Origin of the sequence: Mycobacterium sp. AMU20-3851, from assembly GCF_043974665.1 — a bacterium.
GTDB lineage: Bacteria > Actinomycetota > Actinomycetes > Mycobacteriales > Mycobacteriaceae > Mycobacterium.
Genome location: NZ_CP146371.1, coordinates 735792 through 790933, shown reverse-complemented (window position 1 = coordinate 790933; position 55142 = coordinate 735792). Strand labels below are relative to the sequence as shown.

Sequence of the window (55142 nt, the reverse complement as noted above, 5' to 3'; positions counted from 1 at the left end):
GTCGCCTTGCGGCCGCAACGTTCGCCGCGCTGATGCCGCTGGCCGCCATTTCGGTCGCCACTGCGGCACCCAGCGCCGCCGAGACCACGTGCGGTGCGGGCCAGTCCGAGTTCAACGGCAGCTGCGTGGACAACTGCAACAAGTCGCAGGTCCGCAACTCCGACACCGGCAAGTGCCAGTCGCTGTTGTCGGCCGCGCTGCAGAAGGCCGAGACCCCGGCCGTCGCCAAGCTCACCCCCGAGCAGATGGGCGGCGCCTGGCAGCTGGCCAAGCAGGCTCAGATGATCCCCGAGGGCACCCGGGTGTGGAACTCGGTGGTCGGCACGGTGGACACCGTGGTCGGCTGGCCGGTGCTGGCCACCTCCGCCGCGGCCGACCTGGCCTCGACGTACGCCATCCTGCGGGGCACCGGCGCCACCTTCGGCACTTTCGGCACCGGTGCCCGGATGGCCGGCGCGACCGGGGCCGGCGTGGCCCAGACCTTCTCCGCGGCCAATGACGTCGCCCAGGTGGCCCGCGCGCTGCCGTCCCCGAAGATCGGCCTGCCCAAGCTGCCGAACCTGAAGATGCCCCCGCACCCGCGCATCCTTCCGAAGAAGGTCGGCCTGCCGAAGCTCGGCATCCCGCACCCGAAGATCGGCCTGCCGAGGTTCGGCAAGTCGGGTCTCTGCGGGCCCAAGCTGCTCTTCTTCACGCCCTGCCTCTGACCCATGGCGCTGTCTCGGGAAGAACGCGAAGAGTTTCTCGCCGAGCCCCATGTCGCCGCCTTGTCGGTGAGCACGGGTAATGCCCGCGGTCCGCTGACCGTGCCGATCTGGTACCAGTACTCCCCCGGCGGCCAGCCCTGGTTTCTCACCGGTGCCGGGTCCCGTAAGCACCGGCTGATCGAGGCCGCCGGCTACTGCTCGCTGATGGTCGACCGGCTCGAACCCACCGTGCGCTACGTCGCGGTGGACGGCGCGGTCAGCCGCATCGAGGAAGGCACCGACGAGCAACTCGTCGAGATGACCAGGCGCTACCTGCTGCCCGAGCAGGTCGAACCGTATCTGGAGATGGCCCGCCGGGAGCACGGCCCCAGCGTCGCGGTGTACCTGAAGCCGCAACACTGGGTGTCCGCCGACCTGGGCGGCTTCTAAAAGGGATCTAATTCGTCGCGCAGCGGGGTGCCCCGGCCGCGGTAGAGCGCGGCGTCGGCGCGGGCGTACAGCCCGGCGACATCCGCGGAGACCAACGGATCGGTGGCCGTGCCGATGCTGACCCCCGGTGTCTGCGTCCGGATCGCGTCGAGCAGGCCATCCACGGTCGCAGCGCGCGGGTGCACGACACAGATGGCGAACTCGTCGCCGCCCAGCCGGGCCACCACCGCGTCCCGCGGTACGGCCCGCGTCCAGGCTTGCGCGTACTCGGTGATTCGGCGGTCCCCGGCCAGATGCCCGTAGGTGTCGTTGAGACTTTTGAGGCCGTCGATGTCCAGGGCGATGACGGTGACGGGCACGGGCTCCGAACGGAACCGGGCGATCAGCTGCGCGGTGGCCATCTCCCAGCCGGCCCGGTTCAACACTCCGGTGAGCGGGTCGGTGCACGCGGCGGTGAACATCGCGCGCATCAGCAATCCGAACGACTCCGCGGCGCCGACGATGGCCACCACGATGATCAGGAAGGTGATGAACCCGACGTGTGGCGCCGGAGCGACGGCGACCGCCGCCACGCAGGCCAGGATGAGGATGCCGATCAGCGCCCATGCCCGGCGGGTCGGATGAAAGGCACGTAGATACATCGCCAGGAACATGGGGGCGATCAGGCAGACGTACTCCGCGGTGATACTGACGTGGAAGGCCATCACGATGGGTGTGGCGATGATCGCGACGCCGGTGGCGAAGGCGGTGTGGTTCGGGCGGACCGCGAGCTGGATCAGCGCCAGCACGCCCAGGACGATGGCGATCATGCCGCCCACCGGATTTCCGTATGCCAGATCGGTCCGCACCGGGAACACCGTGAACACCACACCGTAGGTGTAGAGGAATGTCGTCGCGCCCAGATAGATGCGCAGCAACCGGATGTGCTGTCGGCCGAGTAATCTGCCGTCGGCACCGGCAAGCGACGTCACACCGGGCATGCCTCCACCCTGGTCTACGGCGCGCGTCGGCACAACGCCGCCACCCCGGGCACGCTGACCTTCAGCGACGGGGTGCGGGGCAGTTCGTCGACCAATGCCACCGCGACGGGCACGTGGTGCGCGGGCAGCGCCTCCCGGACGGCGGCGAGCAGATCGTGCTCGGTGACGCGGGCGCCCGGGACGGTCTCCACGGCGGCGAACGGGACCTCGCCCAATCGCTCGTCGGGCACGCCGACCACCCCGGCGTCGCGCACCTCGGGGTGTGAGATCAGCACGGACCGCACCGTTTCGGGGAGGATCTTGAAGCCGCCGCGGTTGATCGCCCCGTCCGCCCGGCCGTGCAGGGTGATGAACCCGTCGTCGTCGATGGAGGCGATGTCGGTGGTGCGCACCCAGTCCGGGCCCAGCAGCGGCACCTGAGCGGTGAGGATGCCCGACTGCCCCACCGGCACCTCGGCACCGGTGTCGGCGTCGACGATGCGCACCTGCACCCCCGGCAGCACCCGGCCCGAGCTCTCGCGTTTGCGTGCCCCGAACTCGCGGTACAGATCCGGTGTCCAGGTACACACCGAACCGGCGAATTCCGTTGCACCGTAAGCGGTTAGCACGGGAACGCCGTAACGCTGCTCGAAGGCGTCCCGGGTGGCGACATCCAGCGGGCCGGAGGCGCTCATCACGTACTGCAGCGAGGCCAGGTCCGATGCGGGCAGGTCAGCCTCCAGCAGCATGCGCACCACCGCGGGTTGCACCCCGACCCGGCGCAGCCGGTGGGTCTTCACCACCTGCACCCAGGCGGGCACGCTGAAGCGTTCCATCAGCACCATGCGCTTGCCGACGTAGATGCCGGTGACCAGTTGGCAGACGCCGCCGATCCCGCCGAGGGGCCAGTAGACCAGTTCCGGGGGTTCGTCGGGCGCGGCCTGTCCCCCGGTGACGCTGAACACGGTGTGTTCCAGCACCGCGGCACGGACCACGAATCGCTTTGGCGGACCGGTGGTCCCGCTGGTGAGGATGGCCAGTGCGCCGTCGACCGGTTGACGTGGCCGCGGCTCCCCGACGCCCGTCAAGGCGGGCGCCCGACGGCCCAGTTCCACCCCTGCCGCCCCGATCCGTTCGGCGGCGACGGCCACCGGGGCGGTCCAGTCCTCGGGATCGGCGAGCACTGCCGCGACGTCGAGGCGTTCGATATCGGCGGCGATCGCCTCGGGCGACTGGAAGGAATAGATCATCACCACCGGCCGTTCGGCTGCCAGCAGCCCGATGGTCGCCGCGGCGTGCGCATACCGGTTGCGCACCACCAGCCCCACCGGCGCGCGGGCGTCCAGTCCGGCGTCGTCGAGCAGGCCGGCCAGCCGTGTGCCGTAGCCGGCGACCTCGGCACCGGAGAACCAGCGGCCCTCGAATTCGATACACGGCCGGTCGCCGTAGCCGGCCAACCTTGCCGCAAACCTTTCGGTAAAGCTTTCGGTCACCGCCCCATTGTGGCAGCCTCAGCCGGTGAAGCAACTGCGGTAGTCGCTGGGCGTGGTGTGCATCTGCCGGGTGAAGTGATGGCGGTAGGTCACCGGCGATTCGAACCCGACCCGAGCCGCGATCTGCTCGATGGACAGGTCGGCGGACTCCAGCAGCGCCAGGCTGGCCTGCACACGCTGTTCGATGAGCCATTTGATGGGCGTGGTGCCGGTGGCCTTCGCGAACTGGCGCAGGTAGCTGCGCCGCGACATGCCCGACCGCTCGGCCAGCTCATCGAGGGTGATGGGCCGATCGAGATGTTCCAGGGCCCAAGCCATTCCGGCTGCGATGCGGCCGTCGGCAGCCGGCTCGGGCACCGGGGTGTCGATGTACTGCGCCTGCCCGCCGGCCCGGTGCGGTGAGATGACCAGCCGCCGCGCCACATCGTTGGCGACCCGCATCCCGTGGTCGGTGCGCACGATGTGCAGGCAGAGATCCAGCCCTGCGGCGCAGCCGGCACTGGTCAGCACCCGTCCGCTGTCCACATATAGCGGCGCCGGATCGACGTCGACGTCCGGGTACTGACGCTGCAACTGGTCGGCGTAGATCCAGTGGGTGGTCGCCGCGCGTCCGTTAAGTACCCCGGCGGCGGCCAGCGCGAAGGCCCCCGAACAGATCGACACCAGCCGCGCCTGCCGGTCGTCGGCGGCGCGGATGGCCTCGACGAGCCCGGCGGACGGGGGCTGGCCGACGTCGCGCACGCTGGGGATCAGCACGGTGTCCGCGGCCGCCAGATCGTCGATGCCGTAGGAGGTGCGCAGCACCGCCCCGCCCAGCATCCGCACCTCGGACTGTTCCGAGCACAGCTGCACCGCGTAACCGGGTGGCGCGACGCCCGCGGAGAACTTCCCGGGCAGTTCGGCCATCCCGAAGATCTCGGCGGCCAGGCCCGATTCGAAGCCGGTCATGCCGTCGTAGGCGAGGATCGCCACGGTATGCATGTCACTATCTTATCGAAGAGCGGCACCAGTGCCACTGTTCGCGGCGGCGCAGACCCGGCATCGTCGATGGCATGACGAACACACGCAAGCGTTTCCGCACTGTCGCCGCGTTCGTCGCGGGCCTGCACACCGGCCACGGGCTCGCGCACGGCGTGGCACCGGACCGGAGGTCGACAGCAAGAAACCCCCGGGCTCGCCGCTTCGAGGACGGTGGGCCCGGGGGTTCCTGGTCTATCGGTGAAGGCTAGGCCTCCAGCGAGGCCGGCGGGTTGAAGCGGTCGCCGTAGCGGGCGGCCAGTTCCTTGGCCCGGGCCACGAATGCGGCCTTACCGACGCCCAGCGGGCCCTCGTAGCCGACGATGTACTGCGCGGAACCACCGGTGTACGGCGGGAAGCCGATGCCCATGATGGAGCCGATGTTCGCGTCGGCGGTCGAGGTCAGCACACCCTCGTCGAGGCATTTCTGGGTCTCCAGCGCCTCGGCGAACAGCATCCGGTCGATGGCGTCCTGCAGCGGGATGTCCGTCGATCCGGAGTTGAACGTCTCCTTCAGGCCGGGCCACAGGCCGACACGCTTGCCGTCGACGTACTCGTAGAAGCCGGCACCCTTGAGGCGCGACGGACGACCGATCTCGATCATCTTGTTGACCACGGCCTCGGCCGGGTGCGGCGCGTAGGTCTCACCTGCCGCCTCGGCCGCCTTGCGGGTCTCGCCGGCGATCTTCTGCATGAGCTCGAGGTTGAGCTCGTCGGAGAGCTGCAGCGGAGCGGCCGGGTAACCGGCCTGGGCGCCCGCCTGCTCGATGGTGGCGGCCGGGACACCCTCGCCCAGCATGGCCAGGGCCTCGTTGACGAAGGTGCCGATGACCCGGCTGGTGAAGAAGCCGCGGCTGTCGTTGACCACGATCGGGGTCTTCTTGATCGCCAGGGTGTAGTCGAACACCCGGGCCAGCGCCTCGTCGGAGGTCTTCTCACCCTTGATGATCTCCACCAGCGGCATCTTGTCGACGGGGCTGAAGAAGTGGATCCCGATGAAGTCCTCCTGGCGCTTCACACCGGTCGCCAGACCGGTGATCGGCAGGGTGGAGGTGTTGGAACCCAGCAGCGCGTTCGGCTCGACGATGTCCTCGATCTCCTGGAACACCTTGTGCTTGAGTTCCTGGTTCTCGAAGACGGCCTCGATGACGAAGTCGACGCCCTTGAGGTCGGCCGGATCGGCGGTCGGGTGGATCTTGGCGAGCAGCGCGTCGACCTTCTCCTGGGTGGTCTTGCCACGCTTGAGCGCCTTGGCTTCCAGGCCCTCGGAGTACGCCTTGCCCTTGTCGGCGGCTTCCTGGCTGACGTCCTTGAGCACGACGTCGTAACCCGCCTTGGCCGACACGTAGGCGATACCGGCGCCCATCATGCCCGCGCCCAGCACGCCGATCTTCTTGATCTCCTGCGGGGCGATCCCGTCGGGCCGCGAGGCGCCGCCGTTGATGGCCTGCAGGTCCAGGAAGAACGCCTGGATCATGTTCTTGGCGGTCTGCCCGGTCACCAGCTGCACGAAGTAGCGGCTCTCGATGCGGGTGGCGGTGTCGAAGTCGACCTGCGCACCCTCGACGGCGGCGTTCAGGATGGCCCGCGGTGCGGGCATCGGGGCGCCCTTGAGCTGCTTCTTCAGCAGCGCCGGGAAGGACGGCAGGATGCCGGCCAGGCCGGGTGAGGAGGGGGTGCCGCCGGGCATCTTGTAGCCCTTGACATCCCAGGGCTGCACGCCGCCCTCGGGGTTGTCCTTGATCCACTTCTTGGCGGCGGGGATCAGCTCGTCGACGGACTTGACCAGTTCGTCGACCAGACCGATCTCCTTGGCCTTGGCCGGGGCGAAGCGGGTGCCCTGGCTCAGGATCTCCATGAAGGCCTTCTGGATACCGAACAGCCGCACGGTGCGGGCCACGCCGCCACCGCCGGGCAGCAGGCCCAGGGTGACCTCGGGCAGGCCGATCACCACACCGCGCACGTCGGCGGCGATGCGGTGGTGGGTGGCGAGCGCGATCTCCAGGCCACCGCCGAGGGCGGCGCCGTTGATGGCGGACACGACGGGCTTGCCCAGCGTCTCCAGCTTGCGCAGGTCGGCCTTGATCGCCTCGACCTCGGCGAAGGATGCCGCGGCATCGTCGGGGCCGACGTTGATCATCGCCTTGAGGTCACCGCCGGCGAAGAAGGTCTTCTTCGCGCTCGCGATGACGACACCGGTGATCGAATCCTTCTCAGCAACCAGCCGCTCCACGGCGTTGTGCATGGATTCCTTGTAGTGCTCGTTCATCACGTTGGCCGAACCGGTCGGGTCGTCCAGCGTCAGGGTGACGATGCCGTCGGCATCCTGGTCCCACTGAATGGTGTTCTCTGGCATGCTCTTAAACCCTCTCGATGATGGTGGCCACGCCCATGCCGCCGCCGACACACAGCGTGATCAGGGCACGCTTGAGGCCGCGACGCTCGAGCTCGTCGACCATGGTTCCGGTGATCATGGCGCCGGTGGCGCCGAGCGGGTGGCCGAAGGCGATGGCGCCACCGTTGACGTTGAGCTTCTCGTCCGGGATGTTCAGGTCCTTCTGGAACTTCAGCACGACGGAGGCGAAGGCCTCGTTCAGCTCGAACAGGTCGATGTCGTCGACGGTCAGACCGGCGCGGTCGAGCACCTTGCGGGTGGCCGGGGTCGGGCCGGTCAGCATGATGACCGGATCGGCACCGCTGGTGGCGGTGGCCACGATGCGGGCGCGCGGGGTCAGGCCCTGCGACTTGCCCGCCGCCTCGTTACCGATGAGCAGCAGGGCGGCGCCGTCGACGATGCCCGAGCTGTTGCCGCCGGTGTGCACGTGGTTGATCTTCTCCACGAAGTGGTACTTCTGCAGCGCCACGTCGTCGAAGCCGCCCATGGCGCCGATACCGTCGAACGCGGTCTTCAGCTTGCCGAGGCTCTCCACGGTCGAGCCGGGGCGCATGTGCTCGTCGTGGTCGAGCACGACGAGACCGTTCTGGTCCTTGACCGGCACGATCGACTTGGCGAAGTAGCCACCCGACCATGCTGCGGCCGCGCGCTCCTGAGAGCGGGCCGCGTAGGCGTCGACGTCCTCGCGGGAGAAGCCCTCGATGGTGGCGATGAGGTCGGCGCCGATGCCCTGCGGGACGAAGCCGATGCGGTAGTTGGTGTCCGGGTCGGACGCCCAGGCGCCGCCGTCGGCACCCATCGGGACGCGGCTCATCGACTCGACGCCACCGGCGAGCACCAGGTCGTCCCAGCCGGAGGCGACCTTCTGGGCGCCCAGGTTCACGGCCTCCAGGCCGGAGGCGCAGAAGCGGTTGAGCTGGAACCCACCGGTGGTCTCCGGCAGACCGGCCACCAGTCCGGCGGTGCGGGCGATATCGCCGCCCTGGTCGCCGACCGGGGACACGACACCCAGGATCAGGTCGCTGATCAGGTTCTCGTCCAGGTCGGGGAAGCGGGCGCGGATCTCGTCGATCAGGCCGACGACCAGATTGACGGGCTTGATCTCGTTGAGGGCGCCGCCGCGCTGCTTGCCGCGCGGGGTGCGGATCGCCTCGTAGATGAAGGCTTCGGACATGTGTTGTTCCCTTTCGGGTGGATGACAGGGGACGTCCATCGGGACGTTAGTCCACTGGTCGCGCAGCCTAGCAAAAGCCCAAACCAACCTGTTGGTTGGGCGTCCTACATCTGAAACGCCACTGGCCACTTACTGCACGCAATCGCGGGGAAAGCGGGCAATAAGTGGCCAGTGAGCGGCGGAGAATCAGGCGGTACGAGCCTCCTGGACCTCGTCCAACGTCGGATAGTCGATATAACCCGCCGGCCCGGACGCATAGAACGTGCTGACATCCGGCTCGTTCAGCTCCGCCCCGAGCACCAGCCGGTCGATCAGATCCGGGTTGGCCAGCCAGGTCCGCCCGACCGCCACCGCGCTCGCGGCACCCCAGTCGACGAGGCTTTCCAGCTGGCAGAAATCGGTGCCGGTGTCGCGGCCGGTGTTCACTACCAGGGTGCCGTTCCAGATCGCGCGCAGCGCCCCGAACGTCTGGCTGGATGGATCGATCAGCACGTGCAGGTAGGCGATCTCCAGCGGGGCGATCCGGTTCAGCAGCGCCTCGTAGGTGCTGACGGTGTCGTTCTCGTGCATATCGCCGGCGGTGCCTCCGGGAGAGATGCGCACCCCGACCCGGTCGGCGCCGATCTCGTCGGCGACGGCCTCGATGACCTCGGCGGTGAAGCGGGCCCGGTTCTCCGGGGAGCCGCCGTAGCCGTCGGTGCGGACATTGACCACATCGGAGAGGAATTCGTGCAGCAGGTAACCGTTGGCGGAGTGGATCTCCACCCCGTCCATCCCGGCGTCCACGGCGCGGCGCGCGGCGGAGCGGAACTGCCCGACGATCGACTCGATCTCGTCGACCCGAAGTGCCCGCGGCACCGTCAGCTGTTGCTTGCCCGATGGGGTGTGGGTCACGGCGTCGGCGGCGATGGCCGACGGCGCGACCACGTCGAAGCCGCTGATCTCGGGGTGTGCCATCCGGCCGACGTGCCAGAGCTGGACGAACATCTTGCCGCCCTTGGCGTGCACCGCGGAGGCGATCTCGGCCCACGCCGCCTGGTGCCGGTCGGTGTAAATGCCCGGGGTGTTCATATACGCGCCGTTCGCCTGTTCGCAGATGGCGGTGGCCTCGCTGATGATCAGGCCGGCCCCGGCCCGCTGCGCGTAGTACAGCGCGGCCAGGTCCGACGGGGTGGCATCGGACTGGGCGCGGGAACGGGTCAGCGGTGCCATGAAGATCCGGTTGGTCGCCTCGGTGGCGCCGACGCGAACCGGCGTGAGCAGTTTGGCGTCGGCGGCAAGAGTGAAGGTCATGACCTCCTTCAGCGCGTCCGGGCGGTCAAACATTCCCGCTGTCAGTCGATGACGGCGGTGACCTCGGCCTCGACCAGAAAGTCCGGACTCCACAGCGCGTTCACCCCGATCACCGCGGCCGGCGGTGTCTGCGGGCCGAATTCACTTGCCGCCCGCTGCAGTCCGGCGAGAAAGGCGTCCGCCTTGCCAGGCTCCCAGTCCACCACATACCAGGTGATGCGGACGACGTCGGCGAACGTCGCCCCGGCGATCTGTAGCGACTTGTGGACATTGCGCAAGACCTGCGCGACCTGGCCGGCGAGGTCCCCGGCGGCCACGGTGACACCGTCGGCATCCCAGGACACCTGGCCCGCGACATGGATCTGCCTGGTTCCGGTCGCCACCGCGACGTGGTGGTAGGCGGGGACCTGAACGTGGTCTTCGGGGTTGAGCAGAATTCGAGACATGTTGGCTCCCATCAGTTCTCGATGATCGCGGTGACACGAATCTCGACGCGCATCCGCTCCGCGCCCAGGACCGTCACACCGGTCTCGGTCCAGATGGGTGTGCGGTCGGCCATCCGCTCGCGGAACTGCCCGACCATGACCTCGTTGTGCGCATCGAATGAATCATCGCCGGCGACAACGTGATATGAGTTCACATGCACCACGTCACGCCACGATGCGCCGGCTGCGGTAAGGGTGCGTTCGACATTGTCGAAGGCCCGCACGATCTCTTCCTTGAGCGACTCCGGGAAGTTCAGGTCGTCATCCCAGCCGCCTTGGCCCGAGATCTCCACCCGGTTCCCGATCCGCACCGCCTGGCTGTAGTTGCGCGTCTCCCGGAGCATCTCGCCGTATCCAGGGGTCACGAAGAATTCGACGTCGCTCATGCGCATCCTCACTTTTACTTCATCCTTGAACTCACCCTAGTTGGAATGACTTCACGTGTGAAGTTATTCCGGGCGCGCTAAAGTACCTCCATGACGCGGGATGACGAACCGAAGTGGCTCTCGCCGGAAGAGAAAGAAGCCTGGACAGGTCTGGCCGCGGTGATGCTGCTGCTCCCCGGCAAGCTTGATGCCGCCTTGCGCCCAGTCGACCTCACGCTGTTCGAATACCTCACGCTGAGCCATATCTCGGAGGCGCCCGACCGCCGAATCCGCATGAGCGAGTTGGCATTCCTGGCCAACGGTTCGCTGTCGCGGCTTTCCAACGTCGTCAAGCGGTTCGAGCAGCGCGGCTGGGTCACCCGCTCCGCCGATCCCGACGAACGCCGTTACACGCTGGCCGAGCTCACCGAGGACGGTCACCGGCTGGTCATCGAGGCCGCGCCCCTGCACGTGCGCTCGGTGCGTGAACTGGTGCTGGACCCGCTGACCTCCACCGATCGCAAGGCGCTTGCCCGGATCGCGGCCAAGATGCGCATCGTGCACCCCAACATGGGATAGCGCGCCGATCAGGCCGGCCGGCGCGCAGCCGCCGGATACAGGTCGAGCAGCGCCCGACCGGACACCAGACCCCACGCCACCGCCATCGACACGCACGAAGCGCGGTTGCTCGCCCCCAGTTTGACGATCGCGTTCTCCAGGTGATGCCCCGCGGTACGCGCGCTGATGAACAACCGCGCCGCGATCTGATTGTTGGTCAACCCGCAGGCAGCCAGGGTCAGCGCGTCGAGCTCACGCGGTGTGACGCCGAACGGCAGCGGATCCCGGGTCACCAGCACCACCCCGCGCAGACTGTCCTGCGCAAATCGGGCCGCCGTGTTGATGTACCGGGCGTGCAGCCAGTCCGCTCCGTCACACCATCGGGTCACCTCGGGCCGGAACGTCAGGCCCGGTGCGCACGCGGCCAATGTCATATCCGCGACCAGGCCCCGATCCAGCGGCCCGTCGAAGGTGTCACCGTGAATCAGTAGGTGTGCCAACCCATCACCGTCGACCGCCCAGGCCTGAGCCTCCGGCGCCATCAACTCCGCGACCATCCGCGGGCGCAGCGAGAAATCGAGTTGCTCGGCCATCTGCGCGCGGAGCGTATTGATCTCGGCGACGTCGGCGTCGCTGGGATACCGGGCATCGTCACAGTTCACGTGGATGGTGCCGACGTAGGTGCCCTCGGAGGTCACCAACCGGGCCGACAGACCTTCGTCGAATCCGGCCGGCCGGAACACGTTGTTCACCGAGTACCCCTGCCGGTAATCCGGGAAATCCCGCCACCGCAGCGCGCCGAGTCCGTGCACCCGCATCGCGGCGAACAGCGGGTCCTCGTCGACGAACCAACTGTTGAAATGCTGCATCACCGCGTCCGGATAGTGGTGATTGGCCACACCGACATGGCGGCGCCGGATCGGGTCCCACAGGCAGATCGCCGACGCCGAAGACGCGGACCGTTCACTCAGCGCATCGAGCATCTCGTGCGCGCGCGTCTCGATGCTCGCGGCGCTACCCAGCACCTGACCGTATGCCCCTGCCATCGAATCCTTCATTTCTCTGCCCCGAAAGCATCATGAGCAGACCATGTTTCGTGGATGTTTCCGTGCTGCGGCGCCCACGCAACGGAGCCCGGCAGAAATGGGAGATTCCTCCCATGGTCCGCGGGTCCAGGCATTTCTACGCTGATCGCCAACGATCCAAGACCCTCGAAGGCGGCTCTGAAATGAAACGACTCAGCGCGGGCGTAGCGCTCCTCGCGGCGACCACGATCCTGGCCACCGGCTGCGGCAGCCGGGCCGGCGACACCGACACCGCGACCACCGGCGGATGCGTCGACACCTCCGGGCCCACCGTCAAGGTCGGTGCGATCAACTCGCTCTCCGGCGGCCTGGCCGTCAGCGAATCGGTGATCCACGACGCCATCGTGATGGCCGTCGAGGAGATCAACGCCGAGGGCGGGGTGCTCGGCAAACAGCTCGAACTCCTCTCCGAGGACGGCGCGTCCGAACCCACCACCTTCGCCGAGAAGGCTCAGAAGCTGGTCAACAGCGACTGTGTCACAGCCGTTTTCGGCGGATACACCTCGGCGAGCCGCAAGGCCATGCTGCCGGTCTTCGAAAACGCCGACGCACTGCTGTACTACGGCCAGCAGTACGAAGGCCTGGAGTCCTCCCCCAACATCTACTACACCGGTGCCACCACCAATCAGCAGATCATTCCCGCCCTGGACTACCTGAAGGAACAGGGCGTCACATCGCTGTATCTGGTGGGCAGTGACTACGTGTTCCCGCGCACCTCGAACGCCATCGTCAAGGCCTACGCCGCGGCCCACGGCATCGAGATCAAGGGCGAGGACTACGTCCCGCTGGACAGCACCAACTTCTCCACCATCGTCAACAAGATCCGCACCGCGGGCGCCGATGCCGTGTTCAACGTCGTCGTGGGCGGGTCGCTGACCTCCTTCTTCCGCGAGTACAACAGCGCCGGGCTCACGCCTGCGGTGATGCCGGTGATGTCGATGTGTGTCGGCGAGGAAGAGGTCCGCAGTATCGGCGCGGCCGGCCTCGTCGGACAGCTGTCCTCGTGGAACTACTACCAGACCCTGGACACCCCGGCCAACGACGCCTTCGTCGCCGACTTCAAGGAACGCTTCGGCGCCGACCGGGTGACCTCTGATCCGATGGAATCGGCATACACCGCCGTCCTGCTGTGGAAAGCCGCTGTGGAGAAGGCGGATTCGTTCGAGGTGGCCGACATCCAGGGCGCCTCCGGCGGGGTCAGCGTCGAGGCACCCGAGGGCACCGTCACCATCGACGGCGAGAACCACCACGTCACCAAGACCGCCCGCATCGGCAAGGTGTCCGCGGACGGACTGATCGAGCAGGTGTGGGAATCCCCGCAACCCATCACCCCCGACCCCTTCCTGAAGAACTACCCCTGGGCCGAAGGCATCACGGGCTGATGCACCTGACTCCGAAGGACGAGGACCGGCTGTTGCTGTTCCTGGCCGCCGAATTGTCCCGCAAGCACCGTGCCGCCGGCCTGGCCCTCAGCTACGCCGAGGCCCGGGCACTGATCGCCGACGAGGTGGTCGAGGCGGCCCGCGGTGGCGCGAACGTCGCCGAGGCCGCCGCCCACGGGGCGAGCATCCTGACCGACGACGATGTGCTGCCGGGGGTGCGCACACTGCTGGGATCGGTTCAGGTGGAGGCGTTCTTCGCCGACGGGCAGAAGCTGGTGACCGTGCACGACGCCATCGGCCCCGGCAGTCGCAGCGCCGCGGATCTGGCGGTGGTCCCGGGTGAGATACTGGCCGCCGACGGCGACCTCGAGCTCAACGCCGGACGGGCCACCGCCACGGTCACCGTGGAGAACACCGGGGACCGGCCGATCCAGGTCGGTTCGCACTTCCACTTCTTCGAGACCAACCGGGCGCTGCGCTTCGACCGGCGAGCCGCCTTCGGGATGCGCCTGGACATTCCGTCGGGCACCGCGGTCCGGTTCGAACCGGGTGAGGCGCAGGATGTTTCGCTGACCAGCTATGGCGGTGAGCGCATGGTGATCGGACAGAACGATGTCACCAATGCAGCCACCGACACCACCCCGGACGAGGCGCTGATGGCGAACATGCATGCGCTCGGGTTCCTCGACACAGGAGATTGACATGGCCTACCGCATCAGCCGGGTCCGCTACGCGGAGCTCTACGGGCCGACCACCGGGGACCGGGTCCGCCTCGCCGACACCGAACTGCTGGCCCGCGTCGAGGCCGACGCGACGGTGTACGGCGACGAGGCCGTCTTCGGCGGCGGCAAGACCATGCGTGAGGGCATGGCGGTACACGGTGACCTCACCAACGCTGACGGCGCACTGGATTTCGTCATCACCAACGCGCTCATCATCGACGCGGTACTCGGAATCCGGAAGGCCGACATCGGCATCCGGGACGGCCGGATCGTCGGCGTCGGCAAGGCGGGCAATCCCCGCACCATGGACGGGGTGGACCCGAACCTCATCATCGGGGCGGGCACCGACATCCGGTCCGGGGAGGGCATGATCGCCACCGCCGGCGCCATCGACGTGCACGTGCACTTCGACAGTGCCGGCCTGGTCGAAGAGGCCATCTCCAGCGGGATCACCACCATGATCGGTGGCGGTCTGGGGCCGGTCACCGTGGGTATCACCTCTTCCGGCCCGACCAATCTCGCCCGGATGCTGCGTGCCGCAGAGGCGTTCCCGATGAACTTCGGCTTCATCGGCAACGGCAGCGCGTCGAGTACCGCGCCGCTGATCGAGCAGGGGCTGGCCGGTGCCATCGGCTACAAGATCCACGAGGACTGGGGCGCCACACCGGCGGCCATCCGGGCCTCGCTGGACGCCGGCGATGAACTCGACCTGCAGGTGCAGATCCACACCGACACGCTCAACGAGTCCGGGTTCTACGAGGACACCATGGCCGCCATCGGTGGCCGACCGATCCACACCTACCACGCCGAGGGCGCCGGCGGCGGGCACGCGCCCGACATCATGCAGGTCGTCGGCGAGCCGTACTGCCTTCCGTCCTCGACGAATCCGACGAACCCGTACACCCTCAACACCTTCGACGAACACCTCGACATGGTGATGGTCTGCCACCACCTCAACCCGCGTATCCCCGAGGACGTGGCCTTCGCCGAGTCCCGGATCCGGCGGGAGACCATCGCCGCCGAGGACGTGCTGCACGATCTGGGTGCCATCTCGGCGATGGGGTCGGACTCGCAGGGCATGGGCCGCATCGGCGAGACCATCGCCCGCACCTGGCAGTTGGCCTCCCACATGCGCGCCACCCGCGGTGCGCTGCCCGCCGACGAGGGCAGCGGCGCGGACAACGCCCGGATCCTGCGCTACATCGCGAAGCTCACCATCAACCCGGCCCGACTGTTCGGCATCGACCATGAGGTCGGCTCGCTGGAACCGGGCAAACTGGCCGACATCGTGCTGTGGGAGCCCAAGTTCTTCGGCATCCGTCCCGAGGTGGTGTTCAAGGGCGGCTTCCCGGCCTGGTCGGTGATGGGCGAGGCGAACGCCTCGCTGATGACCTGTGAACCGTTGAAGTACCGGCCGCAGTGGGCGGCGTTCGGGAAGGCGCCCGCCGACGTGTCGGTCAACTTCGTCGCCCAGGCGGCCGTCGACGGCGGTCTTGGCGTACGACTCGGCCTGGACACCCGCCTCGTGGCCTGCCGCGGGGCGCGGGCACTGACCAAGGCCGACCTGCTGCACAACGACTACCTGCCCGACATCCGCATCGAACCGGACACCTACCGGGTGATCGTCGACGGTCAGCTGTGCCAGAGCACCCCGATGACCTCGGTGCCACTGGGCCGCCGGTACACGCTGAAATAGCAAGGAGCACACCATGGCTGAGGTACTGCGGGTCGGTATCGGCGGACCGGTCGGGTCCGGCAAGACCCGGCTGGTCGAGATGATGGTCCCCGAACTCATCGGCAAGGGGTTGGGCGTGGCGGTGATCACCAACGACCTCGTCACCGACGAGGATGCCCAGCGGGTCCGCCGCAGCGGGGTGATCGATCCGCGCCGGGTGCTGGCCGTCGAGACCGGGGCCTGCCCGCACACCGCCATCCGCGAGGACCCGTCGGCCAACCTGGCGGCCGCCCGGCGACTGTGCGCCGAGTTCGATGATCTGGACCTGATCCTGATTGAATCCGGTGGGGACAACCTGGCCGCGACGTTCACCTCCGATCTGGTGGACTACTGGATCTTCGTCATCGACACCGCCGGTGGTGACGACATCCCGCGCAAGAAGGGCATCGGCCTGCTGCAGGCGGATCTGTTGGTGGTCAACAAGACCGACCTCGCCGAGTTCGTGGGTGCCGACCTGGACGGTATGCGCCGCGACTGTGCCGTCGCCCGGCCGGTCAAACCGACGGTGTTCACCGATCTGCGTTCGGGGCGCGGCCTGGAGCAGCTCACCGAGGAACTGCTGCGCGGAGTGATGCTCACGGTCGGCACATGATCGCCCCCGGCGAGTTGACGGTGCGAACCACGGCCGACGCCGCCGGCGTCACCCGGATCACCGGTCTACGGCAACGTTATCCGCAGCGGGTGACCACCGCCTTGCACACCGACGCCGCGTACCCGCGGGCGGCGATGCTCTGCGTGCAGAGCCCCAGCGGCGGGACCTTCTCCGATGACGACCTGCACACCCGCGTGCACTGCGGGGCGGGCACCCACCTGCACCTGACCAGCCAGGCTGCCACCCAGGTTTTCGCCGGGAGCGGACCCGGCGCCCGGCACCGGATCGAGTTCACCGCCGAGCCCGGCGCTGTCCTGGAGTACCTTCCGAAAACGATAATCCCGCAGTCGGATTCGGTGTTCGTCCAGAAGATCGACGTCGATGTCGACGCCGGCGGTGTCTACATCGGCTGGGACGCGCTCGCGGCCGGCCGGATCGCGCACGGGGAACGCTTCCGCTACGCCACGATCGACAACTCCTTCACCGTGCGGTCGCAGGGCCGGCTGATCGCCCGGGACCGGCAACGCATCACCGGAACCCACAGCCTCGACGGCGACTATCTGGCCACCCTGCTCATCGTGACGCCGGGTCGGTCACCCGATCCCGCGCTGGCCGCGGTCCGCGCCGTCCTGGACCGCCATCCCGAGATCCACGGTGGCGCCGGGGAACTGCCCCACCGCGCCGGGGTATTCGCCCGGCTCACTGCCCGCCGGGCACCCGAGCTCAACCGGGTCCGGCTGGCATTGCATGCCGCCGCCCGCCGGACCGTCCTGGACCCACCGCTGGCAAGGAGCGCCTGAGAAGTGATAGCCGACACCGTTCTGGGCACCGTCGACGATCCGGCATTCGCCGGCCGGCGGCGCCACCACGTCGACATCGGCTGGGGAGACGCGGGCAAGCACCGTCAACTCGTCACCACCGATACCGGTACCGAAGTACGAATCATGCTGCCGCGCGGGTCAGTCCTGTACCAGGATGCGGTCATCGCCGACAACGGCACCGATGTGGTGGTGGTGCGCCGGCCCGCCGAACCGGCCATCCGGGTCCGCTTCGCGGACAACACCGCCCGCGCGATGCTCCTGCTGGGGCATCTGTTGGGCAATCAACACGCACCCGTCGACGTCGACGTCGACACCTTGACCGCGCCGCTGTTCACCAGTGCCGCGGCCGCCCGGGAAATGCTCGCCGAGTTGGGGGTCATCGGCGAGGTCGTCGACGCCGCGATGGCCGGCCACGGGTGGTCTGCGACGTCATCCGATCACCATGCCGGCCACCACCACTGATCCGGCCACGGCGGTCGCGCTGTGGCTGCAACTGCACGACAGCGCCTTTCCGGCCGGCCGGATGGTGCACAGCCACGGCCTGGAGGAGTGGCTCTCGCAACGGCCCGACGCGGACGCCGGCACCATCGAGGCGATTGTGTGCGCGTACCTCACCCACGGCTACGCCACCCTCGATGCGCCCGTCACCGCGGCCGCCTGGCGGAGTTCGGACTCGCCGGCGACGCTGCTCGAACTCGACGAGCTGATCGCGTCCTACAAATTGTTCGGCAATGCGCGCACCGCGTCGGTGTCGGCGGGCCGGCAGCTGGCGGCCACCGCAGGTGACATCGGTATCGGCGCGGCGCACCCGTATCTGATGGCGGTGTGCGCCGGTGACGCGCCCGGCAATGCCGCCGTGGTGGACGGGGTGGTGCAGGCCCTGCTGGGTGTCACCGAGCAGCTCGCGGTGCTGGGATCCCTGCGCTCGATGATGGGGTCGATGCTCAGCGCGGCGGTCCGGCTGGGCCGGCTCGGGCCGCTGCAGAGCCAGCGGATCCAGTTACGTACCGCCGCTGCGACGGCGGCCTTGGCCCAGCAGGCCTGCGCCCGCCCGCTGGAGGATCTGTGCAGCGTGGCACCGGCGCTGGAGATCAGCGGGATGCGCCACGAGCGGCGATCGTCCCGGCTGTTCGCCACCTGACCGCAGGGGTCACTACCCTCGATCACCATGACGGTTCAGCGGCTCCGGCCGTACGCGGTGACGATCTTCGCCGAGATGTCGGCGCTGGCCGCCCGGATCGGCGCGGTCAACCTCGGCCAGGGCTTCCCCGATGAGGACGGACCGGCCGGCATGCTCAAGGTGGCCCAGGACGCCATCGCCGAGGGGGTCAACCAGTACCCGCCCGGCCTGGGCATCCCCGCGTTACGGCAGGCCATCGCCGCGCAGCGCCGCCGTAACTACGGCGTCGAGTACGACCCGGACACCGAGGTGCTGGTCACCGTCGGCGCGACGGAGGCGATCGCCGCCTCGCTGCTCGGGCTGGCGGAACCGGGCTCCGAGGTGCTGGTGATCGAGCCGTTCTACGACTCGTACTCCCCTGTCGTCGCGATGGCCGGTTGCCACCGGGTGGTCGTGCCGCTGGTGCCCGACGGTCGCGGGTTCGCCCTCGACGTGGCCGCCCTGCGCGCCGCCGTCACCCCGCGAACCCGGGCGCTGATCGTGAACTCCCCGCACAACCCGACCGGGATGGTGCTGACCGAGGACGAGCTGTCCGCACTGGCCGCGCTGGCCGTCGAGCATGATCTGCTGGTCATCACCGACGAGGTGTACGAGACGCTGGTGTTCGACGACCGCACGCATGTGCCGCTCGCATCCCTGCCCGGCATGGCGGGCCGCACCGTCACCATCTCCAGTGCCGCCAAGATGTTCAATGCCACCGGCTGGAAGATCGGCTGGGCCTGCGCTGCACCGGATTTGATCGCCGGCGTGCGCGCGGCCAAACAGTATCTGAGCTATGTCGGCGGTGCGCCGTTCCAGCCCGCGGTGGCCTACGCGCTGAACCACGAGGATGCGTGGGTGGCCGGGCTGCGCGCCGATCTGCAGGCCAAGCGGGACCGGCTGGGGACCGCGCTCACCGACCTCGGTTTCGAAGTGCACCAGAGCTCGGGAACCTACTTCCTGTGCGCGGACCCGCGGCCGCTCGGCTATCACGACAGCACCGAATTCTGCGCCGAACTGCCACACCGGGCCGGGGTGGCCGCCATCCCGATGTCCGCGTTCACCAGCACCGATGGCGGCTGGAATCATTTGGTGCGCTTCGCATTCTGCAAACGGGACGACACCCTGGACGAGGCGATCCGCCGTCTCGAGGTGCTCAAGTCACGCTGACGGGAGAAGATGGGTCGATGCCCGTTCTGCGCCGAGTCCCGGTGGGCTGGTGCTGGCCTGTTCGAACCGGTTCTACAGCTCACGGTTTGCAGGGCTTGCCGTTTGCGTAACTCGTAGAACGATTTTCGGAAGATGCCGTGCTCGGCGCAGAACGTCGAGCACGCCCCGCGCGGTGCGTCGTCGGGCCATTGCGAGATCGCCAGCCGGACACGCGGGCCGATGGGTCCATTGACAGCCACCACCCAAGCTTTGAGGCAGAAGTGTCACCGATGTCCTGAGACATAACCCTTGCGCAGCACGTCGGATCGGCGTAGACTTCGAACAGACGTTCGAATTGAATTATTTGTCGCTCCCGGTATCCGGTGGGCCTTAGCTGCGACGTTGTCGCCGATGTGTTCGGGCGGTCCGTTGGTGGACTGCCTAGACGGTTTGCCTAGTCGAATGTGAATGTCTACCCGTGTACACCTTTTTGTGAAAGGTTGGGTGACTGGCATGGACGCCGCCCATCTCGAGGCCTTCATCGACACGCTGATCGACGACCTCGCCGCCCTACCGCCACCGGATGAGTATGCCGAGCGGACTTTGTTTCATCTGCTGGACTGTCCGAGGCGGATGCTCGACGAACAGCCCCTGCTCGCGGTGCTCGCCGTTGCCGTCACCGCGCGCAACCTGTTCGACCATGTCATCGCCCAAGCTTGCGCGGCCACTGAGCGGCTCGGGATCCCGGCCCGTAAGCACCTACGCTCGGGTGCCGATCTGCTCACCATGCTCGGAATGGCCCCAGGTGCCGCGTTGCGCGCGGCCCGGGTCGGCCGGGCCGCACACACCCTGCCCACGCTGACCCAGCAACAGCGCCTGGGCGGGTTAGGGATCGAATTCGTCGACGCGGTCGGCAAAGGCGTCACCCACATCGGCAACCGGGTAGCACTCTCGGAGGAAGAGCGGGCCGCGGTGGTGCGCAAGTTGATGCTGCAGACCACGCCGGCCGAGGTCGGCACGAAGGCCCGCGCGATCGCCATCGACAAAGGCGCGGCGCAACCAGCCGAACCGGACGTGGTGCCGGTCGCGGAGAACACCGACCTCAACGAGATGACCCTCATCCAGAACGATGAAGGGCGGGTCAATGCCACCCTCGATCTGGATGCGCTGACCGGGGAGGAACTGTTCGCCGCACTGGACCCACTATGCCGGCCCGTGCCCCAACCGGACGGCTCACCGGACCCCCGCCCGGCAGGGCGGCGGCGTGCCGATGCGCTGGGTCAGGTGCTGCGCACCTATCTGTCCGGCCAGCAGCGGCCGACCTCGGGGGGTGTGCTCCCGCACGTCACCCTGATCCGGCCCACCCCCGCCAGCCTGATCGGTGAGAGTGCGGTGGACACCTTGGGATTCGGTGGGCCGATCAGCGCCACCACCGCCGACCTGATCGCCTGTGACAGCACCCTCACTCCAGTAGTCGTCGACGACGCCGGTGCGCCGCTCGATGTCGGGCGCGCCGAACGGTTGTTCACCCCCATCATCCGAAAAGGCTTGGCGGTACGTGACCGTGGCTGCGCATTCCCCGGCTGCGGAAGGCCGGTGTCCTGGTGCGACGCCCACCACATCCAACCCTGGAACAGCGGAGGCAGCACCTGCGTCGACAACGGGGTGCTGCTCTGCCGCAGCCACCACACCGCCATCCACCACGGCGGCTGGCAGGTCTACCTCGGCGCCGACCGCCACCCCTGGTTCATCCCACCCAACGACCTGGCCGGCCTCGAACCGGCGCACCTGTGCTCGCACGCCCGGCGCACCCTGACCGACCTACCCACCGCCGCATAACCGAATCTCACCGCGCACCTTGACAACTCCACAGTGAACCCGCACACGCGGCGGGAACCCGCAGAGATGACAGAGCCGGACCCGCCACGATGAGTCAGGCCTTCTCGACGTACACCTTCGCAGGCGGCCCGGCGTATTCGCCGCGCCAGATGCGCGTCACGACAAGGATTCGGCGACGAGAGCATCCTTGCGGGCCAGCAGGTAGTACAGCCCGAAGCCCACGCCGCAGCCGATGAACCAGCTGTACTGGGCCGCCGTCGCCATCCCGGCCACGCTGCCGCCCAGCAGCACCGGGATGACGGCCAGCGTCGCCCCGACGATGGTGGCGATCACCGCGACCTTGTTGTATCCCTTGGTGTACCAGTACTTTCCGGATTCATCCATGGTGAACAGGTCGTCCACGTCCACCTGCTGCTTGCGCACCAGGTAATAGTCGGCGATCAGCACGCCGAACAGCGGGCCGATGAACGCGCCGAGGGTCTCCAGCGTGTAGTGGATGACCTCCGGGTTGTTGTACAGGTTCCACGGGGTGATCAGCACCGAACCCACCGCGGCGATCATGCCGCCCGCGCGCCAGCTGATGCGTTGCGGGCTGACATTGGAGAAGTCGAACGCCGGCGAGATGAAGTTGGCGACGATGTTGATGCCGATGGTGGCGATGGCGAAGGTCAAGGCGCCCAGCACGATCGCGAAGGTGTGATCGATGCGGGCCACCGTCTCGACCGGGTCGGTGATCAGCTCACCGAACACCGGCAGGGTCAACGATGCGGTGACGACCACCAGCACCGAGAACAGCAGGAAGTTCACCGGCAGGCCGAGGAAGTTGCCCTTCTTGACGGCTTCGAAAGACTTTCCGTAGCGGGAGAAGTCGCCGAAGTTAAGCATCGGACCGGAGAAGTAGGAGACCACCAGCGCGATGGCGCCCAGCATGACCGGGACCGACGACCAGCCGGTGTAGGTCACCGAGCCGAGATTCAGATCGATGGCACTCCAGCCGGCCTTGTAGATCAGGTAGCCGCACAGGATGAACATGACGACGTAGACGGCGGGGCCGCAGAAGTCGATGAACTTGCGGATCGATTCCATCCCGCGCCAGAACACGCAGGCTTGCAATACCCACAGCAGCAGGAAGCTGCACCAGCCGAGCAGCGACAGGCCGGCGAACCCGTAGTCCGCGACGACCGCGTACGGGGCCAGGCCCGGGAACAGTTTGATCAGGACGATGTCCAGAGCCGCCGAGGCGAGGAACGTCTGAATGCCGTACCAGGCCACCGCGATCAGGCCACGGATGATGGCCGGGATGTTGGCGCCGAGCACACCGAACACGGTCCGACAGATCACCGGGTATGGCACACCGACCGCCTGGCTCGGCTTGGCCACCAGGTTGCAGAAGAAGTACACGATGCTGATGCCCACCAGCAAGGCCACCAGCACCTGCCAGCTGGCCAGGCCGAGAGCGAACAGGCTGCCGGCGGTGACGTAGCCGCCGACGCTGTGCACGTCGGACATCCAGAACGCGAAGATGTTGTACGACGACCAGGTCTGCTTGCCCAGCGGGGCGAGGTCCTCGTTCGTCAGGCGCGGGTCGTAGCCCGGTTTGATGATGCCGCCGCCGACCGGATGGCCTGCGGCTTCGACGATGTCACCGGCACCGACAACGGCCCCCGGTGGTGCGGATTTCGGTGGATCAGCGAGTTCGGTCATGCGTGCCGACGCTAAGTTCGGCGTGTTTCCCTGCCGTTTCGCGCGAACTATCGTCGGATTGCAGCGAAAATATATTCGCCTCAGGCCAGCAGGCCGGTGTGGCGCGGCAGCGTGGCGATGACGGCGTTGAGCCGGGCCGCGTGCCGTTGCGAGGCGGCGAGCAGTTCGTCGGCGTCCCCGGCCAGGAACGCATCCAGCATGTCGCGGTGGTCGGCGTGTAGATCCGCCCGGTCGGCAGGGCTGACGTGCACCATGGACTGCACCGGTTCCGTGACGTTCCAGGCGTTCTCCAGCATGTGCAGCAGCCGGTGCATCCGCGACGGGCCGGTCAGCGCCGCATGGAACCGCCTGCTGCCGCGGTGGAATTCGGCCGCGTCGCCGTCGCGGAGGGCCTGCTCCAGGCGCTGGTTGGCGATCACCGCCGCGGCACGATCGGTGTCGGTGGCGTTGTGCACGGCCGCGGCCAGCGATGCGGCCTCCAAGGTCTCACGGATGATGTACATCTCGCGTAGTTCCTGTGCGGTCAGCAAGGCCACCGTGTATCCGCCGTTGCGCCGGTGTGCGATCAAGCCCTCGGCAACCAGGGTTTTCAGCGCCTCCCGGATCGGGATCTGACTGACCCCGAACAATTCGGCGACCTCGGACAGCGGGATCGGCGTGCCCGGCGGCACCCCGCCGTCGAGGATGGCGCGGCGCAACTCGGTGAGCACCCCGTGCTGGGATGTGCCGGCCCGCTCGACGATCAGACGTTCCAGCAGTACCGAACGTCGTGCCCCCATTCGGCAGAGCGTAGGCCGGTTGTGTTGCACCGCGGTTTCGGCCCGGTTAGGCGTCAGAGTGCGGCGGTGACCTCCCACAGCAGCGACAGTGCGGGCTGGGAATGATCCAGCGGGCTGATCGCGACGTCGGTCGCGCCCGCGTCGAGATGGCGCCGCAGGTGTTTGAGAACCGTTTCGGCATCACCGACGGCAGCCAGGTCGGCGAGCGAGTCGAGGCCTTCTCGTTCGATGACCCGCTGATACGACGGGATGGCGGCGTAGAACTCCAGGGTCTGCGCGGCGAGTTCACGGCCGGCCGCCACGTCGTCGGTGACCAGTGCCGGCACGAAGGCGATGGTGGCCGGGTCGGGCCGGCCGGCCGCCGCGGCCGCTGCGGTGATCGTCGGGACGATGAAGTCGCCGATGGTGCGCGGCCCGGCCAGGTAGGGCAGGGTGCCGTCGGCGAGTTCGCCGGTGACCTGTAATGCCTTGGGCCCCATGGCCGCGACGTACAGCGGGACGGGCGTTCCACCGGCCACCGAGACCGGCCATTCCGGGGCGGCGGTGAACTCGGCCCCGTGGAAGTCCACCGTGCCGTCATCAAGGATCGAGCGCAGCACCTGGAGATACTCGCGCAGCCGGGCGACCGGGCGGGGCCAGCTGGTGCCGAAGGCGTCCTGTTCGGGTTTGTGCGAACCCAGCGCGATGCCGAGGCTGAAGGTGCCGTGCGCGGCGGCCTGCGCGGTCTGCGCCTGGCCGGCGATGACCAGCGGGTGCCGCGGGTTCAGGGGTACCGCGGCGGTGCCGACACCGAGGCCGGGCACCGCGGCACCGATCAGGCCGGCCAGCCCGATCGCGTCATGGTCGAACTGCTGTGCCAGCCAGATCTGCCGGACACCGGCGGCATGGGCTCGGCGGGCTTGGGCGATCGCGTCGTCGACGTGGTTGTCGGCCTGGCGGTTGGGAAAGAGGACGATTCCGGTGGGCATGTACGGGACAGCAACCCGCGGCGCCCGGTGATTCCGTTTTGCTCAGGCTGATCGGATTCTCAGCCGTGGTTACGGGTGACCCGGGATCGCAAACGGTCGACGGCCGAGTCCAGCACCATCTTCTTGGCCCGGCGGATCAGGAACTCCGGGATCGGTGCGACGAGGTCGATGATCAGGTCGAACCGGACGCGGGTGCGGTCTCCCTCGCGGATCAGCTTGTACTCACCGTGCTGCCCGCGCTGCTGGAAGGTGTCCTTGGCATCCCAGACCATCCAGTCGTCGCCCCAGTGATATTCGAGCATCTCCTTGTCGGTGATGCCCATGATCTTCACCGTCGCTTTGACATGGTGCGGCCGGCCGTCGGGATGGCGGTCCACCACCTCGGTGGACCGGTGCAGCGTGGACCATTTCGGCACCTCGTCGATGTCGGCGAGCGCATCCAGGATCGCCTCCGGCGAGGCGTCGAAGAAGACTTCCCTCGATGCCCTGACAGCCATCAGGCAAATATAAGACCGTCCTTAGACTGGCGCAAGGATTTGATCGAACTGCAATTTAATTATTGACGTTGCCGCAGGTAGCAAATCGGGCTTCAGCTCTTCTTGACCTTGAGGACCTGTTTGCGCAGTCCCGTGGTGGCCACGTCGATGGCGCCGCTCATCACCTTCTTGAGCAGAAAGCCGGGCAGCGGGATGGCCAGGTCGATGGTCATGTCGAAGGTCACCTTGGTGCTCTCGCCCTGCGGGGTCAGCGTGTAGCTGCAGTTCTGGGATTTCAGCTGGCTCGCCTTGACCAGGACCCAGCTGACCTTGTTCGGTTCCCAGGTGTAGTCGATGGTCAGCTGATCGCTGATGCCGACGGTCTTGATCGTCTGGATGACGCGGTGCGGGCGCCCCTCGGCGTCCCGGTCGATCACCTCGGCCTTCTGATACTGCGGTGACCAGGTCGGGGTGGACTCGACGTCGGCGACGACGGCGAGGATCTCCTCCGGGGACGCTTCGATGACGACATCTCGGGACACACTGGTTGCCATGGCCCGACAGTAGCCACCGGTTCGGTTCGCACGCGCCGATTCAGCCCGGCTCCTAGACTCGTGTCCGTGGACGTCGACCCCACCCAGGCCCCCAGCGGAACCGGTTGTGTGGAATGCGACGAGGTGCAGGGCTGGTGGGTCCACCTGCGCCGCTGCGCGGCATGTGGGCATATCGGCTGCTGCGACGACTCGCCGGCCAAGCATGCCACCGCGCACTGGCGCGAGACCGGTCACCCGATCATCCGCAGCTTCGAGCCCGGTGAGGACTGGTTCTGGAACTACGCCACCAACGAGTACTACGACGGGCCGGAACTCGCTGACCCGCAGGCACATCCGGAGAGCCAGCCCGCACCCGGGCCGCGGGGCCGGGTGCCCAGGGATTGGCTTCAGCAGCTGCGGGGACGCTGACCGTTTCCGGGAATCCCGAACCGGGTATCTGAGCAGGCGTGACTCCCGATCCCAAGACCACTTCTTCGAACTCCGGACCCGAGGGTGCCGAGGACGACGTCCAGAGCGATCCGGCCAAGGGCGCCGAGGAGCGTTCCGACTGGACCGACGAGGGCGGCGCGGCACCCGACGGTCCCGCCAACGACTAACCCGCGTCGGCCAGCGCCGCCCGCGCCGCGTTGTAGCCGGGGATGAACGTGATGCCCGGCCCGCCGTGGCAGCCCGCGCTGCCCAGATACAGCCCTGCGATCGGCAGGTCCTGACCGCGGTACCCCCTCGGGCCCGGCCGGTTCGGCCCCATCTGCTCGGGGTGGATCAGGCCGTGGCAGTAGTCCCCGCCGGGCGCACCGAACATCGTGCCCATGTGCTTGGGGGTGAAGGTGGTGTGGCGCAGGATGCGACGTTCGAAATCCGGTGCCAGCCTGGTGATCTTGTCGATGACGCGCTGCCCCATCTCGTTCTTGAGGTCGCCGTAGGAGGCGCCGCCCTCGACCGGGAACCACAGCGAGAACGCCGACACCGCGTGCTTGCCGGGCGGCGCCAGGTCCGGGTCCTGCACGGACGGCATCTGCAGCGCGATGGCCGGGTCGGCGGGCACGATGCCGCGCCGGCTGTCCTCCCACTGCTGCTGCAGTTCCTCGGGGGTGCTGAAAAGGCCGATGGCCGCTTGCATCTGGGGATCGTTGAGCAGTCCGTAGGGTTCGGCGAAGGTGGGCGTGCCGTCGAGTGCGAAGTGCATCTGCAGGTAGCTGCCCCGGTGATCCACGCGGGTGTAGCGCTCGCGGATCTCGGCGGGCACCGCTGAAGCGTCGAGCAGCCCGGTGACGGTGAGGTCGGGCGCGAGGGCGGAGACGACGATCGGTGCGTCGATCGTGGTGCCGTCGGCAAACCGCACCCCGGTGACGCGTCCGTCGGCGGTGCGGATCTCCTGAACCTGGGACCGCAGCCGGAGCTCTCCCCGACCGGCGGTCAACAATGTCGCCAAATGCGTGGTGAGAGCCCCGATTCCGCCGCGCAGCTTCTTCATCAGCACGGCGTTCTCGTCGGGTACGGCCAGCCCGAAGGCCAGTGCCGCGGCGCTGCCCGGGGTGGCCGGGCCGCGGTAGGTGGTATTCACCGCGAGAAAGCTGAGCATGCCCCGCAACGCGCCGTGCTTCTCCGGGTCGGGCAGGTAGCGGTCGAGCACGTCGGTGACCGAGCCGAACAGCATGTCGGTGATCGCGGCGCGCTCGAATTCGTTGTGCGCACAGGCGTACATCTCGTCCAGCGTTCTGGGTGGCGCATCGGCGTCGAAGCGGCCCAGCGCCCGGGTCGGCGCCATGCTCCAGGCCATCAACCCGGCCATGCCGTTGACGGCCTCGGCGCCGTGCACCTCGTTGAGGTGGGCGAGCAGGCGCATCGGGTCGGTGTAGTAGATGACCGGGTCGTCGCCGTTGCCGCGCAGCGATACCGACATCACCTCGACATCCACGGTGGGTAACGCATCCAGGCCGAGCTCGCGGCTGACGATTGCGGAGGTGGGGAACTGCAGGGAGCCTGCGATCTCGAACCTGTATCCATCGAAAAGCTCTACGGTGGAAGCCATTCCGCCGACGTAGCGCTTGGCATCCAGGCACAAGGTGCGGGCTCCGGCGCGCTGCAGCAGCACGGCGGCGGCCAGCCCGTTGTGGCCCGCCCCGATGACGATCGCGTCGAAGTCCGCCATCACCCCAGGCTGACACCGTGGGTGATGTTTTGTCAATATTGTCAAAACTTCGAGCTGTGGTTACCGCCGGGTGATGCCCGACTCCAGTGCATCCAGGGCGGTACGGCACAGCCGGGCGAGTTCGGGCAGCGAGCGCTCCTCGGTGAGCATCCAGACCTCCATGGCCCCGAACACCGCCGCCGCGATACAGCGGGCGGCGATGGTCACCCGCAGCGCGGCATCGGTACCGGGCCGGGGCGGGTCGTCCCCGCGCAGGTGTTCCTCGACCACCTCGGCGAACGACGCCTCGACCTGCCTGATGTGCCGGACGATGAGGCCCGGTTCCAGCTCCTCGGCGCGCAGCTCGGCGATCTTGGCGACCGCGTCGATGTCGTAGGGCGCCTGCAGGATCGCCGAATGCACCGACTCCACGATCGACTCCTCCGGCGACCGGTTGGCCAATGCGGTGCGGAACCATTCCAGGCCGGCGTCGTAGTCGGCGAACAGCAGATCGTTCTTGGACGCGAAGTGCCGATAGAAGGTCCGCAGCGACACCCCGGCGTCGGCGGCGATCTGTTCGGCCGATGTGTCCTCGACACCCTGGGCCAGGAACCGCACCATCGCCGCCTGCCGCAACGCGGCGCGGGTCCGCTCGCTGCGAGCAGTCTGTGCGGGCCGAACCATCCGCTCAACGTACCGGAGTGCCGGATTCGCCCCGGACACGGCAGGTTTCAGCGCGGGGCGAGCAGCGCGATGGTGGCGTCGACGGCCTCTTCGGTGATATCGCTCATCGCGCCGCCGTTCTCCACGATGATCGCGGTGAGCTCGCGCAGGCCGCCGATCAGCATGATAATGCGTTGCCGGGACACCGGCCCGATCCCGGCGGACCGGAACTGCGCACTGTCGACCAGCCCGGTGACCAACTCGACGAACTTCTCCATCGATTCGCGGGTCAGCTCGCGACCTGCCGCACCCAGCGAGGGCCCGTCCCGGATCCAGCTCAGGGTGAGGTCCGGGCGAGATTCCGCGGACGCGATCCAGGCCTCGATGGCCTGCCGGGCCTGCTGCTCCCAGTGCGCGTCCGGGTCGACCGCGGCCGCGATGGAGCGCACCTGCTCGGCGTTGGCCTCGGCGAGCAGCGCCATGAAGCACTCCTCCTTGCCGGCGAAATGCTCGTAGAACGTCCGGCGTGAGGTGCGGGCCCGGCGCACGATGTCGGCGATGGTCGTCTTGGCGTAGCCGTCCTCGGCGATCGAGGCCTCGAATGCCGCGAGCAGCCGCGACCGGAAGTCCGCCCCGGCCGCTTCCGTCGTCACCCGGTCACCATAGAACGGGTCACCACAGCACGGCGACGCCGGCGGCCGTCACCGACAGCACCCCCACCGCGACGAACAGCGGCCGCGGCACCGGGCGGCCGGTCCGGCGTTGCCGCGCGCTGCCCATGCCGAGCACCGCGCCCAGCACCACCAACAGGACCAGCTTGAGCCCGATCTTGGGGTAGTTGAGTTCGATGCCCGCCGGCCACGGCGCGGCCAGTGCGAGACCGGTGAGCAGCGACAGCAGCAGCCCGTAGTCCATCAGCCGGGTCACCCGGAACTCCCGCGATACCGCGGCAGCAACCCACGCGCCGAAGGTGACCGCGAATCCCACGATGTGCAGCAACACAACTACGTCGCGTAGTAGCTCCATGGCGACAGCGTAGCGGCATGGCTCAGCCGAAGGGAGTCACCGGGGACAGCACGTCGCGGACGAGCTGAGCGATATTGGTCGCCGGGTTGCCGTCCGGGAAGCTGACCGTGGCCAGGATGTTGCCGCCGGCGTCGGCGAAGTTGCGGTCCGCGCGGCCCTGGTGCGTCGAGGACGTGACCAGGATGATGCCCGAGGTGTCGGCCTTCTTCGCCAGTGGCACGGAGAACTGTGCGTTCTGCACGGTGCTGTTGGCCTTGTCCTCGACGATGATCCGGTCGGACGGGAAGCCCAGGGTGCGCAGCAGGTTGCGCATCTCGCCGGCCTCGGAACGGCCGTTACGCGGGTTGCCGCCGGTGACGATGATCGGGGACTGCGGGAAGGCCTGCGCGACCGCCAGTCCGGTGAGCACCCGGGTGTAGAGGATCGGGCGCATCCAGCCCTGCGGGGTCAGCCCGTAACCGAGGATGACGATCGCGGGCTTGGTGAAATCCTTGCCCGCCACCGGCGGATTGGGCTGCGCCATGGCCGGCGGCGCCGCCGCACAGGCGAGCGCGCACGCCAGCAGCACGGCACCGATGATGGTCTTCAGACTGCGCTTTTCATCCCCGAATGATTGCGACACATGATCTTGATCGTGATCCGCGGGGCAGATGTTACGGAGGGGACAATTCTGTCCGGATTGATCTGAGTGGCCAGGGCCGGGATCGAACCGGCGACCTTCCGCTTTTCAGGCGGACGCTCGTACCAACTGAGCTACCTGGCCGGAAGGCTCCGGCCTTTCGACCGGGATACCTCGCCGAGATGGCGACCCTGACGGGACTCGAACCCGCGACCTCCGCCGTGACAGGGCGGCGCGCTAACCAACTGCGCCACAGGGCCTTGCTCTACTGCTACCCAGGTGTGTCACCACCCGGGCGTCGTACCCCCAACGGGATTCGAACCCGTGCTACCGCCGTGAAAGGGCGGCGTCCTAGGCCGCTAAACGATGGGGGCCTATCCGAATTTCTTCGGGCCGCTCTCAACGCCGGTGACGTTGGAAGCTTCGATAGCTTAGGACACCGTCCCCGGATATCCCAAATTGGGTACCCCCACCCGCCCGAACAGGGACTTCACCAGTATCCTGTTGCACCACGCCCCTATAGCTCAGTTGGTAGAGCTACGGACTTTTAATCCGCAGGTCCCAGGTTCGAGCCCTGGTGGGGGCACCATAAGCAGCTCCTGGCGCACGGATTTCTCAGGCGGAGCAGATGGCGACCGGATCATCCCGACACGTGATCGTCGTCGGCGGCGGGGTGATCGGACTCAGCAGCGCCTACCACCTCGCCCGGGCCGGGCACCGGGTCACCGTGATCGAGCGGAACACCTGCGGGCGCGGAGCTTCGTGGGGCAACGCCGGCTGGATCACGCCCTCGCTGGTGCAGCCGTTCAACGCGCCCGGCGCGGCGTCCCAGGCGCTTCGCGCCATGCGCAATCCCGACAGCCCGATAGCGGTCCGCCAGCTACCGACGTGGGCGCTCGCGCGGTGGGGATGGGCGTTTCTGCGCAGCAGCCGCGCCGATGCCAGCCGGCGTTCGCTGCGCGCGCTGGCGACCTTCGCCGCCGGTGCGGCCACTGAGGTCGCCGCCCTGGCCGAGGAACTGGCCTTCGAAATCCACCGCAGCGGGCTACTGGTGGCGTTCCGCTCACCCGGCGCACTGGCGGCCTACCGGGACGCACATGCCGACGTGCAGGCGGCCGGCTACCGCGGCCGCGTCGTCGAACTCGATGGCGCGGAGATCAGGGCCCGCGAACCGGCACTGGCCGACGACGTGATCGGCGGGCTGCACCTGCCCGACGAGGTGAGCGTGCGCCCGGACGCGATGACCGCGGCGCTGTCCCGCGGCATCACCGCTGCCGGCGGCGAGGTCGCCGAGCAGGAATCCATGCTGACCGCCACGCCCGCGGCAGGCGGCTGGCGGGTACGCACCTCGCGGCGCGAATTACGCGGTGCCGCAGTCGTGCTCGCGGCCGGCGAACACACCGCCCGCCTGGCCCGAGGTTGCGGAGTGCACGTTGCGCTGCAGTCCGGCCGGGGCTGCAGCGTCACCCTTCCCCCGGTGCTGGAACTGCAGGGCCCGCTGAAGATCGCCGAGCACCGGGTCGCATGCACGCCCTTCAAGAACGGGCAGGTGCGCATCTCGGGCACCTTCGATCTCGTCCGCACCGGCGCCCGCACCGATCACCGCCGAATGCAGGCCGTGCTGAAGGCCGCGGCCACCACCCTGCCGGCCGTGGCCGACGTCGACATCGCCGATCTCGATGTCTGGAGCGGGGCGCGGCCCTGCACGCCCGACAGCATCCCGGTCATCGGCCCCATCGGATCCCACCCCGGCCTGTTCGCCGCGACCGGACACGGCACCCTGGGCATGACCCTGGCCGTACCCACCGGGCGGATCGTCACCGAGATGGTGAATGACCTTCTCTCACAGGTCGACTGAGGCGACTACGACACCTTGGGGCAATAGAAGTTCGGGCTGTCCCGGTACTCGATCGGCGGCAGGTTGCGGGCGGGGGTCTCCGCCAGCGGTGCGTCCGCGGGCAGCTTGCCCGACGCCCGGTCCAGAGCCGTGCGCTTGCGCGGGTGCTGCAGCCACCGCTTGGGCAGCACCTTGCCCGCGAAGGTGATCACCTCGCAGAACCGGTCGTGCAGGAACTGCTGGCGCGGCGTCCAGGTGTAGCCCATCAGGTCGCGGACCGCCGGGTCGTAGATCGCGACGGTGAGGAAGGTCAGGAAGGGCTGCATCACCTTCAGGTTCAGCGCCCACAACCGGTCCGGAAGCCATTGCAGCGAAGGGTGTTTGGGCATGGTGGACAGGTCCATGACCTCGCGGGCGGCCCAGTTGTTCTCCAGGACGTTGTTGCACATGTGGTCCCAGTACTGCTCGAACTCCTCATAGGACTTCGGCACCGGCCGCATGCTCATCCCGTACATCCGGTACCAGGTGATGTGCTCGTCGAAGAGCTGACGCCGGTCGGCATCGGTGATACCGCCGCCGAACTTCTCGGCCGACAGCAGCACCGACTTGAAGAACGTCGCGTGCGCCCAGTAGAAGACGTCCGGGTTCAGCGCGCTGTACCGGCGGCCCTGCTCATCCACGCCCTTGATGCCGATGTGATAGTCGCGCACCTCGGCACCGGTCTTGGGTGCGCGGTCGCCGTCGAAGACCACACCGCCGATCGGGTAGATGGACCGGAACAGCCGCGGCATCCGCTCGATGAAGAAGATCGAGTGTTCCTGGACCGCCGCGCCCAGCTGCGGGTGCATGTTCTGCATGGAGCCCGCCCACGGCCCCTGGAACAGGCCCGTCCACTGGCCGAAGTACTTCCAGGTCAACGAGTCGGGGCCGAGCGGGATCGGGGGTGCGTCGTAACCACCGGCGCTGACCGGGCAGCCCGCGGCCACCGGCTGGTCTTCGGCCGCGTCGGCCGCGGATGCGCTGGTCACCGGGCACGTCTCGGACGTATCTTGAGTCACTGGCGAACTTCCCGTCCATGTCAGAAAATTCTGACTACACTCGTTGTCAGTATGCAGCTTAGGAGTGATGTGCCGTCCGGTCAACGACGCGGTCGATGGTCCGGCGTTCCTCTTCAGGATCGCCAGACGTTGCGCCGCGGCGATCTCATCACAGCCGGCATCGCACTCCTGGGCGGTGCCGGCGGTCAGGCCCTGACGGTGCGCGCGGTCTGCCGCGCGGCCGGCCTGACCGAGCGCTACTTCTACGAAAGCTTCGCCGACCGCGAGGAATTCGTGCGTGCGGTCTACGACGAGGTGTGCAGCACCGCCATGACGGCACTGACCTCGGCGCAGACGCCACGTGCGGCGGTCGAACAGTTCGTGGCCCTGATGGTCGACGACCCCAGTCGGGGTCGGGTGCTGCTGCTGGCCCCCGAACGCGAACCGGTGCTCACCCGGTCGGGTGCCGAGTGGATGCCCAACTTCATCGCACTGCTGCAGCACAAGCTCACCGCGATCACCGATCCGGCCCTGCAGGCCATGGTGGCCACCGGCCTGGTGGGCGCGCTGACCGCGTTGTTCACCGCATACCTGGACGGCCGACTGGCCGCCACCCGGGAGCAGTTCGTCGATTACTGCATCGATATGTTGCTCAGCCGCGCGGCCGCACGCTGAGCATTTGCCCAGCGCAGACCTCACATCGAGTCGCAACCGTTACGCGAACCACAGTCGAGGGAACTTGAATGTCACCGGAGTACACAGATACTCTGAGTGCTACCAAGAGGTACAGATAAACCGGAGGGTTCATGTCCACGGAACTGACCGATCTGCAGCTCCTGCACGAGCTGGAGCCCGTCGTCGAAAAGCAGATCAACCGGCACCTGTCCATGCGCAAGGACTGGAACCCGCACGACTACATCCCGTGGTCGGACGGCAAGAACTTCTACGCTCTCGGCGGCCAGGAGTGGGATCCGGAGCAGTCCAAGCTGTCCGAGGTCGCCCGGATCGCGATGATCACCAACCTGCTGACCGAGGACAACCTGCCCTCGTACCACCGCGAGATCGCCATGAACTTCAGCATGGACGGGCCGTGGGGTTTCTGGGTGAACCGGTGGACGGCCGAGGAGAACCGGCACGGCATCGCCCTGCGCGACTACCTGCTGGTCACCCGCGCCATCGATCCCATCGAGCTCGAAGAGCTGCGGGTCGAGCAGGTCACCCGCGGGTTCTCCCCCGGCCAGAACCTGCAGGGCGGCGATGAGCTGTTCGCCGAGAGCCTGTTCGACTCGGTCATCTACGTGACCTTCCAGGAACTGGCCACCCGCGTCTCGCACCGCAACACCGGCAAGGCCTGCAACGACCCCGTCGCCGACCAGCTGCTGGGACGCATCTCGGCCGACGAGAACCTGCACATGATCTTCTACCGCGACGTGGCCGCCGCCGGTATGGAGATCGCGCCCAACCAGGCGATGAAGTCCCTGCACAAGATCCTGACCAACTTCAAGATGCCGGGCTACACCATCCCCGACTTCCGCCGTAAGGCCGTCGTCATCGCCACCGGCGGTGTCTACGACCCGCGGATCCACCTCGACGACATCGTGATGCCGGTGCTCAAGAAGTGGCGCATCTTCGAACGCGAGGACTTCACCGGCGAGGGCGCCCGGCTGCGCGACGAGATCGCCAAGCATGTCGAGGAGCTCGAGGAGACGTGCGTGAAGTTCGAGGTCGCCAAGGAGCGTCGCCTGGAGCGTGAGCGCAAGGTCGCCGAGAAGAAGGCGATGAAGAACCTGCTGGTGTCCTCCTCCGCGGCCGGATGACAGTCGCCCCGCTAGCACCGACGGCCCGATCTGCCCTGCAGATCGGGCCGATCGCGTTGCGCAGTCCGGTGGTCCTCGCCCCGATGGCCGGTGTGACAAATGTCGCATTCCGCACGCTGTGCCGGGAATTGGAGCTGGCCCGGGCCGGCACCGTCAGCGGTCTGTACGTGTGCGAAATGGTGACCGCCCGCGCCCTGGTCGAACGGCACCCGGTGACCATGCACATGACCACCTTCGCCCCGCAGGAATCCCCGCGGTCGCTGCAGCTCTACACCGTCGACCCGGAGACCACCTACGCCGCGGCGAAGATGATCGTCGACGAGAACATGGCCGATCACATCGACATGAACTTCGGCTGCCCGGTGCCCAAGGTGACCAAGCGCGGCGGCGGATCCGCTCTCCCGTACAAGCGCAGGCTGTTCGGCCGTATCGTCGCCGCCGCTGTGCGGGCCACCGAAGGCACCGACGTGCCCGTGACGGTGAAGTTCCGGGTCGGCATCGACGACGCCCACCTCACCTATCTGGATGCCGGCCGGATCGCCGAGTCCGAAGGTGCGGCCGCGGTGGCTCTGCACGCCCGCACCGCCGCCCAGCGCTACTCCGGCAGCGCCGACTGGAGCCGGATCGCCGAGCTCAAACAGCACGTCACCAGCATCCCGGTGCTGGGCAACGGGGACATCTTCGACGCCGCCGACGCCCAGGCCATGATGCAGCAGACCGGCTGCGACGGCGTCGTCATCGGCCGCGGCTGCCTGGGCCGGCCGTGGCTGTTCGCCGAACTGTCCGACGCGTTCAACGGCCGGCCGATCACGACGCCCCCGACGCTCGGTGAGGTCGCCCAGATCATGCGTCGGCACGGCGAGCTGCTGGCCGGCCACTTCGGCGAGGACAAGGGCATGCGGGACATGCGCAAGCACATCGCCTGGTACCTGCACGGCTTCCCGGCGGGCGCCGATCTGCGCCGGGCGTTGGCACTGGTCAAGACGCTGGACGAGCTCGATGCGCTGCTCGGCGAACTCGACGCCGACGTACCGTTCCCGGAGGTGGCCGGCGGGCCGCGTGGCCGCCAGGGCTCCCCCGGGTCGGTGAGCCTGCCCGAGGGCTGGCTCGATGATCCCGACGACCTGACGGTGCCGGTGGCCGCCGATGTGATGAATTCGGGCGGTTGATCCGAGACCGTAGCGAAACCGCACCGTCACGCCCTCGCGCTGGCCGGTTCACAGGTTGTCTCAGTACGATGAGAGACCACTTGTCCGGGCTCCGGTGGCGCAGCCCGGTGCACTGCTGCTAAAAGAAATGGACGTGCCTTTTCAAGCTTGTTCAAGGCACAGACCACGACCGTGCGCAACGGCGCGCACGCCCCCACGATCCGCGAAGGCCGGTAGGACATGAGTGACGGCGATAACGCCACTCCTGGCCGGTCCGACCGCGCCTCGGGCACCGGGGACGAGAACACCGGCGACGACAACCCCTGGCTTACCCGAACCCCGAGACCGGCGCCAGGCGCCACGCCGTGGGAACGGGCCGCCGGGTCGCTGCCGCCCGGTCCGCGATCCGATGCCGCCGGCATCGGCAATCACACCGACGGCATCACCGTCGCCGACCTGATCGCCAAACTGGACGCCGACCAGCGGACCGGCGGTCGTGCCGCCCGCCGCCGGGCGGAAGAACAGGCCGAGGAACAAGCAGCAGAAGACCTCGAGGCCGACGAACCCACCGACGAAACCGCCGAGGCGGTGATCTTCGAACCGACCGTCAGCCCCGGCCCCCGGCCGCCCGCCCGCGCGGACGACCCGGTCACCGAGGTCATGGTCATGCCCTCGGCGTACGCCGCCGAGCTGCCCGACCTCGGCGCCGACCGGGCGTCGCACCCGCTGCACACCACCCGGCCGGCACCGGCCGACCACCGCACCGCCCGCAATGTCGGACGCGTCGCCGCCGCGATCCTCGCGACCTGTGCCCTGCTGCTGACCGGCGGTGCCTGGCAGTGGCAGTCGATGAAGAACAACAGCCTCAACCAGGTCGCCGCGCTGGACCCGAACTCCCGCGACATCGTGGACCCCAACGCGCAGTTCGGCGACGAGAACTTCCTGATCGTCGGCACCGACAGCCGGATCGGCCAGAACAGCGAGATCGGGGCCGGCACCACCGACGACGCCGCCGGCGCGCGCTCGGACACCATCATGCTGGTCAACATTCCCGCCGACCGGAAACGCGTTGTGGCCGTGTCCTTCCCGCGCGACCTGGCGATCACCCCGATCAAATGCGAGCCGTGGAACCCCGAGACCGGGGCGTACGGCCCGATCACCGACGAAGAATCGCCGATGTACGGGCTGGAAGAGGCCTGGACCGAGACCAAGCTCAACTCCGCCTACGCCGTCGGTGGACCCAAATGCCTGGTGAAGGTGATCCAGAAGCTCTCCGGCCTGTCGGTGAACCGGTTCATGGCCGTCGACTTCACCGGCTTCGCGAAGATGGTCGACGCGCTCGGCGGCGTCGAGGTGTGCAGCACCACCCCGCTGGAGGACTACGAGCTGGGCACCGTGCTGGCGACGGCCGGCCGGCAGACCGTCGACGGCCACACCGCGCTGAACTACGTCCGGGCCCGCCAGGTCACCACCGAGGTCAACGGCGACTACGGCCGGATCAAGCGCCAGCAGCTGTTCCTGTCCTCGCTGCTGCGCTCGCTGATCTCCAAAGAGGTCTTCTTCAGCCTGTCCAAGCTCAACAACGTGGTGAACATGTTCATCGACGACAGCTACGTCGACAACATCAAGACCAAGGATCTGGTCGACCTCGGCCAGTCCGTGCAGGGCGTCAACGCCGGCCGGATCACCTTCGTCACGGTGCCCACCACCGGCTACGCCGACGACTGGGGCAACGAGCAGCCGCGCGTCGACGATATGGCCGCTCTGTTCCAGGCCATCATCAACGACGATCCGCTACCCGAGGAACGCAACGCCGACAACACCCCGGTACCGGAAACCCCCGAATCGGGCAGCAGCGCAACAAATCCCGAGGACGAGGCCGGCGAACTGGTGGACGCGGTGGCCACCGATCCCGGTGACGTGACCGTGCGGGTGTCGAACTCGACCGGCGAGTCGGGGCTGGCCGGCAGTGCCGCCGACGTGCTGGCTCAGCACGGGTTCAACATCGAGACCCCCGACGACTACCCCGGCCCGCTGGAGTCGACGACGGTGTTCTTCTCCCCCGGCAACGAGCAGGCCGCCGCCACCGTCGCATCCTCGTTCCACCACGCGGCCATCGAGCAGGTGACCGGGATGGGCGATGTGGTGCGGGTGGTGCTGGGCAGCGACTTCAGTGCTGTCACCCCGCCGTCGCCGAGCGGATCGACCGTGCAGGTGCACCTGGTGCGCGGAACCAGCAGTGCGACCACCACCGAACTTCCCGAGGACCTCACCGTCACCAACGCAGCCGATACGACCTGCGAATAGGCCGGGCCGACCGGCGAGAAAGGGCATTCACCTTTCGTTCATCTGTGGCATCGTGACCTTCTGGCCCAGCAAACGTAAGGTAGTTCCATGCGTACTGCGTATCAAGAACAGCTGTCTTCTTTGACCGTTCAGCTCGGCGAGATGTGCGGTTTGGCCGGTGAAGCCATGGAACGCGCCACCCAGGCCCTGCTGCAGGCCGACCTGGCGCTCGCCGAGCAGGTGATCACCGATCACGAGCGCATCACCGAGATCAGCGTGCGCGCCGAAGAAGCCGCGTTCATGCTGCTGGCCCTGCAGGGACCGGTGGCCGGCGACCTGCGCGCCATCGTCAGCGGCATCCAGATCGTCGCCGACGTCGACCGGATGGGCGCCCTGGCCCTACACGTCGCCAAGATCGCCCGCCGCCGCCACCCCCAGCACACCCTGCCCGAAGAGGTCAACGGCTACTTCGCCGAAATGGGCCGGGTGGCAGTCGAATTGAGCCGCAGCGCGCAAGAGGTCCTGGAGACCCTGGACCCGGAGAAGGCCGCCCGGATCCGCGAAGAGGACGATGCGATGGACGATCTGCACCGTCACCTGTTCTCGGTGCTGATGGACAAGGACTGGAAGCACGGCGTCACCGCCGCCGTCGACGTCACACTGCTGAGCCGGTTCTACGAGCGGTTCGCCGACCACGCCGTGGAGGTGGCCCGGCGGGTCATCTTCACCGCGACCGGGTCGTTCCCCGAGGATCAGCCCTTCGTGGAGCCCCGCTGAGCGGTCCCAGCATACGAAAACTGCCCCAGAACCTCGGTTCTGGGGCAGTTTTCGTATGACCGGTGCTCAGCCGAAGCGGCCCGAGATGTAGTCCTCGGTGGCCTTCTGGGTGGGGTTGGAGAAGATCTTCTCGGTATCGTCGATCTCGATCAGCTGCCCGGGCTTACCGGTCGCCTCGAGGTTGAAGAACGCGGTCTGGTCGCTGACCCGGGCGGCCTGCTGCATGTTGTGCGTGACGATGACGATGGTGAAATCCTGCTTGAGCGTCGAGATCAGATCCTCGATCGCCAGCGTGGAGATCGGGTCCAGCGCCGAGCACGGCTCGTCCATCAGCAGCACGTCGGGCTGCACGGCGATGGCGCGGGCGATGCACAGACGCTGCTGCTGACCACCGGAAAGACCGCCGCCGGGCTTGTCGAGGCGGTCCTTGACCTCGTTCCACAGGTTGGCGCCCTTGAGTGAGCGCTCCGCGACCTCGTCGAGGGTCTTCTTGTTGCGTACGCCCTGCAACTTCAGGCCGGCCACCACGTTGTCGCGGATCGACATGGTGGGGAACGGGTTCGGGCGCTGGAACACCATGCCGATGGTCTTGCGCACGCCGACCGGGTCGACGCCGGCCCCGTAGATGTCCTCGCCGTCGAGCAGCACCGAGCCCTTGACGTAGGCGCCGGGGATGACCTCGTGCATCCGGTTCAGTGTGCGCAGCACGGTGGACTTGCCGCAGCCCGAGGGACCGATGAACGCGGTCACGCTGCGCGGTTCGACCGACAGCGACACGTTCTGCACGGCGTGGAACGCGCTGTAGTAGATGTTGACGTCTTTGAGATCCAGCCGCTTGGCCATGTCAGACTCTCCTAAACCTTTTTCGGGGCAAAGAACTTGGCGATGTACCGCGCACCGACATTGAGCAGCGCGATGAGGATCACGAGGGTGAGCGCAGCGCCCCACAGGCGATCGGTCGGAACGGGGTTGGCCCCGGCGCCGGCCGATGTCTGGTCGAACATCATGCCGGGCAGAGAACCCATGAAGCCACTGAACATGTCGAAGTTCATGGCCTGGGCGTAGCCCACCAGGATCAGCAGCGGTGCGGTCTCACCCATGACGCGGGCCAGCGACAGCAGGATGCCGGTGACGATGCCCGAGAGCGCCGTCGGTACCACGATGGCCGAGATGGTCTTCCACTTCGGCACGCCCAGTGCGTAACTGGCCTCGCGCAGGTCCATCGGGACGATCCGCAACATCTCCTCGGTGGCGCGCACGATGACCGGGATCATCAACAGCACCAGGGACAGTGACACCGCCAGGCCGGACCGCTGGAAGCCCAGCGTCGCCACCCACAGGGCGTAGATGAACAGCGCCGCGACGATGGAGGGCACACCGGTGAGGATGTCGACCATGAAGGTCGTCACCTTGCCCAGTCGGGTCCCGCCGCCGTACTCGACCAGGTAGATACCGACGAAGACGCCGATCGGGATGGAGATCACCGCGCAGACCGCGGCCTGCAGCAGCGAGCCGACGATGGCGTGATAGGCGCCGCCACCGGCCTGGAAGGCCGTCATGCCCGACTGCGAGTTGGTCCACCAGGTGCTGTCGAGCACCACACCGATGCCCTTGGCGACGACGGTGTAGAGCACCCACACCAACGGCACCAGCGCGACCACGACCGACGCGGTGACCAGGACGGTGGCGAAGTTGTCGGTGGCCTTGCGGCGCAGGCTGACACCCTGGAAGGTGGCGGCCTTGACCGGCCGGTCCAGCGTGGCGGCCGAGGAATCAGATGGGGTCATGATGCGGACCGGTCCTTTCCGGAGACCGCGGCACGGGCCAGCGAGTTCACCACGAATGTGAGGATGAACAGCACCAGGCCGGCCGCGATGTACGCGCCGGCCTTGTACTGATCGTTGAATTCCGATGCCGCCGAAGCGATCTTGCTGGCGAAGGTGAACCCACCGTCGAACAGCGACCACCCGAATGCGGTCTGGGTGCCGCGCAGGATGATCAGCAGAGCGATCGTCTCACCGAGCGCACGCCCCAGACCGAGCATGGCGCCGCTGATGTAGCCGGACATGCCGAACGGCAGCACCGTGGTCCGCACGACCTCCCAGCGGGTGGCGCCCAGCGCCAGCGCGGCCTCGATCTGGCCGCGCGGCGTCTGGACGAACACCTCGCGGGTGACCGCGGTGATGATCGGCAGGATCATCACCGCCAGCACGATGCCGGCGGTGAAGATCGTGCCGCCGCCGGCCACCGATGCGTTACCCGTGGAGAACAGGAACAACCAACTCAGATTCTCGTTGAGCCACACCGCCACCGGCTTGATCGCGGGCGCCAGGACATACAGTCCCCACACGCCGTAGATGATCGACGGCACGGCGGCCAGCAGATCCACCATGTAGGCCAGCGGGCCCTTGACCCGCTTGTGCGCATAGTTGGTCAGGTAGATCGCGATGCCCAGCGCCACCGGCATGGCCAGGATCAGGGCGAACACCGAGACGAACACCGTCACCTGGAGCAGGTCCAGGATGCCGAAGTGCATCGCGGAGGTGTCGGTGGTGATCCAGTTGCCGCCGTAGAGGAAAAAGTTCTCCTCGTTGCGCTGCAGGGCCGGGACCGCTCGCCACAGCAGGAAGATCGCGATCGCCGCGATGATCGAGATGACGAGGATGCCCGATCCCGTGGCCGCCCCGCCGAAGAGGCGGTCGCCCATGCGCACGCCCGCGTTCTTCGACGGGTCGGTTGAGATCGGAGTGGGCTCCGGGAAGGGTGCGGCCAGTGCCTCACCCGACCCCGAGTCTGATGGATTCGGAATAGTCACGGATTTACCGTCGGAACCCTTCTCGATGCCTTGATACGTCATATGGTCGCCGTACCCATCCTCGCCTCGATGTCGCCGATGTGCCAGTGACTAGGCGGCCGGCCCGATGGCCTCGATGGAGGTCAGCAGACGCTCCTTGAACTTCTCGGGCAGCGGCACATAGCCGGCAGCCGACAGGCCACCCTGTCCGTCGTTGGCGGCGACCGTCAGGAAGGACCGCACCGCCGCGGCGGTCTCGGCGTCATAGCCGTCCGAGCAGACGATGTTGTAGGTCGCCAGCACCAGCGGGTAGGCGCCAGCCTCCTGGGTGCCGTACAGCGAATTCAGATCCAGCACAAGGTCATTGCCCTCACCGGAGATCTCGACGGCATCGATCGCCTTGCCGGCCGACTCGTCGGTCAGCTCGACCGCTCCGGCGCCGGTGTCGATCTGGGCGTACGGCAGACCGGCCTGATCGGCGAAGCCCTTCTCCACGTAACCGATGGCTCCGGGGGTCGCCTGCACGGCCTGGGCCACGCCCGCCGACTTCTGTGCACCCTCGCCGGCGCCGCCCTGGAACTCGCTGCCGTCGCCCTTGGTCCAGGCCTGCGGCGCCGCGGCGCTCAGGTACTTCTGGAAGTTGTCGGTGGTGCCCGAGGAATCGGAACGGAAGATCGGCGTGATCGCCGCGTCCGGCAGCGTCGCGCCCGAGTTCAGAGCGGCGATGGCCGGATCGTTCCACTTGGTGATCTGGCCCTGGAAGATCTTGGCCAGGGTGTCGCCGTTGAGCACCAGCCCGTCGACGCCCTCCACGTTGTACGCCATGGCGATCGGCCCGAAGACCAGCGGCAGGTGCCAGGCCGGGTTGTCACCGCAGCGGGCAGCGGCGGCGGCGATCTGGTCGTCCTTGAGCGCCGAGTCGGAACCGGCGAAGTCGACGTTCTTGGCGATGAACTGCTCGCGGCCCGCACCGGAACCGGTCGGGTTGTAGGAAAGGTTCTTGCCCGCGCAGACCTGGCCCCACACCTGGTTGAACAGGGCGATGGCGTTCTGCTGTGCCGTCGAGCCCTCAGCGGTGATGGAGTCCTTCCCGCCGCAATTCTCGGCCGAGGCGGCCGAGTCGGTCGCCGATCCCGTGGTGGCTGAGGTGCCGGCGTTGTTGTCGCTACCGCAGGCGGTCAGCGTGAGTGCGGCGACCGCGGTCGCCGACAGGGCCAGGCCGATATTGAGCTTCACGAATCCCACTTTCAGTTGACGGCTTCAGACTCTCCGGCAACGTATGCGGTGGCGGTGGACTGTCGGCGGCGTCAGAATGAACGGCAGGTGAACACGTGCAGCTAGTTCACAGCCGGTGCGGCGTAAGCCATATCTGCGCTGTAGATCACAAAGCCCAGCCGACGATAGGTTTTCACCGCCGCGGTGTTGTCGCCCTCCACATAAAGTGTGACCTCCGCCTCGGGCCCGAGCCGTCCGGCGAGATGGTGCAGCCCCAGCAGGGTCAGTTCGGCGCCGAGCCCGCGGCCCTGAGCGTCCGGGTCGATACCGACCACATAGACCTCGCCGAGGTTCGCGTCGTGGACCTTGGTCCAGTGGAAACCCAGCAGCCGGTCACCGTCGAAGGCCATGAACAGACCCTCGGGGTCGAACCATGGTTCGGCGCGTCGTTCGGCGATCTCGGCATCGGTCCAGCCACCTTGTTCGGGGTGCCAGGAGAAGGCTGCATTGTTGACCCGCAACAGTTCCGCATCGTCGGCGGGTCCTTGGTAGGTGCGGATGGTGTGGCCCCCGGCGCGGTCCGCCACCTCGGGCAGGTCGGCCAGGCTGCGCCGCATCTGCAGCAGTTCGCGGACCCGTTTCAAACCCAGCTTCCGGGCCAGCGCCTGGGCGCCCGCCAGGTCGCCGTGCGCCCAGATCCGGGTGTCGGGCCCACCGGCGGCCAGGCCGGTGCGGACCAGTTCGGTACCCACCCCGCGACGTCGGGCGTCGGGATGCACCACTGCCTCGGCCATGCCGGAGGACAGATTCAGGTAGCCGACGATCCGGTCGCCGTCGAGCGCCAGCAGGTGGCGGGTGTCGTCACGGTTCAGTTCGCGCAGCACCTGATCGCCGACCGGGGCGACCCCGTCGACGGCGGTGGCCGCGGTGATGACCTCGGTGATCCGGTCCCGATCCGGTGCGGACAGGCCGGTGCGCCACTGCGTCACTGGCGGTGCAGGGGGCTGAAAGACCCTGCGGCCGAACCGAATCCGGAATCGTCGAGGTCGCCGTCCAGCTCGCTGTCGAGGTCTGGGGCGAAGCCGTCCACGTCGTCGAGCTCATCGGCGGCAGGTGTGGCGGCGCGGCCGCGGGCCGGCCGCACCGCCTTGTAACCGACGTTGCGCACGGTGCCGATCAGGGATTCGTACTCCGGCCCGAGCTTGGCGCGCAGCCGTCGCACGTGCACGTCGACGGTGCGGGTTCCGCCGAAGAAGTCATATCCCCAGACCTCCTGCAGCAGCTGCGCGCGGGTGAACACCCGGCCGGCGTGCTGAGCGAGGTACTTGAGGAGTTCGAACTCCTTGTAGGTGAGATCCAGCGGGCGCCCACGCAACCGGGCGGTGTAGGTGCCCTCGTCGATGACGAGTTCACCGAGGGTCACCTTGCCGACGCTCTCCTGGTCGGTGACACCGCCGCGGCGCCCGATCAGCAACCGCAGCCGCGCATCGATCTCCGCGGGCCCGGTGCCGGGCAGCAGGATCTCGTCGAGCCCCCATTCCACGTTGACCGCGACCAGCCCGCCCTCGTTCACGACCGCCACCACCGGGATGGAGGTGCCGGTGGTGCCGAGCAGCCGACACAGCCCGCGGGCCGCGGCCAGATCGGTGCGCGCGTCGACGATCGCCACGTCGGCGGTGCCTGCCTCCAACAACGAGGAAACCTCGGTCGGAGCGGTGCGCACATTGTGCGCGAGCAGGGACAGCGACGGCAGAACGGTGTCCGGATGCGGGTCGACGGTCAGAAGTAACAGTTCCAAAAGTTCCTCCAGCGTCCTGAATCATCCCCGGGACATCGGTGTCAGAGGCAACTTCGGCGATTCATGGCTGACACGCGGCCGTTACGACCGGCGATCGCACCACGATACCGTGCTACCTGCTGTTTAGCAGACCGTAACCACCAGGTGTCGGTTCCGGGCCCGCGTCCGTGGGACAGAATGACCGGGTGCGCAAGCTGCTGACCGGTGCCCTGGCAACCATCGTGACGATCGTCGTGGGGGCCGTCGGCACGGATTTCGGCGCCGCCATCTACGCCGAATATCGCCTGGCGCGCAGCGTCCGCACCGCCGCGCAGCTGCATTTCGATCCGTGGGCCAGCATTCTGGGCTTCCCGTTCATCAGCCAGGCCCGGGCACACCAGTACCGTGAGATCGAGATCCGCGCCTCCGGGGTGCCGCACCCGGTGACCGGCAAGGTATCGCTGGAGGCCACCCTGCACTCCATCGACCTGACCGGGTCGACCTGGCTGATCGGGCCGGACGCCGCGCTGCCGGTCGGGATCGCCGAAAGCCGCATCATCATCGATTCGACCCACGTCGGCCGCTTCATGGGCATCAAGGACCTGTTGGTCGAGGCGCCGCAGCGGGAGAGCAACGACGCCACCGGCGGAACCACGGAGTCGGGCATCTCCAGCGGCAACGGCCTCATCTTCACCGGCACCCCGACGGCAGCCGATTTCGATACCCGGGTGAGCGTATCGGTGGACCTGACGATGGCCGGCGCAGACGACAGCACTGTCGTGCTGACCGCCACCGGGGTGCTCACCGGCCCCGGCACCGCCGACGAGTCGGTGCCCGAGGACAAGACGGCCGCGGTGCTCAAGGCGTTCAGCACCCGGATCCCGGACCAGCGACTACCGTTCGGGGTAACGCCCACCAGCGGCGGTGTCCGCGGATCGGACATCATCGTGGAGGGCATCGCGGAGGGACTGACCGTGCGCCTCGACGAGTTCAGACAGTCATGAACACCTCGCTTGCGCTGGTGATCGTGATCGCGGTCCTCGGCATCGGATACCTGGTCGGCAAGATGATCACGCTGCGCTCCGGGATGATCCGGGCGGCCGCCGAAGCGTCCGACATCGACACCAGCGGCCTGGGCCTCTCCGACACCGGGCCGACGATCCTGCATTTCACCGCGGCGTGGTGTGGACCCTGCGCGGCGGTGCGCCGGGTGGTCGATCAGGTCTGTGCGGAACTGCCGGCGGTGGCCCACGTCGAGATCGACATGGACGACAATCCCGAAGCTGCACGGCGACTTTCGGTGCTGTCCCTGCCGACCACCATCATCTTCGACGGCGACGGCCGGCCGCGGTACCGCACCACCGGCGTTCCCAAAGCCGCTGACCTGCGCTCCGCCCTGGAACCGCTATTGGCTTGATCGCGGTGCCTACGGGTATTGTGTGCGGCGTGACTGCCCGTCTTGAGCTGCTGCTCACCAAACGCCGCACGGTCGATCTGTGCCGCACCGCGGGTTGTTGCTGTTGTTGTCGTAGCTGCTGACGAGCCGCGCCCTCGATCTTGGTGCGCCGCTCTGCAGGCGCCACCGTGGCCTGCCAGTCCAGTCCAGCCAAGCAACAGGAGCATTCACATGTCAGCCACCCAGGTAGATCCCGATCAGGTGGACGTCCGCGGCCCCCGGTTCGCCGCCTGGATCACCACCGCCGTGCTCATCCTCGCGCTGCTGATCTCCACGGTCAGCGTGCCGGGTGCCGCCCTCATCCTGGGACTGCAGACCGTGGTCTTCGCCGTCGGCGCCGCACTCGGGCCTCGCCGGCACCCCTACGGCATGGTGTTCGCCACGCTGATCGCCCCGCGCCTGGGCCCGGCCACCGAGCGGGAGCCGGTCACCCCGCTGAAGTTCGCCCAACTGGTCGGGTTCGGTTTCGCAGTGGTCGGCACCGTCGGTTTCGCGCTGGGCGCGCCGGCGGTCGGCCTCGTCGCCACCTCGTTCGCCCTGTTCGCAGCATTCCTCAATGCGGCCTTCGGCATCTGTCTGGGCTGCCAGATCTACCCGCTCGTCGCGCGGTTCCGCCGCGTACCCGCCTGACCCCGCCAAACGACTCACAGCAGTACAACCGAAAGGAACCACTCCATGGCACGCTCCGACGTCCTGGTCTCCACCGACTGGGCCGAGAGCAATCTCGACGCGCCGAAGACGGTCTTCGTCGAGGTCGATGAGGACACCTCCGCCTACGAGGGCGGCCACATCGCCGGCGCTGTGCGCCTCGACTGGAAGACCGAACTGCAGGACCAGGTCAAGCGCGACTTCGTCGACCAGCAGCAGTTCTCGAAGCTGTTGAGCGACAAGGGCATCGCCAACGACGACACCGTCATCCTGTACGGCGGCAACAACAACTGGTTCGCCGCCTACGCCTACTGGTACTTCAAGCTGTACGGCCACGAGGACGTGAAGCTGCTCGACGGCGGCCGTAAGAAGTGGGAGCTCGACGGACGCCCGCTGGTCACCGAGGTCCCCGCCCGCGCCGCCACCTCGTACGAGGCCAAGGCCCCCAACAACGACATCCGCGCCTTCCGCGACGAGGTCATCGCCGCGATCGGCGAGAAGAACCTGGTCGACGTGCGCTCCCCCGACGAGTTCTCCGGCAAGATCCTGGCCCCGGCCCACCTGCCGCAGGAGCAGAGCCAGCGCGCAGGCCACATCCCGACCGCCATCAACGTGCCGTGGAGCAAGGCGGCCAACGAGGACGGCACCTTCAAGTCGGACGAAGATCTGGCCAAGCTGTACGCCGAGGCCGGCCTGGACGGCGACAAGCTGACCATCGCCTACTGCCGCATCGGTGAGCGTTCCTCGCACACCTGGTTCGTGCTGCAGGAGCTGCTGGGCCACAAGAACGTCAAGAACTACGACGGTAGTTGGACGGAATACGGTTCCCTGGTGGGAGCCCCGATCGAGTTGGGAAGTTGATATGTGCTCTGCCCCCAAGCAAGGACTGACGCTGCCGGCCGGTGTCGACCTGGAGAAGGAAACCGTGATCACCGGTCGTGTGGTCGACGGCTCCGGTCAGGCCGTCGGTGGGGCCTTCGTGCGCCTGCTGGACAGCTCTGACGAGTTCACCGCCGAGGTCGTCGCGTCGGCCACCGGTGACTTCCGGTTCTTCGCCGCGCCGGGCAACTGGACGCTGCGTGCGCTGTCGCCGGCAGGCAACGGGGATGCCAGCATCGCCCCCAGCGGCGCCGGCATCCACGAAATCGACGTCAAGGTCGCCTAGCGACCCCACCGGGTCACCGCGCTCGAGCCTCGACTCGAGCGCGGTGACCTCTGGCGGTTAGGATCATCACCGTGGTGCTGTTCTTCGAATTTCTGCTCGTGGCGGCCGTGGTCGTCATCACCTGGTTTGCGCTGTACGCCGTCTACCGGCTCGTCACCGACGAGGGGTGAGCGAGGGCGACGCCGTGCTGCCCGGCTCGGGTGACCGTGCCGTGGCCTCTGCGGCTGAACGGGCCAAGATCACCGCGGCCCGCAACATCCCCGGATTCGACGATCTGCCGATCCCGGCGGACACCGCGAACCTGCGCGCGGGTGCGGACCTCAACCCCGCCCTGTTGGCGCTGCTGCCGCTCGTCGGCGTGTGGCGTGGCGAGGGCGAGGGGCGCGACGCCGACGGCGACTACCGGTTCGGCCAACAGATCGTCGTCTCGCACGACGGTGGCGACTATCTGAACTGGGATTCGCGCTCCTGGCGCCTGGACGCGGCGGGCGAGTACCAGGGACCCGATCTGCGCGAGACCGGCTTCTGGCGCTTTGTCAGCGATCCGGCCGATCCGGACGAGACTCAGGCGATCGAGCTGCTGCTCGCCCATTCGTCCGGCTTCATCGAACTGTTCTACGGCAGCCCGCTGAACCAGGCTTCCTGGGAGTTGGCCACCGACGCACTGGCCCGCAGCAAGTCGAGCACGCTGGTGGGCGGCGCGAAGCGGCTCTACGGGATCATCGAGGCCGGTGATCTGGCCTACGTCGAGGAGCGCGTGGACGCCGACGGCGGTCTGGTCCCGCACCTGTCCGCCCGGCTCAGCCGGTTCATCGGCTAGATCTTCTACCCGGAGACGGAGCAGCCCCCGAGCCGTTTTTTCTCGGTTGGACCAACCAAGGGCTCGGGGGCCGGGTGGCTGCTTGGGATTCGCCAGCGCTCGCAGGACGCACGAGGCGCATGTGCGAAGAGCCAAGTAGCTCCATCACACTCCTGGTGCTGCTAGCTAGCAGCCACCTCACTTGTCCGTATGTCACTCAATTTGTCGGACCACCTCCTTCCCTGTGTACGGCCGACCGTACTCCCGAAACCCGGGCCCGACAACCGATTTAGCGTGACACCGCCCGCTGCACCAGCCGGTGCAACTGCCCGTCGGCCGGGGCGTCGGCGAGTGCCCGGCCGTCGAGGGTGTGCACGCGCGCGCACAGTGTCACCGCCGAGACCAGCCAAACCCCTTGGGCGGCAAAGAGATCAGTGACGGTCAAGGTGCGGTAGGCGGTTCTCGGCGCGATCTCGAACAGTGCGCCGACGGTGGTCCCGGCCAAGATCGGCAGGGTCGGGGGCGGGCTCAGCAGGGTTTCGCTCTGCGCGATCACCACCGAGGACCGCGGGCCCTCCAGCACCACACCGTCGTCGTCGACGAAGATCGCGTCACCGGCCCCCCGGCGCCCGGCTTCGGCCAGCGCGGCGACATTCAGCGCATAGGACAACGACTTTGCGCCCGCCACCGCGCCGCGAGGGCCCGGGTTCAGGGTCACCGCGGCCAGGCCGTCCCGGCGGGCGGCGTGCGCTCGCTGCGGCACCCCGGACACCATCACAAACGCCGCCCCGCGGCCGGAGACCAGCCTCAGCACGCCGTCGTGGCCACCCCAGTGCCGGGCCGCGACGGCCACCGCGGCCCGCCAGCGCGCCGGGTCGGTTCCGGGCAGGCCGACCACGGCCTCGGAGCGGGCCAGCCGCGCCAGGTGCGCCTCCAGCAGACAGGGCCGCCCGTCGCGCAGCAGGGTCGTCTCGAAGACACCGTCGCCGTCGGTGAGCACCGGGGCGCCCGCTGGGACGAGGCGCTCGGCCGGCCCGCGCAGCGCACCGTCGAGGTCCACCACCACGTCCGGGGATCGGCCCACCATGGGCAGAGCGTATCGGCCGTATCGTTGAGGGCATGTCCGCAGTTCCCGCCCCAGATTCCGGACCAGACGCCGGCGCCGTCTGGCACTTCGGTGACCCGTTCGGCGAACAGCGCGCGGCCGCCTCGTCGGCCGTCGTGGTGGACCGCTCACACCGCGCGGTCCTGCAGCTGACCGGCGGTGAGCGCCGCAGCTGGCTGCACACCATCTCCAGCCAGCACGTCAGCGACCTGCCCGACGGCGCCGTCGTGCAGAACCTCAGCCTGGACGTGCAGGGGCGTGTCGAAGATCACTGGTTGCAGACCGAGCTCGACGGCCGCACCGTGCTGGACACCGAACCGTGGCGCGGGGAGCCGCTGCTCGCCTTCCTGCGCCGGATGGTGTTCTGGGCCGATGTGGTGATCGACCCGGCCGAGCTGGCGGTGCTCTCCCTGCTGGGACAGGCCGCCGCAAATGTACTCGGCGCGCTCGGCATCGAGTCGTTGCCGGCGCCGTGGTCCGCCGTCGAACTGCCCGAAGGGGGCTTCCTACGCGCGACGTACCCGGGCGAATACGACCTCGTCGTGCCCCGTGCGGACAAGGACTCCTGGCTGGCACGGCTGGCCGAGGCCGGGGCGCAGCCGGCCGGCGTATGGGCCTACGAGGCACACCGGGTGGCCGCCGTCCGCCCGCGTTTGGGCGTGGACACCGACGACCGCACCATCCCGCACGAGGTCGGCTGGATCGGCGGTCCCGGCGTGGGCGCGGTGCACCTGGAGAAGGGCTGCTACCGCGGACAGGAGACCGTCGCTCGGGTGCACAATCTCGGGAAGCCGCCGCGCATGCTGGTGCTGGTGCAACTGGACGGTTCGCAGGACCGGCCCGGCACCGGCGATCCGCTCCTGGCGGGCGGGCGGCCGGTGGGCCGGCTGGGTTCGGTGGTCGACCACGTCGACGAGGGCCCGATCGCGTTGGCGCTGGTCAAGCGGGGCATTCCGGCCGATACGGCGTTGGTGACCGGCGGTGAGATCGAGGTGGCCGCGGTGATCGACGCCGACTCCGTGCCCGACACCGGGGGCGTCGGCGCGGGCCGGCTGGCAGTCGAGAAACTGCGCGGCGGAGGCCGCTAGGACCGCCGGAACCGCGGCAGCCATGGGCCTGCAGGCGCACCGCCGCTGGGCACGGTAAAGTGTTCGGCAGGACAATACATACACACACAGATCGGAGCCGCCTGCACGTTGGGCCGCTCCGTTATTGCGCGAGGGGGTCCCAATGGGCCGCGGCCGGGCTAAGGCAAAGCAAACCAAGGTTGCTCGTGACCTGAAATACAACACGCCGGAGACTGATTTCGAGCGGCTGCAACGCGAGCTGTCCAACAGCAGCGGTGCCGACGACTTCAAGAACGGTGACGGCCTCGCCGATCGATACGCCGACGAGGACGACTGGCGGCGTTGACCCGCCGCGCGGCTCGCGCACCGCGCGGTTCCTCAGAACCGCGGGTGCTGCCCCACCAGCCGCGCTCGCTCTCCATCCTTTGAGCCCTTGGCCACGGTTCCGACCGTCCAGCAGGCCAGGTGGCGCGCGGTAAGAATCGCCAACGCACGGTCGGTGTCCTCCGGCGCGACGATGGCGACCATGCCCACGCCCATGTTGAAGGTCTTCTCCATCTCTGCGCGCTCGATCCGACCGCGCTGGGCGATCATGCCGAACACCGGTGCCGGAGTCCAGGTACCGCGGTCCAGTTCGGCGACCAGCCCCGGCGGGATGATGCGCTCCAGGTTGCCGGCGAATCCACCGCCGGTGATGTGGCAGAAGGTGCGGACCTGCGTCTCGGCGGCCAGCGCCAGGCAGTCCTTGGCGTAGATGTAGGTCGGCTCCAGCAGTTCCTCGCCCAGCGTGCGGCCGAACTCCTCGACGTGACCCGACAGGTCCATCCGGTCGATCTCCAGCAGCACCTTGCGGGCCAGCGAGTAACCGTTGGAATGCAGACCGGTGGACGCCATCGCGATGATCACGTCGCCGGGCTTGACCCGCTCCGGGCCGAGCACATCGTCGGCCTCGACGACACCCACGCCGGTGGCGGAGATGTCGTAGTGGTCGGGCTCCATCAGTCCGGGATGTTCGGCGGTCTCGCCGCCCAGCAGGGCGCAGCCCGCGCGCACGCAGCCCTCGGCGATACCGGAGACGATCGCGGCGACCCGCTCCGGCACGGTCCGCCCGACCGCGATGTAGTCCTGCAGGAACAGCGGTTCGGCACCGCACACCACGAGGTCGTCGACGACCATGGCGACCAGGTCCAGGCCGACGGTGTCGTGCTTGTCCATCGCCTGGGCGATGGCCAGCTTGGTGCCCACCCCGTCGGTGGAGGATGCCAGCAGCGGCTCGCGGTAACCGTCGCGCAGGGCGAACAGCCCGGCGAAGCCGCCCAGACCACCACGGACTTCGGGCCGGGTGGCCCTCTTGGCGAGAGGTTTGAACAACTCGACGGCTCGGTCACCCGCCTCGATGTCCACTCCGGCGGTTGCGTACGAAATACCGTCTTCTTCGGCGCGGCCCTTACCCATGGTCACGCCAGTCCCTGCTCGCTCATCGAACCCAAGGCTACCGGTCCCCTCCCGCCCTCCGCATGGCCGGTGACCTCAACGCTTTCCCGGCGCCGACCGCGGCTGCCCGTTTGAGTGCCGCGCGTTGCGGTCATCCATCCCCCGCTCGGCTCCGAATACCTGGTGAAGAGCCTGACGAGGGGAGCAACTGTGCCGGACACGAACACCCGCTGCCTGGTCACCGGGGCCACCGGCTACATCGGCGGCAACCTGGTACCGGTGCTGCTGGAGCGCGGGCATCAGGTGCGGGCCCTGGCCCGCAGACCGGCGAAACTCGATGACCGGCCGTGGCGGGACCGGGTGGAGGTCGCCCGCGGGGACCTCGGCGACCCGGAGTCGTTGACCACGGCCTTCGCCGACACCGACGTCGTGTACTACCTGGTGCACTCGATGGGCACCTCGGCCGATTTCGTCAAGGAGGAGGCGGAGGCGGCACGCAACGTGGTGGCTGCGGCCCGCAGCGCCGGCGTGCGCCGCATCGTCTACCTCAGCGGCCTGCACCCCGACGGTGAGCTGTCCCCGCACCTGCGGTCCCGCACCGCCGTCGGTGACATCCTGGTCGAATCCGGGATCGAGACGGTGGTGCTGCAGGCCGGCATCGTCATCGGGTCGGGTTCGGCGTCCTTCGAGATGATCCGGCATCTGACCGACCGGCTGCCGGTGATGACCACCCCGCGCTGGGTGCACAACAAGATCCAGCCGATCGCCGTGGACGATGTGCTGCACTATCTCGCCGAGGCGGCCACCGCGCCGGTTCCGGGGTCACGGACCTGGGATATCGGCGGACCGGATGTGCTGGAGTACGGCGATGCCATGCAGGGCTACGCCGATGTGGCACGGCTGCGCCGCCGGATGATCGTGGTGTTGCCGTTCCTGACCCCGGCCATCGCGAGTTGGTGGGTGGGGCTGGTGACGCCCATCCCGGCGGGTCTGGCCCGCCCGCTCGTCGAGTCCCTGCACTGCGATGCGGTGATGAACAACCGCGACATCGACGAGGTGATCGCGCCACCGCCGAGCGGCCTGACCCGCTACCACGATGCCGTCAGCGAGGCGTTGGCCAGTGACGGTACCGCGGCCCACAGCGCCCGGCGCCGCCTGGTGAGACTGAGTTCGCCAGAGCCGCAGTAGATCTCAGGGCGTACGCAGCGCGTCGGCCGCGTTGCCGGTGGTTTTGGCGGACTCCAGCGGGATGCCGGTGCGGGCCGCGTTGGCCAGCATGTGCTCGATCACGTTCTTACCCAGAGCCGTCTCGCCGGGCAGTTCGATCGGGTAGTTGCCGTCGAAGCATGCCGCGCACAGCCGGCTGGCCGGCTGCTCGGTGGCCGCGACCATGCCGCTGTGACTGATGTAACCGAGGGTGTCGGCGCCGATCGCGCGGCGGACGCCTTCGAGCATCTCGTCCTCGTCGGCGCTGTTGCTTGCCGAGTTGGCGATCAGTTCGGCCGGGGTGGCGAAGTCGATTCCGTAGAAGCACGGCCATTTCACCGGCGGGGAGGCGATCCGCACGTGCACCTCGAGGGCACCGGCCTCACGCAGCATCCGGATCAGCGCGCGCTGGGTGTTGCCGCGCACGATCGAGTCGTCGACGACGATCAGCCGCTTGCCGCGGATGACCTCCTTGAGCGGGTTCAGCTTGAGCCGGATACCGAGCTGGCGGATGGTCTGCGAGGGCTGGATGAAGGTGCGGCCCACGTAGGCGTTCTTCATCAGGCCCTGGCCGTACGGGATCCCTGAACCCTGCGCGTAGCCGACGGCGGCCGGGATGCCGGACTCGGGCACCCCGATGACCAGATCGGCGTCCACCGGATTCTCCGCGGCCAGTCGCCGTCCGATGTCGACGCGGGTGGCGTGGACCGAGCGGCCGCCGATGACGCTGTCCGGGCGGGCCAGGTAGACGTACTCGAAGACGCAACCCTTGGGCGTCGGGTTGGCGAACCGGGTCGAGCGCACCCCGTCGGCGTCGATGGCCAGCAGCTCGCCGGGCTCGATGTCGCGCACGAACGAGGCGCCGACGATGTCGAGGGCGGCGGTCTCGGAGGCGACCACCCAGCCGCGGTCCAGCCGGCCCAGCGACAGCGGGCGCACACCGTGCGGGTCGCGGGCGGCGTAGAGGGTGTTCTCGTCCATGAACGTCAGGCAGAACGCGCCCCGGACGGTGGGCAGCAGCTCCAGTGCGGCCTGCTCGAGCGTCGAGTCGGCGGCGCCGTGGGCCAGTAGGGCACCCAGGATGTCGGAGTCGGTGGTGGCGGTCGGGGCGCCGCGGGTCTCGATCAGGCCCGCGTCGCGCGCGCGGGTGGCCAGTTCGGCGGTGTTCACCAGATTGCCGTTGTGCCCCAACGCCACCCCGGTGCCGGCGGCGGTGTTACGGAATACCGGCTGGGCGTTCTCCCAGGTGGTCGAACCGGTGGTCGAGTAACGGCAGTGCCCGACGGCGACGTGTC

General features: G+C 68.0%; 59 protein-coding genes, 4 tRNA genes and 1 pseudogene (2 of these 64 cut by a window edge). 31 read left to right on the top strand and 33 right to left on the bottom strand.

Going from position 1 to position 55142, the window contains the following annotated elements:
- Positions 1-707 carry the 3' portion of a hypothetical protein gene (locus V4U86_RS03915; protein ID WP_395309982.1) on the top strand. The gene continues 16 nt to the left of window position 1, outside the view, so the window shows 707 of its 723 coding nt (coding positions 17-723); its start codon lies beyond the left edge, outside the window; its stop codon occupies positions 705-707.
- 3 nt (positions 708-710) lie between these two features.
- Positions 711-1136, top strand: coding sequence for a pyridoxamine 5'-phosphate oxidase family protein (locus tag V4U86_RS03910; protein ID WP_395309981.1), 426 nt, complete (start codon positions 711-713; stop codon positions 1134-1136).
- Here the strand turns inward: V4U86_RS03910 and V4U86_RS03905 are convergent.
- The 8 genes from V4U86_RS03905 to V4U86_RS03870 form a co-directional block, all read right to left on the bottom strand.
- Positions 1133-2116 carry a GGDEF domain-containing protein gene (locus V4U86_RS03905; protein ID WP_395309980.1) on the bottom strand — a complete coding sequence of 328 codons (984 nt, stop codon included), beginning with the start codon at positions 2114-2116 and terminating at the stop codon, positions 1133-1135. The two genes, V4U86_RS03910 and V4U86_RS03905, sit on opposite strands and share 4 nt — an antisense overlap.
- Before the next feature lie 14 nt (positions 2117-2130).
- Positions 2131-3588 carry a class I adenylate-forming enzyme family protein gene (locus tag V4U86_RS03900; protein WP_395309979.1) on the bottom strand — a complete coding sequence of 486 codons (1458 nt, stop codon included), beginning with the start codon at positions 3586-3588 and terminating at the stop codon, positions 2131-2133.
- A gap of 18 nt (positions 3589-3606) precedes the next feature.
- Positions 3607-4569: a helix-turn-helix domain-containing protein gene (locus tag V4U86_RS03895; RefSeq protein WP_395309978.1), complete on the bottom strand. Its 963-nt coding sequence runs from the start codon at positions 4567-4569 to the stop codon at positions 3607-3609.
- A 244-nt stretch (positions 4570-4813) separates the two neighbouring features.
- Positions 4814-6961: a 3-hydroxyacyl-CoA dehydrogenase NAD-binding domain-containing protein gene (locus V4U86_RS03890; RefSeq protein ID WP_395309977.1), complete on the bottom strand. Its 2148-nt coding sequence runs from the start codon at positions 6959-6961 to the stop codon at positions 4814-4816.
- Between the two features lie 4 nt (positions 6962-6965).
- Positions 6966-8174: an acetyl-CoA C-acetyltransferase gene (locus V4U86_RS03885; protein WP_395309976.1), complete on the bottom strand. Its 1209-nt coding sequence runs from the start codon at positions 8172-8174 to the stop codon at positions 6966-6968.
- A 186-nt stretch (positions 8175-8360) separates the two neighbouring features.
- Positions 8361-9467: an alkene reductase gene (locus tag V4U86_RS03880; protein ID WP_395309975.1), complete on the bottom strand. Its 1107-nt coding sequence runs from the start codon at positions 9465-9467 to the stop codon at positions 8361-8363.
- A 41-nt stretch (positions 9468-9508) separates the two neighbouring features.
- Positions 9509-9913 (bottom strand): RidA family protein, encoded by a 405-nt coding sequence (locus V4U86_RS03875; RefSeq protein ID WP_395309974.1) that lies wholly within the window; start codon positions 9911-9913, stop codon positions 9509-9511.
- Positions 9914-9924: 11 nt separating this feature from the next.
- Positions 9925-10338: a Rid family hydrolase gene (locus V4U86_RS03870; protein WP_395309973.1), complete on the bottom strand. Its 414-nt coding sequence runs from the start codon at positions 10336-10338 to the stop codon at positions 9925-9927.
- Between the two features lie 90 nt (positions 10339-10428).
- On the opposite strand from V4U86_RS03870, the gene V4U86_RS03865 reads away from it, so the two are divergent.
- Positions 10429-10896, top strand: coding sequence for a MarR family winged helix-turn-helix transcriptional regulator (locus tag V4U86_RS03865; protein ID WP_395309972.1), 468 nt, complete (start codon positions 10429-10431; stop codon positions 10894-10896).
- A gap of 8 nt (positions 10897-10904) precedes the next feature.
- On the opposite strand, the gene V4U86_RS03860 is transcribed toward V4U86_RS03865, so the two are convergent.
- A complete protein-coding gene (locus V4U86_RS03860) occupies positions 10905-11921 on the bottom strand; it encodes a helix-turn-helix transcriptional regulator (RefSeq protein WP_395309971.1) in 1017 nt (338 codons plus the stop codon).
- 182 nt (positions 11922-12103) lie between these two features.
- Here V4U86_RS03860 and urtA point away from each other — a divergent pair, with 182 nt between their 5' ends.
- The 8 genes from urtA to V4U86_RS03820 are packed head-to-tail and all read left to right on the top strand — an operon-like array spanning position 12104 to position 19541.
- On the top strand, positions 12104-13342 hold the full coding sequence (gene urtA, locus V4U86_RS03855; protein ID WP_395309970.1) for an urea ABC transporter substrate-binding protein: 1239 nt from the start codon (positions 12104-12106) through the stop codon (positions 13340-13342).
- Complete coding sequence (locus tag V4U86_RS03850; protein ID WP_395309969.1) at positions 13342-14043, top strand: urease subunit beta; 702 nt, start codon at positions 13342-13344, stop codon at positions 14041-14043. The genes urtA and V4U86_RS03850 overlap by 1 nt, the downstream gene beginning before the upstream one ends.
- A 1-nt stretch (position 14044) precedes the next feature.
- A complete protein-coding gene (gene ureC / locus V4U86_RS03845; protein WP_395309968.1) occupies positions 14045-15760 on the top strand; it encodes an urease subunit alpha in 1716 nt (571 codons plus the stop codon).
- 13 nt (positions 15761-15773) lie between these two features.
- Positions 15774-16391, top strand: a complete 618-nt coding sequence (gene ureG / locus V4U86_RS03840; RefSeq protein WP_395309967.1) for an urease accessory protein UreG — start codon at positions 15774-15776, stop codon at positions 16389-16391.
- A complete protein-coding gene (locus V4U86_RS03835) occupies positions 16388-17191 on the top strand; it encodes an urease accessory protein UreD (protein WP_395309966.1) in 804 nt (267 codons plus the stop codon). The genes ureG and V4U86_RS03835 overlap by 4 nt, the downstream gene beginning before the upstream one ends.
- Before the next feature lie 3 nt (positions 17192-17194).
- On the top strand, positions 17195-17674 hold the full coding sequence (locus V4U86_RS03830; RefSeq protein ID WP_395309965.1) for an urease accessory protein UreE: 480 nt from the start codon (positions 17195-17197) through the stop codon (positions 17672-17674).
- Positions 17655-18353: an urease accessory protein UreF gene (locus tag V4U86_RS03825; protein ID WP_395309964.1), complete on the top strand. Its 699-nt coding sequence runs from the start codon at positions 17655-17657 to the stop codon at positions 18351-18353. The genes V4U86_RS03830 and V4U86_RS03825 overlap by 20 nt, the downstream gene beginning before the upstream one ends.
- A 27-nt stretch (positions 18354-18380) precedes the next feature.
- Positions 18381-19541: a pyridoxal phosphate-dependent aminotransferase gene (locus tag V4U86_RS03820; RefSeq protein ID WP_395309963.1), complete on the top strand. Its 1161-nt coding sequence runs from the start codon at positions 18381-18383 to the stop codon at positions 19539-19541.
- A gap of 98 nt (positions 19542-19639) precedes the next feature.
- Here the strand turns inward: V4U86_RS03820 and V4U86_RS29115 are convergent.
- Positions 19640-19783: pseudogene (locus V4U86_RS29115) on the bottom strand (IS481 family transposase); the annotation flags it as partial.
- 250 nt (positions 19784-20033) lie between these two features.
- Between V4U86_RS29115 and V4U86_RS03815 the strand changes: the two are divergent.
- Positions 20034-21359 carry an HNH endonuclease signature motif containing protein gene (locus V4U86_RS03815; RefSeq protein WP_395311907.1) on the top strand — a complete coding sequence of 442 codons (1326 nt, stop codon included), beginning with the start codon at positions 20034-20036 and terminating at the stop codon, positions 21357-21359.
- 156 nt (positions 21360-21515) lie between these two features.
- On the opposite strand, the gene V4U86_RS03810 is transcribed toward V4U86_RS03815, so the two are convergent.
- From V4U86_RS03810 to V4U86_RS03790, 5 genes are all read right to left on the bottom strand, one after another.
- Complete coding sequence (locus V4U86_RS03810; protein ID WP_395309962.1) at positions 21516-23063, bottom strand: NCS1 family nucleobase:cation symporter-1; 1548 nt, start codon at positions 23061-23063, stop codon at positions 21516-21518.
- Positions 23064-23143: 80 nt separating this feature from the next.
- Positions 23144-23842, bottom strand: a complete 699-nt coding sequence (locus V4U86_RS03805; RefSeq protein WP_395309961.1) for a GntR family transcriptional regulator — start codon at positions 23840-23842, stop codon at positions 23144-23146.
- A gap of 53 nt (positions 23843-23895) precedes the next feature.
- A complete protein-coding gene (locus tag V4U86_RS03800; RefSeq protein WP_395309960.1) occupies positions 23896-24810 on the bottom strand; it encodes a TIGR03564 family F420-dependent LLM class oxidoreductase in 915 nt (304 codons plus the stop codon).
- A gap of 59 nt (positions 24811-24869) precedes the next feature.
- On the bottom strand, positions 24870-25307 hold the full coding sequence (locus tag V4U86_RS03795) for an SRPBCC family protein (RefSeq protein ID WP_395309959.1): 438 nt from the start codon (positions 25305-25307) through the stop codon (positions 24870-24872).
- A gap of 92 nt (positions 25308-25399) precedes the next feature.
- A complete protein-coding gene (locus V4U86_RS03790; protein WP_395309958.1) occupies positions 25400-25840 on the bottom strand; it encodes an SRPBCC family protein in 441 nt (146 codons plus the stop codon).
- Between the two features lie 60 nt (positions 25841-25900).
- Between V4U86_RS03790 and V4U86_RS03785 the strand changes: the two genes are divergently transcribed.
- Together V4U86_RS03785 and V4U86_RS03780 are read left to right on the top strand one after the other, a co-directional pair.
- Positions 25901-26248 (top strand): UBP-type zinc finger domain-containing protein, encoded by a 348-nt coding sequence (locus V4U86_RS03785; protein WP_395309957.1) that lies wholly within the window; start codon positions 25901-25903, stop codon positions 26246-26248.
- A 38-nt stretch (positions 26249-26286) separates the two neighbouring features.
- The gene (locus V4U86_RS03780) at positions 26287-26436 is read left to right on the top strand and encodes a hypothetical protein (RefSeq protein ID WP_395309956.1); all 150 of its coding nucleotides are present in this window, start codon (positions 26287-26289) and stop codon (positions 26434-26436) included.
- Here V4U86_RS03780 and V4U86_RS03775 read toward each other — a convergent pair.
- From V4U86_RS03775 to V4U86_RS03740, 8 genes are all read right to left on the bottom strand, one after another.
- Positions 26433-27992 carry a phytoene desaturase family protein gene (locus V4U86_RS03775; RefSeq protein ID WP_395309955.1) on the bottom strand — a complete coding sequence of 520 codons (1560 nt, stop codon included), beginning with the start codon at positions 27990-27992 and terminating at the stop codon, positions 26433-26435. The two genes, V4U86_RS03780 and V4U86_RS03775, sit on opposite strands and share 4 nt — an antisense overlap.
- A gap of 60 nt (positions 27993-28052) precedes the next feature.
- Positions 28053-28655: a TetR/AcrR family transcriptional regulator gene (locus V4U86_RS03770; protein WP_395309954.1), complete on the bottom strand. Its 603-nt coding sequence runs from the start codon at positions 28653-28655 to the stop codon at positions 28053-28055.
- A gap of 47 nt (positions 28656-28702) precedes the next feature.
- Positions 28703-29287: a TetR/AcrR family transcriptional regulator gene (locus V4U86_RS03765; protein ID WP_395309953.1), complete on the bottom strand. Its 585-nt coding sequence runs from the start codon at positions 29285-29287 to the stop codon at positions 28703-28705.
- Between the two features lie 19 nt (positions 29288-29306).
- Positions 29307-29660 (bottom strand): Fe-S protein, encoded by a 354-nt coding sequence (locus V4U86_RS03760; protein ID WP_395309952.1) that lies wholly within the window; start codon positions 29658-29660, stop codon positions 29307-29309.
- 22 nt (positions 29661-29682) lie between these two features.
- A complete protein-coding gene (locus tag V4U86_RS03755) occupies positions 29683-30282 on the bottom strand; it encodes a YdcF family protein (protein ID WP_395309951.1) in 600 nt (199 codons plus the stop codon).
- Between the two features lie 67 nt (positions 30283-30349).
- Positions 30350-30423: transfer RNA gene (locus V4U86_RS03750), tRNA-Phe, on the bottom strand.
- 39 nt (positions 30424-30462) lie between these two features.
- Positions 30463-30539: transfer RNA gene (locus tag V4U86_RS03745), tRNA-Asp, on the bottom strand.
- Between the two features lie 41 nt (positions 30540-30580).
- A tRNA-Glu gene (locus V4U86_RS03740) sits at positions 30581-30653 on the bottom strand.
- A 139-nt stretch (positions 30654-30792) separates the two neighbouring features.
- Between V4U86_RS03740 and V4U86_RS03735 the strand changes: the two genes are divergently transcribed.
- Together V4U86_RS03735 and V4U86_RS03730 are read left to right on the top strand one after the other, a co-directional pair.
- Positions 30793-30868: transfer RNA gene (locus tag V4U86_RS03735), tRNA-Lys, on the top strand.
- A gap of 39 nt (positions 30869-30907) precedes the next feature.
- Positions 30908-32137 (top strand): NAD(P)/FAD-dependent oxidoreductase, encoded by a 1230-nt coding sequence (locus V4U86_RS03730; protein ID WP_395309950.1) that lies wholly within the window; start codon positions 30908-30910, stop codon positions 32135-32137.
- A gap of 5 nt (positions 32138-32142) precedes the next feature.
- Here V4U86_RS03730 and V4U86_RS03725 read toward each other — a convergent pair whose 3' ends face one another.
- Positions 32143-33174, bottom strand: a complete 1032-nt coding sequence (locus tag V4U86_RS03725; RefSeq protein ID WP_395309949.1) for an oxygenase MpaB family protein — start codon at positions 33172-33174, stop codon at positions 32143-32145.
- Between the two features lie 69 nt (positions 33175-33243).
- Between V4U86_RS03725 and V4U86_RS03720 the strand changes: the two genes are divergently transcribed.
- From V4U86_RS03720 to phoU, 5 genes are all read left to right on the top strand, one after another.
- Positions 33244-33828: a TetR/AcrR family transcriptional regulator gene (locus V4U86_RS03720; protein WP_395311906.1), complete on the top strand. Its 585-nt coding sequence runs from the start codon at positions 33244-33246 to the stop codon at positions 33826-33828.
- A gap of 131 nt (positions 33829-33959) precedes the next feature.
- A complete protein-coding gene (locus V4U86_RS03715) occupies positions 33960-34970 on the top strand; it encodes an acyl-ACP desaturase (protein ID WP_395309948.1) in 1011 nt (336 codons plus the stop codon).
- Complete coding sequence (gene dusB / locus V4U86_RS03710; protein WP_395309947.1) at positions 34967-36139, top strand: tRNA dihydrouridine synthase DusB; 1173 nt, start codon at positions 34967-34969, stop codon at positions 36137-36139. Before V4U86_RS03715 ends, dusB begins: the two co-directional genes overlap by 4 nt.
- Before the next feature lie 219 nt (positions 36140-36358).
- A complete protein-coding gene (locus tag V4U86_RS03705) occupies positions 36359-38425 on the top strand; it encodes an LCP family protein (RefSeq protein WP_395309946.1) in 2067 nt (688 codons plus the stop codon).
- Positions 38426-38512: 87 nt separating this feature from the next.
- The gene (phoU, locus tag V4U86_RS03700) at positions 38513-39181 is read left to right on the top strand and encodes a phosphate signaling complex protein PhoU (protein WP_395309945.1); all 669 of its coding nucleotides are present in this window, start codon (positions 38513-38515) and stop codon (positions 39179-39181) included.
- A 66-nt stretch (positions 39182-39247) separates the two neighbouring features.
- Here the strand turns inward: phoU and pstB are convergent, their stop codons facing one another.
- The 6 genes from pstB to V4U86_RS03670 form a co-directional block, all read right to left on the bottom strand.
- Positions 39248-40024 carry a phosphate ABC transporter ATP-binding protein PstB gene (gene pstB, locus V4U86_RS03695; protein ID WP_395309944.1) on the bottom strand — a complete coding sequence of 259 codons (777 nt, stop codon included), beginning with the start codon at positions 40022-40024 and terminating at the stop codon, positions 39248-39250.
- A gap of 11 nt (positions 40025-40035) precedes the next feature.
- Complete coding sequence (pstA, locus tag V4U86_RS03690) at positions 40036-40968, bottom strand: phosphate ABC transporter permease PstA (RefSeq protein ID WP_395309943.1); 933 nt, start codon at positions 40966-40968, stop codon at positions 40036-40038.
- Complete coding sequence (gene pstC, locus V4U86_RS03685) at positions 40965-42038, bottom strand: phosphate ABC transporter permease subunit PstC (protein ID WP_395309942.1); 1074 nt, start codon at positions 42036-42038, stop codon at positions 40965-40967. Before pstC ends, pstA begins: the two co-directional genes overlap by 4 nt.
- 48 nt (positions 42039-42086) lie before the next feature.
- The gene (pstS, locus tag V4U86_RS03680) at positions 42087-43211 is read right to left on the bottom strand and encodes a phosphate ABC transporter substrate-binding protein PstS (protein ID WP_395309941.1); all 1125 of its coding nucleotides are present in this window, start codon (positions 43209-43211) and stop codon (positions 42087-42089) included.
- 101 nt (positions 43212-43312) lie between these two features.
- Positions 43313-44179: a mycothiol synthase gene (mshD, locus tag V4U86_RS03675; RefSeq protein ID WP_395309940.1), complete on the bottom strand. Its 867-nt coding sequence runs from the start codon at positions 44177-44179 to the stop codon at positions 43313-43315.
- On the bottom strand, positions 44176-45000 hold the full coding sequence (locus V4U86_RS03670; RefSeq protein ID WP_395311905.1) for a winged helix-turn-helix transcriptional regulator: 825 nt from the start codon (positions 44998-45000) through the stop codon (positions 44176-44178). The genes mshD and V4U86_RS03670 overlap by 4 nt, the downstream gene beginning before the upstream one ends.
- Before the next feature lie 155 nt (positions 45001-45155).
- On the opposite strand from V4U86_RS03670, the gene lmeA reads away from it, so the two are divergent.
- The 7 genes from lmeA to V4U86_RS03635 all read left to right on the top strand — a co-directional run bounded on the left by lmeA (position 45156) and on the right by V4U86_RS03635 (position 49056).
- On the top strand, positions 45156-45971 hold the full coding sequence (gene lmeA / locus V4U86_RS03665) for a mannan chain length control protein LmeA (RefSeq protein ID WP_395309939.1): 816 nt from the start codon (positions 45156-45158) through the stop codon (positions 45969-45971).
- Positions 45968-46384 carry a thioredoxin family protein gene (locus V4U86_RS03660; RefSeq protein ID WP_395309938.1) on the top strand — a complete coding sequence of 139 codons (417 nt, stop codon included), beginning with the start codon at positions 45968-45970 and terminating at the stop codon, positions 46382-46384. Before lmeA ends, V4U86_RS03660 begins: the two co-directional genes overlap by 4 nt.
- 5 nt (positions 46385-46389) lie before the next feature.
- A complete protein-coding gene (locus tag V4U86_RS03655) occupies positions 46390-46506 on the top strand; it encodes a putative leader peptide (protein ID WP_395309937.1) in 117 nt (38 codons plus the stop codon).
- A gap of 88 nt (positions 46507-46594) precedes the next feature.
- Complete coding sequence (locus V4U86_RS03650) at positions 46595-47053, top strand: DUF4395 domain-containing protein (RefSeq protein WP_395309936.1); 459 nt, start codon at positions 46595-46597, stop codon at positions 47051-47053.
- 45 nt (positions 47054-47098) lie between these two features.
- Positions 47099-47932 (top strand): sulfurtransferase, encoded by an 834-nt coding sequence (locus tag V4U86_RS03645; RefSeq protein WP_395309935.1) that lies wholly within the window; start codon positions 47099-47101, stop codon positions 47930-47932.
- A 1-nt stretch (position 47933) separates the two neighbouring features.
- On the top strand, positions 47934-48236 hold the full coding sequence (locus tag V4U86_RS03640) for a DUF1416 domain-containing protein (RefSeq protein WP_395309934.1): 303 nt from the start codon (positions 47934-47936) through the stop codon (positions 48234-48236).
- Positions 48237-48402: 166 nt separating this feature from the next.
- A complete protein-coding gene (locus V4U86_RS03635) occupies positions 48403-49056 on the top strand; it encodes an FABP family protein (protein ID WP_395309933.1) in 654 nt (217 codons plus the stop codon).
- A 268-nt stretch (positions 49057-49324) separates the two neighbouring features.
- On the opposite strand, the gene V4U86_RS03630 is transcribed toward V4U86_RS03635, so the two are convergent.
- On the bottom strand, positions 49325-50122 hold the full coding sequence (locus V4U86_RS03630; protein WP_395309932.1) for an aminotransferase class IV: 798 nt from the start codon (positions 50120-50122) through the stop codon (positions 49325-49327).
- 32 nt (positions 50123-50154) lie between these two features.
- Between V4U86_RS03630 and V4U86_RS03625 the strand changes: the two genes are divergently transcribed.
- Together V4U86_RS03625 and V4U86_RS03620 are read left to right on the top strand one after the other, a co-directional pair.
- A complete protein-coding gene (locus tag V4U86_RS03625) occupies positions 50155-51228 on the top strand; it encodes a YgfZ/GcvT domain-containing protein (RefSeq protein WP_395309931.1) in 1074 nt (357 codons plus the stop codon).
- A gap of 142 nt (positions 51229-51370) precedes the next feature.
- On the top strand, positions 51371-51553 hold the full coding sequence (locus tag V4U86_RS03620; RefSeq protein WP_395309930.1) for a DUF3073 domain-containing protein: 183 nt from the start codon (positions 51371-51373) through the stop codon (positions 51551-51553).
- 32 nt (positions 51554-51585) lie between these two features.
- Here V4U86_RS03620 and purM read toward each other — a convergent pair whose 3' ends face one another.
- Positions 51586-52662 (bottom strand): phosphoribosylformylglycinamidine cyclo-ligase, encoded by a 1077-nt coding sequence (gene purM, locus V4U86_RS03615; protein ID WP_395311904.1) that lies wholly within the window; start codon positions 52660-52662, stop codon positions 51586-51588.
- Positions 52663-52851: 189 nt separating this feature from the next.
- Between purM and V4U86_RS03610 the strand changes: the two genes are divergently transcribed.
- The gene (locus V4U86_RS03610; RefSeq protein WP_395309929.1) at positions 52852-53829 is read left to right on the top strand and encodes an NAD(P)H-binding protein; all 978 of its coding nucleotides are present in this window, start codon (positions 52852-52854) and stop codon (positions 53827-53829) included.
- 3 nt (positions 53830-53832) lie between these two features.
- On the opposite strand, the gene purF is transcribed toward V4U86_RS03610, so the two are convergent.
- Positions 53833-55142, bottom strand: the 3' portion of a protein-coding gene (gene purF, locus V4U86_RS03605; RefSeq protein ID WP_395309928.1) for an amidophosphoribosyltransferase. Its footprint extends 241 nt past the window's final position; the window shows 1310 of its 1551 coding nt (coding positions 242-1551); its start codon lies beyond the right edge, outside the window — the gene reads right to left on this strand; its stop codon occupies positions 53833-53835.

What these genes read in the sequence shown, in the direction of transcription:
- V4U86_RS03910 (WP_395309981.1), top strand. Translation starts at nt 711, where the DNA reads ATGGCGCTGTCTCGGGAAGAACGCGAAGAGTTTCTCGCCGAGCCCCAT.
- V4U86_RS03905 (WP_395309980.1), bottom strand. Translation starts at nt 2,116, where the DNA reads ATGCCCGGTGTGACGTCGCTTGCCGGTGCCGACGGCAGATTACTCGGC.
- V4U86_RS03895 (WP_395309978.1), bottom strand. Translation starts at nt 4,569, where the DNA reads ATGCATACCGTGGCGATCCTCGCCTACGACGGCATGACCGGCTTCGAA.
- V4U86_RS03890 (WP_395309977.1), bottom strand. Translation starts at nt 6,961, where the DNA reads ATGCCAGAGAACACCATTCAGTGGGACCAGGATGCCGACGGCATCGTC.
- V4U86_RS03885 (WP_395309976.1), bottom strand. Translation starts at nt 8,174, where the DNA reads ATGTCCGAAGCCTTCATCTACGAGGCGATCCGCACCCCGCGCGGCAAG.
- V4U86_RS03880 (WP_395309975.1), bottom strand. Translation starts at nt 9,467, where the DNA reads ATGACCTTCACTCTTGCCGCCGACGCCAAACTGCTCACGCCGGTTCGC.
- V4U86_RS03875 (WP_395309974.1), bottom strand. Translation starts at nt 9,913, where the DNA reads ATGTCTCGAATTCTGCTCAACCCCGAAGACCACGTTCAGGTCCCCGCC.
- V4U86_RS03870 (WP_395309973.1), bottom strand. Translation starts at nt 10,338, where the DNA reads ATGAGCGACGTCGAATTCTTCGTGACCCCTGGATACGGCGAGATGCTC.
- V4U86_RS03865 (WP_395309972.1), top strand. Translation starts at nt 10,429, where the DNA reads ATGACGCGGGATGACGAACCGAAGTGGCTCTCGCCGGAAGAGAAAGAA.
- V4U86_RS03860 (WP_395309971.1), bottom strand. Translation starts at nt 11,921, where the DNA reads ATGGCAGGGGCATACGGTCAGGTGCTGGGTAGCGCCGCGAGCATCGAG.
- urtA (WP_395309970.1), top strand. Translation starts at nt 12,104, where the DNA reads ATGAAACGACTCAGCGCGGGCGTAGCGCTCCTCGCGGCGACCACGATC.
- V4U86_RS03850 (WP_395309969.1), top strand. Translation starts at nt 13,342, where the DNA reads ATGCACCTGACTCCGAAGGACGAGGACCGGCTGTTGCTGTTCCTGGCC.
- ureC (WP_395309968.1), top strand. Translation starts at nt 14,045, where the DNA reads ATGGCCTACCGCATCAGCCGGGTCCGCTACGCGGAGCTCTACGGGCCG.
- ureG (WP_395309967.1), top strand. Translation starts at nt 15,774, where the DNA reads ATGGCTGAGGTACTGCGGGTCGGTATCGGCGGACCGGTCGGGTCCGGC.
- V4U86_RS03835 (WP_395309966.1), top strand. Translation starts at nt 16,388, where the DNA reads ATGATCGCCCCCGGCGAGTTGACGGTGCGAACCACGGCCGACGCCGCC.
- V4U86_RS03825 (WP_395309964.1), top strand. Translation starts at nt 17,655, where the DNA reads ATGCCGGCCACCACCACTGATCCGGCCACGGCGGTCGCGCTGTGGCTG.
- V4U86_RS03820 (WP_395309963.1), top strand. Translation starts at nt 18,381, where the DNA reads ATGACGGTTCAGCGGCTCCGGCCGTACGCGGTGACGATCTTCGCCGAG.
- V4U86_RS03815 (WP_395311907.1), top strand. Translation starts at nt 20,034, where the DNA reads ATGGACGCCGCCCATCTCGAGGCCTTCATCGACACGCTGATCGACGAC.
- V4U86_RS03810 (WP_395309962.1), bottom strand. Translation starts at nt 23,063, where the DNA reads ATGACCGAACTCGCTGATCCACCGAAATCCGCACCACCGGGGGCCGTT.
- V4U86_RS03805 (WP_395309961.1), bottom strand. Translation starts at nt 23,842, where the DNA reads ATGGGGGCACGACGTTCGGTACTGCTGGAACGTCTGATCGTCGAGCGG.
- V4U86_RS03800 (WP_395309960.1), bottom strand. Translation starts at nt 24,810, where the DNA reads ATGCCCACCGGAATCGTCCTCTTTCCCAACCGCCAGGCCGACAACCAC.
- V4U86_RS03795 (WP_395309959.1), bottom strand. Translation starts at nt 25,307, where the DNA reads ATGGCTGTCAGGGCATCGAGGGAAGTCTTCTTCGACGCCTCGCCGGAG.
- V4U86_RS03790 (WP_395309958.1), bottom strand. Translation starts at nt 25,840, where the DNA reads ATGGCAACCAGTGTGTCCCGAGATGTCGTCATCGAAGCGTCCCCGGAG.
- V4U86_RS03775 (WP_395309955.1), bottom strand. Translation starts at nt 27,992, where the DNA reads ATGGCGGACTTCGACGCGATCGTCATCGGGGCGGGCCACAACGGGCTG.
- V4U86_RS03770 (WP_395309954.1), bottom strand. Translation starts at nt 28,655, where the DNA reads ATGGTTCGGCCCGCACAGACTGCTCGCAGCGAGCGGACCCGCGCCGCG.
- V4U86_RS03760 (WP_395309952.1), bottom strand. Translation starts at nt 29,660, where the DNA reads ATGGAGCTACTACGCGACGTAGTTGTGTTGCTGCACATCGTGGGATTC.
- V4U86_RS03730 (WP_395309950.1), top strand. Translation starts at nt 30,908, where the DNA reads ATGGCGACCGGATCATCCCGACACGTGATCGTCGTCGGCGGCGGGGTG.
- V4U86_RS03715 (WP_395309948.1), top strand. Translation starts at nt 33,960, where the DNA reads ATGTCCACGGAACTGACCGATCTGCAGCTCCTGCACGAGCTGGAGCCC.
- dusB (WP_395309947.1), top strand. Translation starts at nt 34,967, where the DNA reads ATGACAGTCGCCCCGCTAGCACCGACGGCCCGATCTGCCCTGCAGATC.
- V4U86_RS03705 (WP_395309946.1), top strand. Translation starts at nt 36,359, where the DNA reads ATGAGTGACGGCGATAACGCCACTCCTGGCCGGTCCGACCGCGCCTCG.
- phoU (WP_395309945.1), top strand. Translation starts at nt 38,513, where the DNA reads ATGCGTACTGCGTATCAAGAACAGCTGTCTTCTTTGACCGTTCAGCTC.
- pstB (WP_395309944.1), bottom strand. Translation starts at nt 40,024, where the DNA reads ATGGCCAAGCGGCTGGATCTCAAAGACGTCAACATCTACTACAGCGCG.
- pstA (WP_395309943.1), bottom strand. Translation starts at nt 40,968, where the DNA reads ATGACCCCATCTGATTCCTCGGCCGCCACGCTGGACCGGCCGGTCAAG.
- pstC (WP_395309942.1), bottom strand. Translation starts at nt 42,038, where the DNA reads ATGACGTATCAAGGCATCGAGAAGGGTTCCGACGGTAAATCCGTGACT.
- V4U86_RS03660 (WP_395309938.1), top strand. Translation starts at nt 45,968, where the DNA reads ATGAACACCTCGCTTGCGCTGGTGATCGTGATCGCGGTCCTCGGCATC.
- V4U86_RS03650 (WP_395309936.1), top strand. Translation starts at nt 46,595, where the DNA reads ATGTCAGCCACCCAGGTAGATCCCGATCAGGTGGACGTCCGCGGCCCC.
- V4U86_RS03645 (WP_395309935.1), top strand. Translation starts at nt 47,099, where the DNA reads ATGGCACGCTCCGACGTCCTGGTCTCCACCGACTGGGCCGAGAGCAAT.
- V4U86_RS03640 (WP_395309934.1), top strand. Translation starts at nt 47,934, where the DNA reads ATGTGCTCTGCCCCCAAGCAAGGACTGACGCTGCCGGCCGGTGTCGAC.
- V4U86_RS03630 (WP_395309932.1), bottom strand. Translation starts at nt 50,122, where the DNA reads ATGGTGGGCCGATCCCCGGACGTGGTGGTGGACCTCGACGGTGCGCTG.
- V4U86_RS03625 (WP_395309931.1), top strand. Translation starts at nt 50,155, where the DNA reads ATGTCCGCAGTTCCCGCCCCAGATTCCGGACCAGACGCCGGCGCCGTC.
- V4U86_RS03620 (WP_395309930.1), top strand. Translation starts at nt 51,371, where the DNA reads ATGGGCCGCGGCCGGGCTAAGGCAAAGCAAACCAAGGTTGCTCGTGAC.
- purM (WP_395311904.1), bottom strand. Translation starts at nt 52,662, where the DNA reads ATGGGTAAGGGCCGCGCCGAAGAAGACGGTATTTCGTACGCAACCGCC.